The 57,671-nt window shown below is 42.4% G+C and carries 46 protein-coding genes and 1 tRNA gene (2 of these 47 running past the window's edge); 35 read left to right on the top strand and 12 right to left on the bottom strand.

Annotated features, from left to right (window positions below; all coding sequences use genetic code 11):
- Positions 1-1,224 carry the 5' end (the start) of a leucine--tRNA ligase gene (gene leuS, locus GNIT_RS09880; RefSeq protein ID WP_014109058.1) on the bottom strand. Its footprint begins 1,416 nt before the window's first position, so 1,224 of the gene's 2,640 nt are visible here — the first part of the coding sequence; the start codon lies at positions 1,222-1,224; its stop codon lies beyond the left edge, outside the window.
- Positions 1,225-1,678: 454 nt separating this feature from the next.
- On the opposite strand from leuS, the gene GNIT_RS09875 reads away from it, so the two are divergent.
- The gene (locus GNIT_RS09875; RefSeq protein WP_014109057.1) at positions 1,679-4,096 is read left to right on the top strand and encodes a Lon protease family protein; all 2,418 of its coding nucleotides are present in this window, start codon (positions 1,679-1,681) and stop codon (positions 4,094-4,096) included.
- A gap of 38 nt (positions 4,097-4,134) precedes the next feature.
- On the opposite strand, the gene GNIT_RS09870 is transcribed toward GNIT_RS09875, so the two are convergent.
- Both GNIT_RS09870 and yhbY read right to left on the bottom strand, forming a co-directional pair.
- On the bottom strand, positions 4,135-4,917 hold the full coding sequence (locus GNIT_RS09870; protein WP_014109056.1) for an SDR family NAD(P)-dependent oxidoreductase: 783 nt from the start codon (positions 4,915-4,917) through the stop codon (positions 4,135-4,137).
- 101 nt (positions 4,918-5,018) lie between these two features.
- Positions 5,019-5,315 carry a ribosome assembly RNA-binding protein YhbY gene (gene yhbY / locus GNIT_RS09865; RefSeq protein ID WP_014109055.1) on the bottom strand — a complete coding sequence of 99 codons (297 nt, stop codon included), beginning with the start codon at positions 5,313-5,315 and terminating at the stop codon, positions 5,019-5,021.
- A gap of 382 nt (positions 5,316-5,697) precedes the next feature.
- Between yhbY and ftsH the strand changes: the two genes are divergently transcribed.
- The 7 genes from ftsH to GNIT_RS09830 all read left to right on the top strand — a co-directional run bounded on the left by ftsH (position 5,698) and on the right by GNIT_RS09830 (position 14,104).
- A complete protein-coding gene (gene ftsH, locus GNIT_RS09860; protein WP_041246383.1) occupies positions 5,698-7,629 on the top strand; it encodes an ATP-dependent zinc metalloprotease FtsH in 1,932 nt (643 codons plus the stop codon).
- Positions 7,630-7,777: 148 nt separating this feature from the next.
- Positions 7,778-8,614 carry a dihydropteroate synthase gene (gene folP, locus GNIT_RS09855; protein WP_041246382.1) on the top strand — a complete coding sequence of 279 codons (837 nt, stop codon included), beginning with the start codon at positions 7,778-7,780 and terminating at the stop codon, positions 8,612-8,614.
- An 18-nt stretch (positions 8,615-8,632) separates the two neighbouring features.
- A complete protein-coding gene (gene glmM / locus GNIT_RS09850) occupies positions 8,633-9,973 on the top strand; it encodes a phosphoglucosamine mutase (RefSeq protein ID WP_014109051.1) in 1,341 nt (446 codons plus the stop codon).
- Positions 9,974-10,070: 97 nt separating this feature from the next.
- Complete coding sequence (gene tpiA / locus GNIT_RS09845) at positions 10,071-10,811, top strand: triose-phosphate isomerase (protein WP_014109050.1); 741 nt, start codon at positions 10,071-10,073, stop codon at positions 10,809-10,811.
- Positions 10,812-10,821: 10 nt separating this feature from the next.
- Positions 10,822-11,211: a preprotein translocase subunit SecG gene (gene secG, locus GNIT_RS09840; protein ID WP_014109049.1), complete on the top strand. Its 390-nt coding sequence runs from the start codon at positions 10,822-10,824 to the stop codon at positions 11,209-11,211.
- Positions 11,212-11,262: 51 nt separating this feature from the next.
- Positions 11,263-11,347 (top strand) — tRNA-Leu (locus tag GNIT_RS09835).
- A gap of 585 nt (positions 11,348-11,932) precedes the next feature.
- Positions 11,933-14,104 carry a S46 family peptidase gene (locus tag GNIT_RS09830; protein WP_014109047.1) on the top strand — a complete coding sequence of 724 codons (2,172 nt, stop codon included), beginning with the start codon at positions 11,933-11,935 and terminating at the stop codon, positions 14,102-14,104.
- Between the two features lie 56 nt (positions 14,105-14,160).
- Here the strand turns inward: GNIT_RS09830 and GNIT_RS09825 are convergent, their stop codons facing one another.
- Positions 14,161-14,490, bottom strand: a complete 330-nt coding sequence (locus tag GNIT_RS09825) for a hypothetical protein (protein ID WP_041246381.1) — start codon at positions 14,488-14,490, stop codon at positions 14,161-14,163.
- Between the two features lie 214 nt (positions 14,491-14,704).
- Between GNIT_RS09825 and nhaR the strand changes: the two genes are divergently transcribed.
- From nhaR to GNIT_RS09800, 5 genes are all read left to right on the top strand, one after another.
- A complete protein-coding gene (gene nhaR / locus GNIT_RS09820) occupies positions 14,705-15,607 on the top strand; it encodes a transcriptional activator NhaR (RefSeq protein WP_014109046.1) in 903 nt (300 codons plus the stop codon).
- 75 nt (positions 15,608-15,682) lie between these two features.
- Positions 15,683-17,797 carry a polyribonucleotide nucleotidyltransferase gene (gene pnp / locus GNIT_RS09815; protein ID WP_014109045.1) on the top strand — a complete coding sequence of 705 codons (2,115 nt, stop codon included), beginning with the start codon at positions 15,683-15,685 and terminating at the stop codon, positions 17,795-17,797.
- A 148-nt stretch (positions 17,798-17,945) separates the two neighbouring features.
- A complete protein-coding gene (locus GNIT_RS09810) occupies positions 17,946-18,251 on the top strand; it encodes a DUF1244 domain-containing protein (protein WP_014109044.1) in 306 nt (101 codons plus the stop codon).
- A 113-nt stretch (positions 18,252-18,364) separates the two neighbouring features.
- Positions 18,365-19,297: a lipoprotein NlpI gene (gene nlpI / locus GNIT_RS09805; protein ID WP_014109043.1), complete on the top strand. Its 933-nt coding sequence runs from the start codon at positions 18,365-18,367 to the stop codon at positions 19,295-19,297.
- A 28-nt stretch (positions 19,298-19,325) separates the two neighbouring features.
- Positions 19,326-20,834, top strand: a complete 1,509-nt coding sequence (locus GNIT_RS09800) for a tetratricopeptide repeat protein (protein WP_014109042.1) — start codon at positions 19,326-19,328, stop codon at positions 20,832-20,834.
- Here the strand turns inward: GNIT_RS09800 and cysZ are convergent.
- On the bottom strand, positions 20,829-21,566 hold the full coding sequence (gene cysZ, locus GNIT_RS09795; protein ID WP_014109041.1) for a sulfate transporter CysZ: 738 nt from the start codon (positions 21,564-21,566) through the stop codon (positions 20,829-20,831). The genes GNIT_RS09800 and cysZ overlap by 6 nt on opposite strands.
- 169 nt (positions 21,567-21,735) lie before the next feature.
- Between cysZ and smc the strand changes: the two genes are divergently transcribed.
- From smc to ligA, 3 genes are read left to right on the top strand one after another with little or no spacing between them, the layout of a single operon-like run.
- Complete coding sequence (gene smc / locus GNIT_RS09790) at positions 21,736-25,230, top strand: chromosome segregation protein SMC (RefSeq protein WP_014109040.1); 3,495 nt, start codon at positions 21,736-21,738, stop codon at positions 25,228-25,230.
- A 21-nt stretch (positions 25,231-25,251) separates the two neighbouring features.
- Positions 25,252-26,871: a cell division protein ZipA gene (gene zipA / locus GNIT_RS09785; protein ID WP_014109039.1), complete on the top strand. Its 1,620-nt coding sequence runs from the start codon at positions 25,252-25,254 to the stop codon at positions 26,869-26,871.
- Positions 26,872-26,877: 6 nt separating this feature from the next.
- A complete protein-coding gene (gene ligA / locus GNIT_RS09780) occupies positions 26,878-28,905 on the top strand; it encodes an NAD-dependent DNA ligase LigA (protein WP_014109038.1) in 2,028 nt (675 codons plus the stop codon).
- A gap of 53 nt (positions 28,906-28,958) precedes the next feature.
- Here the strand turns inward: ligA and GNIT_RS09775 are convergent, their stop codons facing one another.
- Positions 28,959-29,474 carry a DUF2062 domain-containing protein gene (locus tag GNIT_RS09775; protein WP_014109037.1) on the bottom strand — a complete coding sequence of 172 codons (516 nt, stop codon included), beginning with the start codon at positions 29,472-29,474 and terminating at the stop codon, positions 28,959-28,961.
- A gap of 26 nt (positions 29,475-29,500) precedes the next feature.
- Here GNIT_RS09775 and GNIT_RS09770 point away from each other — a divergent pair, with 26 nt between their 5' ends.
- From GNIT_RS09770 to kdsB, 5 genes are all read left to right on the top strand, one after another.
- Positions 29,501-31,975, top strand: a complete 2,475-nt coding sequence (locus GNIT_RS09770) for a DNA internalization-related competence protein ComEC/Rec2 (RefSeq protein WP_014109036.1) — start codon at positions 29,501-29,503, stop codon at positions 31,973-31,975.
- Positions 31,976-32,111: 136 nt separating this feature from the next.
- Entirely contained in the window at positions 32,112-33,860 is a 1,749-nt protein-coding gene (gene msbA / locus GNIT_RS09765) for a lipid A export permease/ATP-binding protein MsbA (protein ID WP_014109035.1), read from the top strand.
- A gap of 2 nt (positions 33,861-33,862) precedes the next feature.
- Positions 33,863-34,843, top strand: a complete 981-nt coding sequence (lpxK, locus tag GNIT_RS09760; RefSeq protein ID WP_014109034.1) for a tetraacyldisaccharide 4'-kinase — start codon at positions 33,863-33,865, stop codon at positions 34,841-34,843.
- Positions 34,844-34,941: 98 nt separating this feature from the next.
- A complete protein-coding gene (locus GNIT_RS09755) occupies positions 34,942-35,148 on the top strand; it encodes a Trm112 family protein (protein ID WP_014109033.1) in 207 nt (68 codons plus the stop codon).
- Positions 35,149-35,159: 11 nt separating this feature from the next.
- Complete coding sequence (kdsB, locus tag GNIT_RS09750; protein WP_014109032.1) at positions 35,160-35,915, top strand: 3-deoxy-manno-octulosonate cytidylyltransferase; 756 nt, start codon at positions 35,160-35,162, stop codon at positions 35,913-35,915.
- 102 nt (positions 35,916-36,017) lie between these two features.
- On the opposite strand, the gene rimO is transcribed toward kdsB, so the two are convergent.
- Complete coding sequence (gene rimO, locus GNIT_RS09745; RefSeq protein ID WP_014109031.1) at positions 36,018-37,463, bottom strand: 30S ribosomal protein S12 methylthiotransferase RimO; 1,446 nt, start codon at positions 37,461-37,463, stop codon at positions 36,018-36,020.
- 394 nt (positions 37,464-37,857) lie between these two features.
- Here rimO and GNIT_RS09740 point away from each other — a divergent pair, with 394 nt between their 5' ends.
- From GNIT_RS09740 to GNIT_RS09730, 4 genes are all read left to right on the top strand, one after another.
- Positions 37,858-39,639, top strand: a complete 1,782-nt coding sequence (locus GNIT_RS09740) for a GGDEF domain-containing protein (protein ID WP_238526882.1) — start codon at positions 37,858-37,860, stop codon at positions 39,637-39,639.
- Between the two features lie 243 nt (positions 39,640-39,882).
- A complete protein-coding gene (locus tag GNIT_RS17690; protein WP_049786929.1) occupies positions 39,883-40,191 on the top strand; it encodes a hypothetical protein in 309 nt (102 codons plus the stop codon).
- A complete protein-coding gene (locus GNIT_RS09735) occupies positions 40,169-41,395 on the top strand; it encodes a hypothetical protein (RefSeq protein ID WP_049786928.1) in 1,227 nt (408 codons plus the stop codon). Before GNIT_RS17690 ends, GNIT_RS09735 begins: the two co-directional genes overlap by 23 nt.
- Positions 41,396-41,556: 161 nt before the next feature.
- Positions 41,557-42,027: a DUF2919 domain-containing protein gene (locus GNIT_RS09730; protein ID WP_014109028.1), complete on the top strand. Its 471-nt coding sequence runs from the start codon at positions 41,557-41,559 to the stop codon at positions 42,025-42,027.
- Positions 42,028-42,060: 33 nt separating this feature from the next.
- Here GNIT_RS09730 and GNIT_RS09725 read toward each other — a convergent pair whose 3' ends face one another.
- Together GNIT_RS09725 and GNIT_RS09720 are read right to left on the bottom strand one after the other, a co-directional pair.
- Complete coding sequence (locus GNIT_RS09725; RefSeq protein ID WP_014109027.1) at positions 42,061-42,468, bottom strand: hypothetical protein; 408 nt, start codon at positions 42,466-42,468, stop codon at positions 42,061-42,063.
- 21 nt (positions 42,469-42,489) lie between these two features.
- On the bottom strand, positions 42,490-43,404 hold the full coding sequence (locus GNIT_RS09720; RefSeq protein ID WP_014109026.1) for a LysR family transcriptional regulator: 915 nt from the start codon (positions 43,402-43,404) through the stop codon (positions 42,490-42,492).
- Between the two features lie 239 nt (positions 43,405-43,643).
- Between GNIT_RS09720 and GNIT_RS09715 the strand changes: the two genes are divergently transcribed.
- Positions 43,644-44,309, top strand: coding sequence for a hypothetical protein (locus tag GNIT_RS09715; protein ID WP_014109024.1), 666 nt, complete (start codon positions 43,644-43,646; stop codon positions 44,307-44,309).
- 7 nt (positions 44,310-44,316) lie between these two features.
- Here the strand turns inward: GNIT_RS09715 and tcdA are convergent, their stop codons facing one another.
- On the bottom strand, positions 44,317-45,099 hold the full coding sequence (gene tcdA / locus GNIT_RS09710; protein ID WP_014109023.1) for a tRNA cyclic N6-threonylcarbamoyladenosine(37) synthase TcdA: 783 nt from the start codon (positions 45,097-45,099) through the stop codon (positions 44,317-44,319).
- 166 nt (positions 45,100-45,265) lie between these two features.
- Between tcdA and GNIT_RS09705 the strand changes: the two genes are divergently transcribed.
- From GNIT_RS09705 to GNIT_RS09690, 4 genes are all read left to right on the top strand, one after another.
- On the top strand, positions 45,266-46,225 hold the full coding sequence (locus GNIT_RS09705; protein WP_014109022.1) for a glutathione S-transferase family protein: 960 nt from the start codon (positions 45,266-45,268) through the stop codon (positions 46,223-46,225).
- A gap of 22 nt (positions 46,226-46,247) precedes the next feature.
- The gene (locus GNIT_RS09700) at positions 46,248-47,102 is read left to right on the top strand and encodes a pirin family protein (RefSeq protein WP_014109021.1); all 855 of its coding nucleotides are present in this window, start codon (positions 46,248-46,250) and stop codon (positions 47,100-47,102) included.
- Between the two features lie 125 nt (positions 47,103-47,227).
- Entirely contained in the window at positions 47,228-48,646 is a 1,419-nt protein-coding gene (locus tag GNIT_RS09695; RefSeq protein ID WP_014109020.1) for a mannose-1-phosphate guanylyltransferase/mannose-6-phosphate isomerase, read from the top strand.
- Between the two features lie 81 nt (positions 48,647-48,727).
- Positions 48,728-50,182, top strand: coding sequence for a phosphohexomutase domain-containing protein (locus tag GNIT_RS09690; protein WP_014109019.1), 1,455 nt, complete (start codon positions 48,728-48,730; stop codon positions 50,180-50,182).
- 77 nt (positions 50,183-50,259) lie between these two features.
- Here GNIT_RS09690 and GNIT_RS09685 read toward each other — a convergent pair whose 3' ends face one another.
- Positions 50,260-50,679, bottom strand: coding sequence for a DUF3429 domain-containing protein (locus GNIT_RS09685; protein WP_014109018.1), 420 nt, complete (start codon positions 50,677-50,679; stop codon positions 50,260-50,262).
- 82 nt (positions 50,680-50,761) lie between these two features.
- Positions 50,762-52,042, bottom strand: coding sequence for a citrate synthase (locus GNIT_RS09680; protein ID WP_014109017.1), 1,281 nt, complete (start codon positions 52,040-52,042; stop codon positions 50,762-50,764).
- A 431-nt stretch (positions 52,043-52,473) separates the two neighbouring features.
- Between GNIT_RS09680 and sdhC the strand changes: the two genes are divergently transcribed.
- The 5 genes from sdhC to GNIT_RS09655 all read left to right on the top strand — a co-directional run.
- Positions 52,474-52,848: a succinate dehydrogenase, cytochrome b556 subunit gene (gene sdhC, locus GNIT_RS09675; RefSeq protein ID WP_041246380.1), complete on the top strand. Its 375-nt coding sequence runs from the start codon at positions 52,474-52,476 to the stop codon at positions 52,846-52,848.
- Positions 52,842-53,189, top strand: a complete 348-nt coding sequence (gene sdhD, locus GNIT_RS09670; protein WP_014109015.1) for a succinate dehydrogenase, hydrophobic membrane anchor protein — start codon at positions 52,842-52,844, stop codon at positions 53,187-53,189. The genes sdhC and sdhD overlap by 7 nt, the downstream gene beginning before the upstream one ends.
- A 1-nt stretch (position 53,190) precedes the next feature.
- Positions 53,191-54,963 (top strand): succinate dehydrogenase flavoprotein subunit, encoded by a 1,773-nt coding sequence (sdhA, locus tag GNIT_RS09665; protein ID WP_014109014.1) that lies wholly within the window; start codon positions 53,191-53,193, stop codon positions 54,961-54,963.
- Positions 54,964-54,977: 14 nt separating this feature from the next.
- Positions 54,978-55,688: a succinate dehydrogenase iron-sulfur subunit gene (locus GNIT_RS09660; RefSeq protein ID WP_014109013.1), complete on the top strand. Its 711-nt coding sequence runs from the start codon at positions 54,978-54,980 to the stop codon at positions 55,686-55,688.
- Between the two features lie 274 nt (positions 55,689-55,962).
- Positions 55,963-57,671, top strand: partial view of a 2-oxoglutarate dehydrogenase E1 component gene (locus GNIT_RS09655; protein ID WP_014109012.1) — the 5' portion only. 1,120 nt of this gene lie beyond the right edge of the window; the window shows 1,709 of its 2,829 coding nt (coding positions 1-1,709); it begins with the start codon at positions 55,963-55,965; the stop codon falls past the right edge of the window.

Below are 57,671 nucleotides of genomic sequence, written 5' to 3'. Positions count from 1 at the left end.
GTCAAATCCATCTTTAAATGAGAGTCCACTGTATTCTGCGGAATTCATTAGCGTATTCTTTTCGGTATAAGCGGCCTTACTAATATCCGCGGTGTCAGCATCATTAGGTGTAAATTCGACCACTTGCAATATAGGCAACTGGTATTTAGTCGCGAACTCCCAGTCACGTTGATCGTGAGCGGGAACCGACATAACTGCGCCAGAACCATAACTCATCAACACGAAGTTGGCGATCCAGATCGGAATTGTTTCACCCGTAAGCGGATGAATGGCGCTTAGGCCGGTTGGCATTCCTCTCTTTTCCATCGTTGCCATATCGGCTTCTGTGGTTTTTGTATTTTTGCACTCATCAATAAATGCGGTCATATCAGGATTCGACTTGGCCATTTCTAAAGCCAGGGGATGTTGTGCAGCGACAGCCAGATATGACACACCATACAGTGTATCCGGTCGAGTTGTGTACACCTCGATTTGACTAATGCCCGCCGTTTCGGCACTTAGGTCGAAGGTAACATCGACTCCTTCAGAGCGCCCAATCCAGTTGCGCTGCGCGGTGACTACTTGCTGCGGCCATTCGCTCAGTTTATCTAAATCAGTCAACAATTGTTCAGCGTAATTTGTAATTTTAATGAACCATTGCGGTATTTCTTTTTGCTCGACTAATGCACCTGAGCGCCACCCGCGGCCATCAATCACTTGCTCATTCGCCAGTACGGTTTGATCGACTGGGTCCCAGTTTACCGTTGCATTTTTCTTGTACACGAGCCCTTTATCGAATAAACGTGTAAAAAACCACTGCTCCCAACGATAATAGTCTTGCTTGCATGTTGCTAACTCGCGGCTCCAATCGTAGCCAAAGCCTAGTGAGTTAAGCTGAGTCTTCATGTAATCAATATTCTGATAGGTCCACTTTGCTGGCGCTGACTTGTTGTTTATCGCTGCATTTTCTGCCGGCAAGCCAAACGCATCCCAACCCATCGGCTGTAGTACATTTTTGCCCTGCATGCGATGAAAACGGCTGACCACATCACCAATAGTATAATTACGCACGTGTCCCATATGTAGGCGGCCACTCGGGTAGGGAAACATAGACAAGCAATAGAACTTTTCTCTATTATCGTCCTGCTTCGCTGCAAATATTTGAGTTTCATCCCAATGCGTTTGCGCTGATTTCTCTACGGCTTGCGGATCATATTGATTTTCGGTGTGGTCTGTATTGGCCATTTATATCTGTATCTCTGGGCATATTGTTATTTTATTCCGTATAGAATACCTTGTTGAAGGGGCATGGGACAATAGACGAAACTGATAAAGCGAGCCATCTTGGGTTATTTTTGTCAATTTATTAAAAATCACTGTCATAGCTGCTGTTAAAATACACAATCAAGCAAAGAAAAAAGGTCAAAAGTATTAAATCATCACAAAATTACAGCAATCTAACAGCACATCAATTACCATAGAAAGAGAGGAGCAAAGTTGGTCGCACGCTGACTGTGAAAGTATGCAATGATGAATCGGTGTTTTCGTTTCAAGAGCATTAAATGAGACTACGATTTTTGTCAGTAGGTAACATACAAGCTTTCCACTCTTTGCTAGCAAAGAAATGCTCAATAGATTCAATAAGCACAACATTCACCAGACTATTCATAAATAGAAACGAAAGAAGAAAAAAATATCTATGGTTGCAAAACTCTCGTCCATTCAACAAGTCATGCAAAAACTGAGCATTGCCGCAGCCGATTTGAGTGCGGGCGTTAATAATGAAATGTTCGATATCGCTATGCAAAGCCAAGCAGGTGAGACAGCGCTAATTGGACAAAATAGAGCAAAAGAAGCGTTAAATTTTGGTTTGGGCGTTAACTCAACTGGCTACAATTTGTATGTCATGGGTGAGCAAGCGACAGGCCGCTATACCCTGGTGCATAACTTTATTAATCAGCGCGCCCATGCGCAACCGACGCCTAATGACTGGTGTTATTTAAATAATTTTGATGATGAACGTCAACCTATCGCTTTGCAGTTGCCAACAAGTCAGAGCAAAGCTTTTGTTGAAGATATTGAAAGTTTACTTGATGAATTAATGGATACTTTTCCCGCAGTCTTCGAAAATCCAAGCTATCAGCGTCGAAAGGCAGCCATTACTCGGTCCAATGAGCAACGCTACGATAAGGCCATTGATGAAGTTGAGAAAATTGCGTTTGGCAAAGGCATTGCTCTCATTGAGGAAAATGGCACTATTAGCTTTTCTCCCATTATTGACGGCAAACCAATAAATGATGCCGATTTCGCGCTGCGTAGTGATGACGAAAGGCAGGTATATTATGGCCTCATTGATGAACTTGAGGAATGTTTGAGCGAAGCACTCATTGAAGTCCCTTTATGGCAACGCGAGAGTGCCGAGCAGTTGCGAAAACTGAAGCGTGACACTGCTGAGCAGGGTATTCGTCCTTTGCTTAAGGAACTAGAGCATAAACATGCATCAGATATAGCGATTCTGAAGCATCTGAAACAGTTGAAGCCGCATTTAATTGACACAGTGACAGAATTACTGGTTCCTGAAACCAAAGATGAGAAACAAGACGATTTTGATATAAGCGCAATTTTGGTTGATACCTATGTTCCAAATGTGTTGGTACGACATTCAATTGATGCTGGCGCGCCTATCGTTTATGAGTCCAACCCAACACATCAGAATTTGTTTGGTAAAGTCGAATACACAAGTGTCCAAGGTAGTGTTTACACCAACTACAGGATGATCGTTGCAGGTGCCTTACACAAAGCTAACGGTGGTTATTTGTTGCTGGATGCAGACAAATTTGTTGATCAGCCCTACGTTTGGGAATCGTTAAAGCTGGCACTAAAATTTGGCCAACTAAAAATGGAGTTACCGCAGCAAGATGTAGGCATGGTGAATTCGATCACGCAAACCCCCCAAGTGATCCCATTAAAAGTAAAAGTGATACTGCTAGGGTCGCGTGAACTCTATTATGCGCTGCAAGATTATGACGATGAATTCAAAGAGCTGTTCCGAGTTCTCGTAGATTTTGACCATGAAATTCCTTTAAACCAACAAAATTTGAATGACTTCGTCGCGAGGGTAAAGGGGCACGTTCAACATATAGGTCTTAGTGGTATTGATGCAGAAGCAATGCGACGACTTCTTGAACATAGCCTGAGACTGGCTGAACATCAGTCAAAATTGAGCGCAAGATTTGCTGATGTGATTGAGTTGATAAATGAGGCGCAATACTTTTGTTTTCAACAGCAGCAAAATCAGCTTGAGGCCATTCATATAGAAGCTGCATTAGCGGCCAAGAAAAACCGAACAGGTCGTGTGAGTGAATCACTTCTTGAGGATATAAAAGAAGGCCATGTCCTGATTAATACCGATGGACACGCTGCTGGAAAAGTAAATGGACTCACCGTACTGGAGGTTGGAGACACTGCTTTCGGAACTCCTGCTCGCATAACCTCGACGGTTTATGCCGGTTCAAGTGGTGTTATTGACATTGAGCGTGAAGTGGAACTGGGACAATCGATACACTCTAAGGGCGTTATGCTCCTCACTGGCTATCTTGGTAATAAGTATGCTCAATTCTTTCCGCTTACTCTGTCGGCCAATATCGCGTTAGAGCAATCGTATGGCTATATTGATGGCGATAGTGCGTCCTTGGGAGAATTAATAGCGCTCATTTCTGCTTTGACGGAATTACCCGTTGACCAAGGATTGGCAGTAACGGGCTCTATAAATCAATATGGCGAAGTGCAGGCGGTCGGCGGCGTAAATGAAAAAATCGAAGGCTATTTTTCACTTTGTTTGCAACGCGGCTTGAATGGCAAGCAGGGCGTGATTATTCCAAAATCGAATGCGCTCAATTTGGTCTTAGACAGTGAAATTATTGAAGCGGTTAAGCAAGGTTTATTTCACGTTTATGCGGTAAGTTCGGTTGATGAAACGTTGTGTCTATTAATGAAGAAAGAAGCGGGTGAGTTGAATGTAAAAGGACGCTATCCAAAAAATAGCATCCACTATCAAGCAGTTAATCGCTTATATAACATTGCCAATATAGTTAATGGTGGCGCAGACGACGAGTAGGGCAGCTAGACGTATTGCGCCAAGCCGCTCTGTTTTGACTATTTAGGCGGCATTCTCAACGCGCCGTCTAAACGCACGGTTTCGCCGTTTAAGTAAGCGTTATTTGCCATATGTAGCACCAGCTTTCCGAACTCTTCTGGTAAACCTAAACGCTTTGGAAACTGCACATTTTGTACTAAGGCTTCCTGAACTTTATCCGGCATTGCGAGTAACATTGGCGTACCCATTACGCCTGGTGCTATTGTATTCACTCGAATGCCAAGCGGTGCTAAATCTCTTGCCATCGGTAAACACAAACCAATAATACCGCCTTTACTTGCAGCGTAGGCCGTTTGTCCTATTTGACCTTCATAACCAGCAACTGAGGCTGTATTAACAATTAAGCCCCGTTCATTTGCTTCACCTAAAGGCGCATTTTTTGCCATAGCGCTGGCGGCGACACGAGCGACATTAAAGGTACCGATTAAATTAATATCAATTACTGATTTAAAGTTGACTAAGGGCATTGCTTCGCCTTCACGGTCTAGGGTGCGCTTCGCCGGAGCAACACCTGCGCAATTTACGCAAAGACGTATTTCTAAGTCGCCTTTCGCGACTTCAGCAACAGCTGCTTCTACACTTGCGTCATTGGTTACATCTACTTTATAAAACGTACAAAAATTGTCGCCAAATTCGCTAACGCGTTGTTTACCTAACGCTTCATTTAAATCAAATATAGCAAGATGGTAACCGGCTTCTCGCAGCACTTTGGCGGTGGCATGCCCTAGTCCTGAGCATCCGCCCGTAACTATTGCTATTGTATTTGTATTATCTGTCGTCATGTAGGCCTCACATTATTATTTTTTGATGAGTTTATGCACTCAAGCAGCTTCACCTGAGTGTTTGTAAATATTTATAATACGTTATTTGTAAAAGAAGGCGCTTATCGCTTTGGAATACTGATTTTTTTCTCATCACTTTGACGATACATCACCAAAACATGTCCAATAGCTTGAACTTGCACTGCGTTTGTCTCGCCTATGATAGCTTCCATAATGAGCTGTTTTTCTTCTTTGTCATCACTTGGCACTTTTACTTTTATTAACTCGTGAAAACTGAGCGCGTTCTCTATTTCGGCTAAAACACCTTCAGTCAATCCGTTATTCCCTAGCTGGACAACCGGTTTCAATGGGTGCGCTAGGCCTTTTAAATATTGCTTTTGTTTATTTGATAAATTCATTTGTTATCTTTTGTAACGATTAGTTTGTGTTAAACACCTTGAAAAAATGTATTCTACCTCTATCTATACAACATTCCTAATCAGTTTCACGATTGTGTACAAAAAAAGAAACACAGTGTAAACAGTAACGAGCAATTCAAGCGTAGTTATGGGTGGATAAATTCATCAGCGTGAACTACGATGACAACGTAGGATACGGTGAAAGAGGCTTTGTTAGTGGCTTTGCATGCAAAAAGATTCATGCCAACGAGATGATGAGAAGGGTATCTTGTGGCGAAGGTTTTTAAATTATAGTAATCTCATTTACATCTATTCTTCCTTATTAAGCGTATAGATGTGTAATGAACAATCCAAGATTCATTTTTATTAGAGGTAAGCAGCGTTGAGCGACATGGCAAAAAATCTCATTTTATGGCTCGTCATAGCAGTAGTGCTAATGATGGTGTTTCAAAATATATCCGGCGGAGAAAGTGCAACAAACAAGCTTGCGTATTCGACGTTCCTAGAGCAAGTTAAACGTGGCGACATTAGAGAAGTTACGATTGACCAAAGCACCAACGAAATTAGCGGTGTACGTAACAACAATGATGCATTTGTTACGCAGATCCCATATTTAGACATGAAGTTGATGGATGAATTGTTAATGCAAGGCAATGTGATTGTGTCGGGGAAAAAACCTGAAGAGCAGTCGTTCCTAGCATCAATCTTCATAAATTGGTTTCCAATGCTTCTGCTTATCGGCGTATGGATTTTCTTTATGCGACAAATGCAGGGCGGTGGCGGCAAAGGCGCTATGTCATTTGGAAAAAGCAAGGCAAGACTGCTTGGCGAAGACCAAATCAAGACGACGTTTGCCGACGTGGCTGGCTGTGATGAAGCGAAGGAAGATGTTAGCGAATTGGTAGACTTCTTGCGCGATCCTACGAAGTTTCAGAAGCTAGGCGGTAAAATACCGAAGGGCGTACTTATGGTTGGTCCTCCAGGAACGGGTAAAACGTTGCTGGCTAAAGCGATTGCTGGTGAAGCAAAGGTTCCTTTCTTCAGTATATCAGGTTCTGACTTTGTAGAAATGTTTGTGGGCGTTGGTGCATCTCGTGTACGCGATATGTTCGACCAAGCTAAAAAATCGTCACCCTGTATTATATTCATCGATGAGATTGATGCCGTTGGTCGCAAGCGTGGCGCGGGTCACGGTGGCGGTCATGATGAGCGCGAGCAAACGTTGAACCAAATGCTGGTTGAAATGGATGGCTTCGAAGGTCACGAGGGGATCATCGTTATTGCGGCGACAAACCGTCCTGATGTTCTGGATCCAGCGTTATTGCGCCCTGGTCGTTTCGACCGTCAAGTGATGGTTGGTTTGCCGGATATTCGTGGTCGTGAGCAAATTCTAAAAGTACATATGCGCAAAGTGCCGCTAGGCGACAATGTTGTAGCATCTTTAATCGCTCGCGGAACGCCTGGTTTCTCTGGCGCTGACTTAGCCAACCTTGTAAACGAAGCTGCTCTATTTGCTGCTCGCACAAACAAACGCGTAGTCAGCATGGAAGAGTTTGACAAGGCAAAAGACAAAATCATGATGGGTTCTGAACGCAAGAGCATGGTCATGTCGGAAGAAGAGAAAACAAATACTGCTTATCACGAAGCTGGTCATGCCATTGTAGGGCGACTGGTGCCTAAGCATGACCCTGTTTACAAAGTGTCTATTATCCCTCGTGGACGCGCTCTGGGCGTGACGATGTATCTGCCGGAACAGGACAAGTATAGCAACTCAAGAGAAGAGTTAGAGTCACGTATCGCGACATTATTCGGAGGCCGTATTGCGGAGGTAATTACTTTAGGTGAGGCTGGTGTTACCACTGGTGCGTCGAACGATATTGAGCGGGCAACGAACATTGCACGTAAAATGGTTACCTCTTGGGGTCTATCACCTAAAATGGGACCAATAAACTACGAAGATGAAGAAAACGAAATGTTTATGGGCGGAAGCGGTAAGCCGAAGTCTGCAGAAACCGTGCGAGACATTGACGCTGAAATTCGTTTACTTATTGACCGCAACTATGCCGCTGCAGAGAAAATTTTAAGAGACAACCTCGATGTTCTTGAAGCGATGAAAGATGCACTCATGAAATATGAGACGATTGATGCTAAACAAATTGATGACTTAATGAATCGCGTCGAAGTTCGTCCTCCTGCTGATTGGGAAACAGACGACAAAGCTGGTTCTGACAAGCCATCAGGTGGAGCGTCGATCAATGCTGGCGGTGAAGCAAAAGATGCGCCAGATAGTGACACAAGTGATGTAACTCACTAATCCCAATTGCTGAGAGTAGAAAACGCTGGTTGATACCGGCGTTTTTTTTATGTAAAAAATGAATAATGCAAAACGCCTGAAATGTAATACAAAGGATTCCATTTTCAGTGAATTTAAGGAACGATAAACTTTGATTCGAACACATACAATGAACTTTAGAAATCGTCAGGTTATATTTGATACGCCAAAAGTGATGGGTATATTAAACGTCACCCCTGATTCATTTTCGGATGGTGGCAAGTTTAGCGAGCTTGAGTTAGCAATTCGTCAGGCTGAGTCGATGGTAAAAGCGGGTGCAACATTTATCGATGTAGGGGGGGAGTCGACGCGTCCGGGCGCCAAAGCGGTCGCCTTAAATGAAGAGCTTGATCGCGTTATTCCAGTGATTGAAAAAATAAGTAATGAACTTGATGTGGTGGTATCGGTTGATACCAGCAAGGCGCAGGTGATGACCGAAGCCGTGCAAAGTGGTGCGGGTATGATTAATGACGTCAGAGCTTTAAGAAATGAGGGAGCTCTGCGCGCCGCCATCAATGCGGCGAAAGACTTCAATGTGCCCAGCTGTTTGATGCATATGCAGGGCGAACCCCTAAGCATGCAAGATAAGCCCCAGTACCACGGTGTCGTTGAAGAGGTGATGGATTTTTTCGAACAACGCATTGAAGAATGTGAGAAGGCGGGACTCGAACGACGGTATATTCTGATTGACCCCGGCTTTGGTTTTGGTAAGACACTTGACCACAATTATCAACTTTTGAAACATATACAACAATTCAATAGATTCAAAATACCTGTGCTGGTCGGCATGTCGAGAAAGTCTATGATTGGCAATTTATTGAATCGAGAAGTTAATCAAAGGTTGGCAGGAAATATTGCCACTGCTACTATTGCCGCTACAGCAGGCGTTGAAATTATTAGAGTACACGATGTTGTTGAGACAATGGACGCCATCAAGATCGTGAATAAATTACAAAGCATAGAATAAAAACGTAAAGGAAGTTGTATGACAGAACGAAAGTATTTTGGCACCGATGGGATCAGGGGTAAGGTTGGCGAGAGCGCCATCAATCCTGAATTTGTAATGAAGTTAGGTTACGCCGCTGGCAAAGTATTGGCAGGGCACGGTACCAACAAAGTCCTCATTGGTAAAGATACTCGAATTTCTGGCTATATGCTTGAATCAGCGCTGGAAGCAGGACTTTCAGCTGCAGGGATTAATATCGGGCTATTAGGTCCAATGCCCACTCCAGCTATAGCGTATTTAACAAAAACCTTCCGTTCAGAGGCGGGTATTGTCATCAGTGCTTCGCATAACCCTTACTATGACAACGGCATAAAGTTTTTCTCATCTACAGGACATAAACTAGACGATAAGATCGAACTTGCAATTGAAGCACAGCTTGAATTACCCATGGTTTGTGTTGAGTCTGATAAGTTAGGTAAAGCGACTCGAATTAACGATGCTGCTGGGCGTTATATCGAATATTGCAAAGGCACATTCCCGTCCGATCTGTCGCTTAAAGGACTGAAAATTGTGGTCGACTGCGCTCACGGTGCAACTTACCATATTGCGCCTGACGTGCTGGCAGAACTGGGTGCTGAAGTTATTGAGATAGGAACCTCACCCAACGGCATAAATATAAATCATCAGGTTGGCGCGACATCTATGCGCGCCGCAGTTGAGGCGGTTAAAGAGCATAAAGCAGATATTGGTTTCGCGCTAGATGGTGATGGCGACAGAATAATGATGGTGGATGAGAAGGGCAACGTGATTGATGGTGATGAAATAATTTTCATTATCGCTCGTGAAGCCATGAAGCACGGTCAACTGCAAGGTGGTGTTGTGGGCACTAAAATGTCTAATTTAGGCATGGAAGTCGCGCTCGAAAAACTGGGTATTCCATTCGCACGCGCCAACGTTGGTGATCGTTATGTAATGGAGATGCTGCTTGAAAAAGGGTGGAAAATTGGTGGTGAAAATTCAGGGCACGTACTTAATTTGAGCCTAGCTTCGACGGGGGATGGCATTGTTGCTGGGCTGCAAGTAATTGCAGCAATGTTGCGTTCAAATATGAAATTAAGCGTATTAAATTCTGGGTTTACTCGGTTCCCCCAGCGCCTTATTAACGTCAAGTTTGCTGACCCAAGCAAAAATCCGCTTGAATCTGATAAAGTTAAGGCCATTGTTATTCAAGCAGAAGAGGAAATGGGTGATGCAGGTCGTGTGCTTTTACGCAAAAGCGGAACCGAACCTCTTATTAGAGTCATGGTTGAGGCGATTGATAAGGGCCTAAGTGACTTCTGGGCTGAAAAAATTGCCGAAGTGGTTAAAAAAGCATCATAAGAACTCAACTTATTACGTATTTAACAAACTGATACTTGTATAATTGTGAGTGGTTAGTTAATATCACGCCCGCTTTGCAGTGGGCCTTGGAGAAAGTATGACAAATTCCAAAAGAAGGCCTTTTGTAGCAGGCAATTGGAAAATGAATGGAAGCAACGAGTTAGTTGATTCCTTTTCTTTAAAATTGGCCTCAAACCCGGCGGTTGACGTTGTGATATGTCCTCCAGCTGTTTATTTATCTAAATTCAGTCACGCTGAGTTTGATATAGGTGCACAAAATGCAAGCGAGTTTGCTTCTGGTGCGCATACCGGTGAAATTTCGTTAGGTATGATTTCGGAAGCAGGTTGTAAATACGTTATTCTCGGACACTCAGAGCGACGTGAAGGCCATGCGGAATCGAATGAAATAGTTGCAAGGAAAGTAAAAGCAGCTATAGCAGCGGGTCTCACACCAATCATATGTGTTGGTGAGCCCTTAGAAGTAAGAGAGAGTGGTAATGTATTCGCTTTTGTTAAAGCGCAGCTAGATGCAGTAGCCAACGAATGTGGCGCTGATTATATAAAGAATTCAGTGATTGCCTACGAACCAATATGGGCAATTGGAACGGGCAAAACAGCAAGCCCGGAGCAAGCGCAAGAGGTACATGCGTTTATTCGAAAAGAGTTAGCCGCATTAGATACTCAAGCAGCCGCAAGTGTTAGGCTTTTGTATGGTGGTAGTGTGAATGCTGCAAACGCCAAAGAGTTGTTTGCAAAGCCAGATATCGATGGCGGCCTCATTGGTGGCGCCAGCTTAAAAATAGAAGATTTTACAACAATTTGCCAAGCGGCAAGTTAGAGAGGCAAGAATGTTAGAACAAGTATTAATTGTAGGTTATTTAGTTGTTGCATTGTTATTGATTGGATTTGTTTTAATCCAGCAAGGTAAAGGCGCTGATATGGGCGCGTCGTTTGGTGCTGGCGGCTCTAATACTGTGTTTGGTTCGTCAGGTTCAGGTAATTTTATGACAAAAACGACCGCAGTATTAGCGACTTGTTTTTTCGTTATCAGCTTACTTCTAGGTTCAATTGCTGCAAGTAAAAATGAAACAGTAGACGAATTCGACAATCTCGAGGTTCCAGTAGTAGAAGAGCCAGTTAGTTCGGAAATTCCGACACTAAGCACTGAGATGCCGGCTGCATCGGATGTACCAGCAGCAACTGAAGAAGACAAAAAACAAGAAGATATTCCAAATTAGTTGGGTGTTTTTGAGTAAATAATAACAAGAAATAGCGACGAAAAGTAAAACGCGGAAGTGGTGGAATTGGTAGACACGCCATCTTGAGGGGGTGGTGACTTAGGTCGTGGGGGTTCGAGTCCCCCTTTCCGCACCAAATAAGTGAAGGGTTAGCATATTAGATGCTAACCCTTTTTTTTGCTCAATTTTTACATCGTCTAGTTCTTGTCGATAATTTGACTATGTCGTTTGTCTACAATAAAGGCAGATATGAAATGGGTAGTGCTGATTTAAGTGATCACGAAAATCTTGTTCATTCTGACACTCTTTGACTATCCATTGCTGTAAGCAGCCGTCTGCCATAAGAGCGGAAAAATAATATTTTGTTGTTGTCTTAACTTCTTCAGATTGTTCGGTTAAATAGTCAGTATTCAATGTTGTTCACCGTTTTTGCTCATCCAATTTTTATTAGAAAAAAAGACCGTCATACTGCTTTGGCGGACTATATCTATGAGTCCTACGTTTTAATAACTGGTATTTTGGACGTCTGGACGTCTATTTTATGTGATTGCCAGAGGATTGCAAGTTAATCCAGCAAGAAAAACTTACAAAATAGTAGTTGTCAGAACTCGTTTGAAAAGATAGCTTGTGCGTCGAAGATACTAATGTGCAGTCTCTCTAATGTCAGATTGCCTAAATAATACAAGCGCAATAAAACAAGTTATAAACACAAGGAAAAAAGATGAAAAAGTGGATTATCGGTGCATGCGCACTGACATTAGTTGCACCCTTCAGTGCAGCGCTAGCCGACGAAGGGATGTGGCAGCCGCATCAACTCCCTGATATCAAAAAGCAACTCGTAGCAGCAGGGTTGAAATTAAACCCAGATGATATGTCTGATCTGTCAAAATTCCCAATGAATGCCATAATTAGCCTTGGTGGATGTACTGCGAGCTTTATCTCTGATCAAGGTTTGGTGGTGACTAATCATCATTGTGCGTATCGTTCGATACAACATAATAGTTCAGAAAAGAATAATTTACTCGCTAATGGCTTTGTGGCCAAAACAAAGCAAGAAGAGTTGGCGGCAGCACCTGGTAGTCGGGTATATATCACAGAGTCGTTAACGGATGTTACTAACAAAGTCATCGGCGGTATTTCTCCAGAGTTGACTGGTAATGATTATTATCAAGCAATTGAAAATAACCGTAAAAAGCTCGTTGCTGAGTGTGAAACGGACGATGATTATCGTTGTTCTGTTTCAAGTTTTCATGGCGGTGCGAGTTACGTGTTGATAAAATTACTGACCATTAGAGACGTGCGCTTAGCATATGCGCCACCGTCAAGTATTGGCAAATTTGGTGGCGATACTGACAATTGGCAGTGGCCTCGTCAAACCGGTGATTGGGCATTCTATCGTGCCTACGTTGGTAAAGATGGTAAGCCAGCGGATTATAGCGAAGACAATATTCCTTACAGCAATAAAGCGTTCCTAAAAGTGAATGCTAAAGGTGTTGATGAGGGTGACTATGTCATGGTTTTAGGCTATCCGGGCAGCACAAACCGTTATAGAACCGCGGTGGAAGTTGAAAGCACCTTCACTTGGACTTACCCAACAGCCAAGTTATACCGAGAGGAGTATATTGATGTTATTAAGCAAAACTCTGCTCCAGACAGTGATGAACGCATTAAATATGCTAGTAACATAGCCAGCTTAGCAAACTATGCGAAAAACTACGGCTCGATGGTAGAGAGTTATAAGAAGGGCGATATGTTAGCTCGCAAGCAACGCTTAGAATCTGATTTGGCGAATTGGCTAGCGAAAGATGCACAAATGAACGCTAAATACGGCGCAAGTTTAGTTGTACTTAACCAATTAATCGAAGAGTCTGATAAAAATAAAGAACGTGACCTTTTGATGAGCTACATGGGCCGAACCACCATGATGTCGACGGCGAGAAGCTTGCTTCGATTATCTCATGAGCAGGAAAAACCAGATACTGAACGAGAACGGGGTTATCAAGAGCGAGATTTGAAAGGCTACGAGCAATCGATGGCCTCGATTAACTCACGCTATGTTGCAGATATTGATAAAGCGCTTCTTAAGCATTTTTTAGCTAAATATGTCGATTTGCCAAAAGGGCAGCGTATTGCAACTTTTGACAAATTCTTTGAAATAAAAGATAAAGACTTGACCAAAGCTACGGCCAAAATTGACAAAATGTACGCCAACACTAAGCTGGGTGAGTTAGATACCCGTCTTGCTATGATGGCAATGTCAGAAAAACAGCTACGTGCAAGTGATGACCCTTTCATTCAATATGCGGTAAGCCAATTTGACTACAGCATGGAAGAAGAAAAGCTCAGCAAAACACTGTCAGGAAAACTACAGCAAGTTCGACCTGAGTATATGAAAGCCCTGATTGCATTCAAAAAGTCGCGTAATGAAGCTGTATACGCTGATGCTAACAGTACGCTGCGCATCACTTATGGCAATGTTAAAGGCTATAGTCCGCAGGATGGTTTAACAGCCACGCCTTTTACTACCACTGAGGGTATGTTGGCTAAGTATATTCCAGAGGATGATGAATTTGATTTGCCTTTAAAGCTGCGTGAAGCGATCGAGGCCAAACGCTATGGTAACTATGCTGATCCAAAACTGAACTCGGTTCCAGTCAACTATCTAAGTACTTTAGATATTACGGGTGGTAATTCAGGCTCACCGACATTAAATGCGAAGGGTGAGTTTGTTGGATTGGTGTTTGACGGCGTATATGAGTCTATTATTGGTGATTGGGATTATGACCCAACATACAATCGAGCTATCCATGTAAGCAGCCCATTCATGCTGTGGGTTATGGATGAGGTAGACGGCGCTGAAAACTTGATAGAAGAAATGGAAATTGTAAGATAAGTCAAGCATAAGCATCAAGCAGCGGCTTCACCCAGCTGTTTGATGCTTTCTTATTGTTAAAAGCCTGTGTTTGTGCGGGATCTATCCCTATTGCCGCGTCTTTGCCTATCTATTTGACGCTTCGCTCTGCTAATAGAATTGTAAAATGCGTCTTCAATTGCTGTCGCCGTAGTTGATGTCGATGCAAGACCTTTGGGCAAAAGCGCTATTTCAATCGAACATCGTATTATTGTCTGACCGAACTGGTCTACATCTTTCTCAAATACAGCATTAACACATTCAATTAGTTGCGTATACCGACCCAGCTGCATCTGCAGTGTCTGATTCAAGCGTATTAGCTGAGATCCACTTATTTTTACATCAGATTTTACAATTTTGAGTTGCATGCTTACACTTATGAAAGGTTTTCCTGTCGATAAGTGAACATTATCAACTTAAAGTGAACGAATATATTCGTTTAAATGTATAAAAAAGAATCGAAAAAACTGAACAGCTCGATTGCATTCGATTTAATTGCGCTAGATTCAATTATTTCACATTGAATTGTTTTTAAATAATTAAAAAAGGCTAGAAAGTAACAGCCTAGGAATAACAGTTTAAATGTCTGAAAATTTAAATTATAAACACCTTCACTACTTTTGGGTTGTCGCAACAGAGGGCAGTATTGCGAAGGCTGCGGAAAAACTTTTTATTACTCCTCAAACCATCAGTGGCCAACTAAGCATGCTCGAGGAGCGAATAGGGCAACCGCTGTTCGACCGTGTTGGCCGTCGTTTACGCTTAACAGAAACTGGACGCTTGGTTTTGCGTTATTCTGACGAGATATTTGAATTAGGCAAGGAGCTTAGTGATGTTCTGCGTGGAGCCCCTTTGGTGGGAACGTCAGAGTTCATAATTAGCGCAGCTAGCGCTCTACCTAAAACGATTGTTTACAAAATTATCGAACCAGCGCTAAAGCTCTCAAAAGAAGTTAGCCTGATCTGCAAAGAAGGGCCGGTTGAGTCGATCCTGGCCGAGCTAGCTATCCACGAGGTTGACATGGTGTTGACGGACACGCCCCTGTCTAGCAATTTAAGTGTTCGCGCTTACAACCATTACTTAGGACAGTCTGGTCTGACATTTTTTGCCTCAAGGAAAGTGAAAGAGCAGTTGAGCGGGGAATTCCCGCAATGCTTGCATCAAGCCCCTATTTTATTGCCCACTAAACAGTATGCTGTTAGACAGCTGTTTGATAAATGGTCTAACGATAACGGCATTTTTCCGATAATAAGAGGGCAGTATGATGACAGTGCCTTGATGAAGTCTTTTGGACATGCTGGATTTGGTGTTTTTTTCATGCCAACAATTATTGAGGAAGAAGTTTGCGACAGCTTTAAAGTCGAAGTTGTTGGCCGCCTGAACGATGTAAAACAGAAGTTTTATGCCATTTCAGCTGAGAGGAAAGTCACACATCCCGCCGTTGCCGCTGTATGCAATTCCGCAAGAGATATAATTTTTAAATAGCAATCGAGGCTTTTCATCGCTATACTATGCCCCGCAATAATAAGCATAAAATATATATAAACTAAAGGATAGAGTGTGACTCCTATTACTAAAACATTTCAGTATGGTCAGCATACTGTCACCCTAGAAACGGGTGTAATCGCAAGACAAGCAACTGCAGCAGTAATGGCAAGTATGGACGATACGTCTGTATTGGTTTCAGTTGTCGGTAAAAAAGAAACTAAAGCAGATCAAGGTTTCTTCCCATTAACAGTTAACTATCAAGAAAAAGCGTACGCAGCGGGCAAAATCCCTGGTGGCTTCTTCAAACGTGAAGGTCGTCCTTCTGAAAGCGAAACATTAATCGCACGTTTAATTGACCGTCCAATTCGTCCGTTATTTCCAAATGATTTTAAAAATGAAGTGCAAATAATTATTACAGTTGTTTCTGCTAACCCAGAAATCCCAACTGACATTATTTCTTTAATTGGTACTTCTGCTGCACTTGCTATTTCTGGTATGCCTTTCAGTGGCCCAGTCGGTGCGGCGCGCGTTGGTTATAAAGATGGCGGCTATATTTTAAATACTCGTGCCTCTGAGCAAGAAGAAAGTCAGTTAGACCTTGTTGTTGCTGGTACTAAAAGTGCAGTATTGATGGTTGAATCTGAAGCAGACATATTATCTGAAGACGTGATGCTTGGTGCAGTTATGTATGGTCATGAGCAATCTCAAACCGTTATTAACGCAATTACTGAGTTTGCTGCAGAAGTCGGCACAGAAAGCTGGGGCTGGACAGCACCTGCTGAAAATACTGAGTTAAAAGCAAAAGTTAAAGAACTTGCAGAAGCAGGTATGACTGAAGCTTATCAAATTTCTGATAAAATGGTGCGTAAAGATGCGATTACTGCTGTAACAAGCAAAGCATTAGAAACCATTCTTGAAGCCAATCCGGCGCAAGATCCGAAAGAAGCGAGCGACCTACTGCATGACCTAGAAAGCGATGTGGTACGTTCACGTATTCTTGCTGGTGAAAAGCGTATTGACGGACGTGATCCGGACACCATACGTGCACTAAACGTCGCAACTGGCTTGCTGCCAAGAACTCATGGTTCTGCATTATTCACACGTGGTGAAACACAAGCTATCGTTGCTGCAACTTTAGGCACAGAGCGTGATGCTCAGATGCTAGATCAACTTGGTGGAATGGCGACTAGCCGTTTCATGTTGCATTATAACTTCCCTCCATACTGTGTAGGCGAGACTGGTTTTGTTGGTTCACCAAAGCGTCGCGAAATCGGCCATGGTCGTCTAGCGAAACGTGGTATGCAAGCGGTTATGCCTTCTGCTGAAGAATTCCCGTATGTTGTGCGTGTTGTGTCTGAAATTACTGAATCTAACGGTTCATCTTCAATGGCATCGGTTTGCGGTACTTCATTGGCATTAATGGATGCAGGTGTTCCAATTAAAGCTTCTGTTGCTGGTATTGCAATGGGCTTAGTTAAATCTGACGAAAACTTCGTTGTACTTTCTGACATTTTAGGTGATGAAGATCATCTTGGTGACATGGACTTTAAAGTTGCAGGTACTACTAACGGTATTACTGCACTTCAAATGGACATTAAAATTGAAGGTATTACGCATGAGATTATGCAGTTAGCGCTAAAGCAAGCAAAAGAAGCTCGCTTGCATATCCTTGAAGTAATGGATTCTGCAATTTCTGGTCACCGTGAAGAAATGTCTGAATACGCTCCGCGTATATACACAATGAAAGTTGATCAAGACAAAATCCGTGATGTTATCGGTAAAGGCGGCGCAATGATCAGATCGATCACTGAAGCTTCTGACACCAACATTGAAATTGAAGATGACGGCACAATTAAAATCTTTGCAACTGAAAAAGCGAAAGCTGATATTGCTATTGACCGCATCAAAGCTGTTACAGCTGAGATTGAAGTTGGTACAGTGTATAACGGTAAAGTTATGCGTATCGTCGATTTCGGTGCATTTGTTGAAGTGTTACCAGGCAAAGAAGGCCTTGTTCATATCAGCCAAATTGCTCATGACCGCGTAAACAAAGTAACCGACTTCCTTGAAGAAGGCCAAATGGTTGACGTTAAAGTCATGGAAATTGATCGTCAAAATCGTATTCGTTTAAGTATCAAAGAGCTATTAGAAAAACCAGCTCCTGCTGCTCCAAGCGAAGGCGAGTAATTTAATTTGAATAAAATGGCCCTGGCCATTAACAGTATTAATATAGCTTAGTGCTGATTTGAGTTAGAAATGATATGAAAAAAGGAGCTTCGGCTCCTTTTTTATTATTTTTACAAACTCGACATGAAAAATAGTGAGGATATATAAAATGAACGAACAACAAAGAACTGAAGTCGAAGCCGCAGCGTTTAGACGCCTCGTCGATCATTTAGACAACAACAAGCAGGTTCAGAACATCGAATTGATGTTGTTAGCAGACTTTTGCAGAAATTGTTTGTCGAAGTGGTATTTAGCCGCGGCACAAGACCGTGATTTTGCATTAACTGATGACGAAGCACGAGAAGCTATTTATAAGATGTCTTACGGCGAGTGGAAATCAAACCATCAACTGCCAGCTACTGATGAGCAATTAGCCGCGTTCAATGCGAAAAGTGCGGCGAAGCAGGATAAATAAGCGCATGCTATACTTTACCTCAAGCGTCCTTTAGCCAACGCTTGAGGTAGTTGTGTACAGATGTGAATACGCCTTTGTTTGTAAAAATAGAACGGTGTTTAATAAGGAATTTTGTGAAAGTAAATAAAAAACGCATAGGTATTGGTGCCGCGGTAGTCTTACTTCTTCTACTATCGGGATGCTCAATAAAAACTAACGACGCATATGGACCGATGGGTAACCTTCTGTTAGCCGAACCAGAGCCTGTTGACGCACGCTCGCAAATGGCAATTGCGCGCTATAATCACATCCTTACTCAAGCGCCTTTAAAGGAAGATGAGCGCGCCGAGCTGCTATTTCAACGAGGTATGCTTTATGACAGCGTAGGCTTATCCGGTTTAGCTCGATATGACTTTATGCAGGCACTGGAATTGAAGCCTGATATGGCTGAAGCTCACAATTCAATAGGCATTCATTATATCCAGCAAATGGACTTCATAATGGCCTATGAATCTTTTGACTCAACTTTAGATATAAATCCTGACTACGACTTTGCCATTCTAAATAGAGGTATTGCTCTTTACTACGGCGGTAGAGCGGGCCTCGCTGTATCTGATTTATCTCGATTTTATGAAAAAGATAAACGAGACCCTTATCGTGTTCTCTGGTCATTTATTGTTGAACAAAGCGTCGACCGAAATAAAGCGCTTATAAATCTTGCTGAGCACAGAAAAGCACTGGATGAAGACAATTGGGCAACCACAATCGTTGATTTTTATTTAGGTAAGGTTGATGAAACAGCCGTTATCGCCAAGTTAGTGGAAGATGTTAACAGCCAAAAGCAGCTGAATGATCGATTATGTGAGGCTTATTTTTATTTAGGTAAGTATCACAGCGATATCGGTAATAAGGTGACAGCAGCGAATTACTTTAAGCTGTCGTTAAGCACCAACGTCTTCGAGTACGTTGAACATCGATTTTCTAGGGTAGAGTTATCTAGGCTGCGTGAAAAAAGAAAAGAAGACAGTATAGATTCTGAGCAGAAAAATGCGGAAGCCACCCAATAGAAGAATCAAGAACATAGGATGATAGTGCGTGGGACTAGTGATTAATTATCTGAAGGCATTGCTGGGCGTCGTCAGCATCTGTTTTTTCTTGCAAGCTGATACGTGCTATTCACCGACGAGAGTTATACCACAACACTTAGCATTGCAGAATGCTCAGGCCGGCTATCTTCTTTATCCCTTGGTAAAACGCGGTAATTCCGATGCAGTAGCTGCATTGACCAAGCTAGCAATTGATTCGGATGACGGTTATTGGCTAGGTTTGGCCGGTGAACTAGGCAGCAGTGCAGCGCTTTACTATGCCGCTATGCGCAGCCAAAATCCCATAGAAATAAAGTTATGGCTGAAAAATTCAGCTGAAATGGGACATGCTCAAAGCCAGTTTGAGTACGCATTGTTACAAACCTCAAATGATGAAAAGCGACTTTGGATGCAAAAATCCGCGGAAGCTGGCTATCGACCAGCCGTTATATCAATGGCAAAATATACATTTGAGTCTCACGATAATTCACAAGCAATAATTTGGTTAGAAAAAGCTGCGTTGTTTGATGCATCTAGCGCTTTCAAGCTTGCAAATTTGTATTGGAAGCAAGATAAAATAAAGGAATCTAAGCTGTACTTTAATAAAGCAGCTGAACAAAGTTTTGCGCCTGCTCGAACGGCTCTGCAAGTTATCGAACAACACCAAATGAAGCCCTTAAGTTCCTTACTGGATGTGGCTCCGCAAGGCCCAAACTGCGCTCAAACAATTCAGTTTGTTGCTACGACTCTGGTTTCATTCATTCAAGCAATTGCGTTCCAAGACCAATTTGAAAAAGATAAAAGACTGGCCGACTTACCTTTGTGTGTCTTGCCACCTATTTGGCTACAAAAGGACAGTTTGGCGTGCAGCAGCAATTTTGATAACGAGGCTAGATTAGGTTGCGGCCTTTATCCGTTAAGCCAGTTAAAAACGCCATTGAGTTTTACACACATGGTTGTGTTCGCTGAGCAAGGTAAAGCGAACGTTAACAATGGCGTCATGTTTCTTGATCAATCGGACACTTATTCGGTTTTTGTGCATGAACTTGCACACTTTGCTGGCTTTGTTGATGAGTATGCGCTGCCGGAAAGTCTGGCGGATTATCATTGCAGCAAAAACTTGGCGCCTAATCTTTTGTTATCACCACCTCCTGAGGCATTTCAAATAGAGAGTGAAACGGGCAATTCCCGTTATTTACCTCTAAGTAGAGCGAATAATTGGAAAGCAGCGATAGATGCGCACAATCAGCTGCAGGTTTTGGAAAGCAACAACCCGGTGTTACATCACATCGCACGCTCTAGGACTTGCAAAAATACTCAATATGAATCTTTCAAGCCGACTCAGCAAATGACCTTTCTGGAATACCATGATGTGCCTAATATCCCAAGGGTTTATCGAACGTTGTGGCGTCAAGCTCTTATTAATGAAGTAAATTATTCTGCTATTAATGACAACTTAGCCATTGCTGCGTTCGCCAACAACGATGACGCCACTGCTATGTTCTGGTCTACGCTATAGCCGGTTTTCGTTAAATTCGTCGACCCACAGTGAAGTTGCACCGCAAATAGCAACCGGCATAACAATGAAGTTAACGATGGGGATAAGTGAGAAAATATTCACCAGTATTCCGAAACTTAAGCACTTCCCGCGTCGTTGATTTAAGTCATCTCGCATTTGCCTAAACGCAACTTTATGATTATCGAATGGGTAATCACAATATTGTATTGCCATCATCCATGCAGTGAATAAAAACCACAAAATTTGACCGATAACAGGCAGCACGAAAAATAAGATTAAGAAGCCTACGGCGCGAGGCAAAAAATATAAGACTTTTGACAGTTCGCGACCTAAAGTTCTTGGTATGTCTTTTACCGCGCTGAATAAACCTTCGTTACCCATATCTTGGCCGCTTAAATAACGTTCCACTTTCTCACTCAGCAAACCGTTAAACGGCGCAGCAATCCAGTTGGCTAGTGTGCCAAAAATAAGAGCAAAGATGAGTAAAACTGAAATAACGGCAATTGGCCAGAGTATGAAACTCAATGCTGTTTTTAACCAACTTAGAAAGTCAGGTATAAAGTTGAGAAGATAGCTTATGCCAATCTCCAATTGTGGCCATAGAAAGTAAAAAGCCATGGAAAATAGCAGTAGATTTATAAATAAAGGCACAAAAACGAAGCGTTTAAGGCCTTTTGTTTTGATCAGTGAAAATCCTTCGAAAAAATAACTTGCGCCACTTCTATTATTCATGCTTTCCCTTTATTTGATGTGTAATTCTTGCTATCAACTGCGGCTAGTATATCGTGCTAAATACAGAGATGTAATGAGCAATTGTTACCAAGTTTTACTTTTGTTACATTGGCATTAATCCGATAATCATTGAGCACTATTTTTTGCCAACAGCCTTTATTCAAATGTCATGCGCTTAAAAAAAATAAAGTTAGCGGGATTTAAATCATTTGTAGACCCTACCACAATACCATTTCCGGGTGAAATGACTGCTGTAGTAGGGCCTAACGGCTGTGGAAAATCCAACGTTATCGATGCAGTGCGATGGGTGCTGGGCGAAAGTTCAGCAAAAAATTTGCGCGGTGACGCCATGACAGATGTCATTTTTAACGGCTCGACTGCGCGTAAAGCGGTTTCACAGTGCTCCGTTGAATTAGTTTTTGATAATTCTTCTGGTCGGATTGCAGGTGAGTATGCCAACTATAACGAGTTATCGGTGAAGCGTATTGTGACTAAGGAAGCCGTGTCGAGCTACCTGCTGAATGGCAGCAAATGTCGTAAACGAGATATAACTGACTTATTTTTAGGCACGGGTTTAGGGCCGCGAAGTTACGCTATTATTGAACAGGGTATGATTTCGAAGCTGATTGAAAGTCGCCCTCAAGAGTTGCGTGTCTTCGTGGAAGAAGCCGCGGGTATTTCGAAATACAAAGAACGTCGTCGTGAAACAGAAAACAGAATAAAGCACACAAAAGAAAACTTAGAGCGTTTAGACGATGTTCGTGGCGGACTTGGTGAGCAATTGAGTAAATTGCAGCGCCAAGCTGCTGCCGCGACCAGATATAAAGAACTAAAAGCAACGGAAAGAGAACTAAAAGCGCAACTTGCTGTTATTCGCTGGCTGAAACAAAATGACTCAATTAATCAAGCTGAAGCATACATTTCACAAAAGGAAATTGAGTTAGAAGAAGTTATTTCACGTAAACGCGGCGATGAGACTAGCATTGTTCAATATCGAGAAGAACAAGAGGTCTGCAAGCTTGAAATAAACGATATTCAACAAGAGATCTTCAAGGTCAGTACCGATATTACAAAAATTGAGCAATCACAAGTATTTTCAAAAAAGCGTAAACAACAAATTCAAATGGAACTGCAACAGCTGCAAAGCCAAGCGCAGCAAACTCAAATATTGTTTTCAGATACCGCTGATGAGTTAGTCATTGTTCAGGATGAGTTAGTTAACTTAGAGCCAAATAAAATGCTGCTTGAAGAGGCTGTGGAGCATGCTCAAGCAAAAAGAAGTGAAGCAGAGGAAGTGCTTGTTCAATTCAATGAAAAAAATAGAGATAGCGACATTCAGTATCATTCTTTAAAGCAGAAACTCCAGAGTTGTCATGGTCAAATTCAAAACACAATGAGCATGCAGTTTCGCACTGAATCAAGAATTAAAGAACTCAAACAAGAATTGGCTGAACTTAAACAGGGAGATATTCAACAGCAGTTAGAAGATATCCAAGCGGAATTGTTGCTAGCGCAAGAGGGATTAGCTCAGGCGAAAGAAGATTTGCTGTTCACACAAGAGCGCCAGCAAAAAACGTCGGTAGAGCACGCTAAAACAAGTGCGGTGGTGGAAGAACAAAAAAGCAAATTAATTAACTTACAAGCTCGACAAGAAGCCCTTCAAGAGATTAATAATAAAAATAATCATGACAAAAGTACGAGTTTAAATGCTAGTGAGAAATATGAATTTGAATCATCACTGCTTGAATTATCATCATTTCTAAATGTTGAACCTGGATATGAGGAGCGTTGTGAAATTGTATTTTCACATATTGCGAGCCCCTGCGTATTGCCTTCATTGCAAATTGAGCAAATAGAGCAGAGCTTTTTCGATAACAAACATGGTCAGGCGATCATGTTTGAAAAGCACATGACAAGTGAAAAATTGAAGGGTAGTTTAGGTGAAAAAATAAACAACCCGAAGATCCCTCATTTTTTAAATATGATCAGCTTGGTTGAAAATGTTGAAGCCGGGTTGAAGCAGCAGAAAAGCCTGCTTCCAGGTTACTCGCTAATAACACCATGTGGCTTATGGTTATTCAACGATATGCTAATTAACGGCGCTGGCGCGCTTGTTGACTCATCGCTAAGTCGGACAGCAGAAATAGCGTCGTTGGTCACACAGGTGGAACAACAAAAGCAGCATTTAGAGATTGCTGAACAGGCGTTGGCATTGACATCGCTGTCCCTCAATGAAGTAACGGTTTTGATAGATGACGCAAAATCACTTTGCAGTGACTATTCAGAGCAAGTATATAAATTTAGTGCGCAGTCGAATCAACTTGAGCAGCATTTGACTCAGCAAAAAATGCGTCATGAACGTGTATATGAAGAATTAGAGCGTCACCAAATGAACGCTGAAGAAGAGTTGGAAACACTTGAGACATTAAACGAACAAGTGGAAATATATGCATTGGATTTAGCGCAATTTGAAGAAGTAGTGGATGAGCACACGGCCGATGCAGAAAGACTGCAAAAAAATGTGCAAATGGCTCGCTCGCAAGTTGAACAGTTGGTATCACAATCTCATGAATTAGCCATGCAGGTGCAGCAAACTAAAAACAAATACACTTTATTGAAAGACAAACAATCAAGCCGTGAAGAACAGATTAATGAAAACAAAGATAAGATAGCGATGTTGCAAGAAGAGTCCGAAGAGTTATCGATGCCATTCGAGGATCAGCAAGAAAGGCTGCAGACGCTATTGCAAGATAAGACTTCTTTACAGCAGCGTCAGAGGGAAATACAGGAGACGCTTGCCGATGTTGATGAGAAGCTCTTAGAAGCCGAAAAAGGCCAATCAGGTATCAATCAGATGGCGGAGAGAATTAAGGCGGAGATAGATAGTAAGAAGTTACAAGCAGAGGGAAGTAAGGTGCGTGCTCAATCCTACATTGAGCAATTACAAGACATGCAGCAACCATTGAAGCCAATTTTAGATGACTTGCCTGAAGATATTAATGAGGAGGTTTGGCAGCAAAACCTTGAGAAAACGACTTTGTCTTTATCGCGTTTGGGCGCTGTTAATTTGGCCGCCGTGGAGGAGTTTGAATCGCAATCGGTAAGAAAGCGCTATTTAGATGAACAGAATGATGATTTGACGCAAGCGCTCGAAACACTTGAGACAGCGATTAAAAAAATAGATAAAGAGACTCGAAGTCGCTTTAAAGCTACCTTTGACCAAATCAATGCTGACTTGAAAATGCTGTTTCCCAAAGTGTTTGGAGGCGGCAGTGCTCACCTTGCACTGACAGAAGATGATATGCTTGATACTGGAGTAACAATTATGGCGCGACCGCCGGGTAAGAAAAATAGTACAATTCACCTTCTTTCTGGTGGAGAAAAAGCGCTAACCGCATTATCATTAGTGTTTGCTATCTTTAGATTGAATCCGGCGCCCTTTTGTTTACTCGATGAAGTAGACGCGCCCTTAGATGATGCAAATGTCGGACGTTTCTGTAAATTGGTTTCAGAAATGTCAAAAACCGTGCAATTTATCTACATCACACACAACAAAGTGGCAATGGAAATGGCAAGCCATTTGACAGGTGTTACTATGGCGGAACCGGGAGTGTCTAGGATGGTCGCGGTTGATGTAGAAGAAGCTTTAGCTATCGCAGAATAATAATAAGTAGAGTAGTTTAAAATGGAAGATTTGCGCTTAACATTTTTGATTTTTGGTATTGTTGCCATCATTGCTATCCTTGTGCACGGAATGTGGACAATCAGGAAAAATGCGAAAGGCAATGAAAAAGCAAAATTTGAAGCCAGAAACTGGCAGAATAAGAGCGACCCATCGTTAGGAGACGATGATAAGTTCGATGAACATGGTGTTGGAAGCGTCAGAGTTATTTCGACGAAAAAAACGGGTGCTAACGGCAATAATGGAAAAGACTCATATAGCGATACTCAACACGATCGTGCCGATAGTAAAGATTATGATGATGAAATCACCACTGATCTCAATTATGACGATGACAATTATAATCATTCGGAGTCACTTGACGATATTGATGAACTCGACTCAGAGCGTCAGCATGTTAAAAATATCGTCTCCGATTCAGGCGGTAACAACGATGTTGCAGCTGACGAAAGCAACGAAGGTGGCTTTAATCCTAAAAATGAGATTGAAAAAGACTTAAGCTTAGATGATGATTTATCTTTGGAACGCAGTGAGATGGATTTTGCCAAACTGGCAGAAGAGCATGAGCAAACAGCTCCTAAACTATATGGTAGTGTCGTAACTCAGCCAAAGCCTGCGTTTCAACGTGCTAAAAAATTACCTGAAACCTCACATCGCCAAGCACCGAATCAAGATAATCCTCATATACCAGAACCACCACCGTTTTTGTTAAAGTCAGCTGCAGCAAGTCCGGAGGTGAATCCGCAAGCAAACAAAATGGCTGAGCTGGAAGCAAAATCTGAACGTGAGCCTGAGTCTCAGCATAAAATTGATACTAGAGGTCGAGTTGAACCTGAGTTTAAACTTGATTCTGAAGCACAATCACCCGCAGAGCCCGCAAAACCTATCAGCCTTGCAGCTCAGGCAAGAAAGCTCGTTTCGCGCCGCAGAAAGAGTGTTGCTGACGTTATTCGCAAAGAACCAGAAATGCAAGCAAGCAATAAACTTAACGAAGAACAAATGCGCATTGATTTTACAAATGAAGAGCCCTCAGCGAGTAGAGAGCCCTCAGCGAGTAGAGAGCCTTCAGCGAATAAAGAGCCCTCGGCTCAAAATCAGTCTACCTCAGTGCAAGCGCCAACAACAACACAACAACCTACGTCGAGCAATCAATCCACAAACTCGACGTCGGGAAGCAGCACCAAACAGAGTGAACAAGCGACCGATGTTCTTGTTCTAAACGTTAGAGCACCCGAAGATCGCGAAATTACAGGTGCGGCTCTACTCCCAATGTTGTTAACGCTAGGCCTAAAGTTTGGTGAGCAAGATATCTTTCACCGACACGTAAATACGAATGGCAAAGGGCCGGTTTTATTCTCATTGGCTAATTTATTTAAACCGGGTGTTTTTGATATCGACAGCATTGAGACCTTCAGTACCCGTGGTCTATCTTTGTTTATGATGCTGCCCATTGAAGGTGATCCGCAACAAGTTTTTAATATGATGCACAACGCAGCGCGAAAATTGGCCGATGAATTTGGCTGTCAGATCCTCGATGGCAGCCGAGGAGTGTTGACCAAACAAGGTCTACAAAAATATTCAGAGCGCATTCGAGAATTTGAACGAAGACGCATTAACCGATAGTAAAAAATGACTGAACTAAATAAAGTGAAAGCGCACATTGATGCGCTTAAATCGCAGCTAGAAGAACACAATTACCAATACTACGTTATGGATGCACCCAGCATTCCTGATGCAGAATATGATCGATTAATGCGGGAGCTTATTACTCTTGAAAAGCAAAATCCAGCCTTAATCAGTGCCGATTCTCCGAGTCAAAAAGTAGGCGGCACGCCATTATCTAAATTTGATACAGTTGTGCATGAAGTCCCGATGCTGTCGCTTGACAACGGCTTTGAAGCGTCTGATTTGACTGCATTTGAAAAACGACTGCAAGACAGATTACTTTCATTTTCTGACATTCAGTTCAGCTGTGAACCCAAACTTGATGGCTTAGCTGCCTCTATTCTTTATGAAAACGGCATACTCACCAGAGCTGCAACAAGGGGTGACGGGCAAGTTGGTGAAGATATTACAAAGAATGTCAAAACCATTGCCAACGTGCCCATTAAGCTGCGCGGGGAAAATATACCGAGTAAAGTCGAAGTCCGAGGCGAAGTGTTTATGCCGAAAGCGGGTTTTGAGAAGCTCAATGAGACACAAAAGAAAGCCGGAAATAAACTATTCGCTAATCCAAGAAATGCGGCGGCAGGCAGCTTGCGTCAACTTGATTCGCGAATTACGGCGAAACGACCGCTACTGTTTTATGCCTATAGTATGGGCGTTATTGAGGGGGAGAGTCTTACCGACCTGCCGTTGCATACCGAACGACTAGCCGCACTCGGTAAGTGGGGCATCCCTTTATGTAAAGAGTCTGCGATTGCTAATGGCGCCGAAGAGTGTATTGCCTATTTTACGAAAATAGGTCAGATGCGCAATTCGCTACCATATGACATTGATGGTGTTGTGTTTAAAGTCAACGATATTAACTTACAGCAGCGTCTGGGCTTCGTTTCAAAGGCGCCGCGCTGGGCCATTGCACAAAAGTTTCCAGCGCAAGAGGAATTAACCACCTTACTCGACGTTGAGTTTCAAGTTGGCCGCACAGGCGCGATTACCCCTGTGGCTAGGTTAGAACCAGTTTTTGTCGGTGGAGTTACCGTATCTAATGCGACGCTGCACAATCAAGATGAAATTGCTCGTTTGGGCGTTAAAATCGGTGACAAAGTGGTTATTCGACGTGCGGGAGATGTGATCCCGCAGGTTGTGTCTGTTGTTTTAGAAAAACGCACAGATGATGTTCGTGATATCGTTTTCCCCACGCATTGCCCTGTTTGTCATTCGCACATCGAGAGAACGGAATCAGAGGCCGTTGCTAGATGTACTGGCGGTCTGGTCTGCGCGGCACAACGAAAGGAATCTATTAAGCATTTTGCTTCGCGTAAAGCTCTCGACATTGATGGTTTAGGAGACAAAATCGTTGAGCAGCTAGTAGACGCAAACATGATTAAAAATCCTGCCGATTTGTTTAGATTAAATATGCCTAAGTTGCTCTCAGTAGAGAGGATGGGGGATAAGTCCGCTGTTAACCTCCTCAACGCAATCGAAAAGTCAAAACAAACAACCTTGCCTAAGTTTCTCTATTCTCTGGGAATAAGAGAAGTGGGTGAGTCAACCGCACGCAATTTAGCACTACACTATTTGACTCTAGAACGGATTATGCAAGCAGATATAGAATCATTGGTAGAAGTGCAAGATGTTGGTGCCATTGTAGCGCAGCATGTTTTCCACTTTATGCGAGAGCCTCACAACGTAGATATAATCAATGATTTGTTTGAGCTAGGAATTCATTGGCCCGAAATACAGCCAGCGTCACTAGATGAACAGCCGTTTGCTGGAAAAACGATTGTGCTAACCGGAACGTTATCGCAAATGGGCCGAAGCGAGGCTAAGGCGAAGCTACAGGAACTGGGCGCAAAAGTGTCGGGCAGTGTATCGGCTAAAACGGATCTGCTAATTGCTGGCGAAAAAGCGGGTTCAAAGTTGAGTAAGGCTGAATCGTTGAATATAGAGGTTTGGAATGAAGCTCAGATGGTGGCTTTTTTCGAGCAACTTTAAGATTGTACTCGGGTGTTTGAATTACTAAGCACTCGATTTTTTATTTTTATTATCTATTTATTATCGGGATTACGCGCCTTCCAAGCGCGGATCACGGATATTCTCCAAACCCAATCCAAACTAAAATAACCCAATATACCAAAAAATACAGAGCAGATTCCGCAACCTAAAATAAAGGCCGGACCAATGGTGGATAAGCTTTCAGCTAACCAAGTCCAACTCAACTCAAAAGCGAAGTGGTCAACTTCAGTCCCAAGTACAGTACTCCCAACCAAATAAGCCCCGTAGAATATAGGCGGCATAGTCAATGGATTTGTCAGCCAGACAGTGGCGATTGATAGAGGTAAATTCACTCTGAAGATGATAGCTGCAGCAGATGAAAACACCATCTGAAACGGTACAGGCCAGAAAGCGAAGAATAGCCCAATACCAAAAGCACCGCTAGCAGAGCGACGGTTCAAATGCCATAAATTTGGATCATGCAGAAGGGTACCAAAGATGCGTAGATATTTATTTTCTCTCACCTTTATATGGTTAGGTAAATAGCGTCTTATAAATTTCTTTGGCATTCATCTAATCTCTTAAGGAAGACAAGTTGAGTAAGCTACATAGCGCAATGTTTGCATTCATTATTGTATTCCTAAGTAGTCTTTTTTGGCCTGCGCTACCTTCAATTCAGATTATGGCAACGGTTGCTTTAATGACCATTATTGCAGCGTTCTGCGTACGCCTTCGAATCAAAACCTGGATATTTGGAGCAATACTTGGTTTCCTCTGGGCGGGCAGTGTAGGGCATTGGTATTCGTCTTGGCAACTACCAAATCGATATTTTAATGAAAATGTCATTATAGAAGCGACTGTGCAGTCACTTCAACTCCCGATAACAAAAGTACAACAGCGTCATTTCTTTAACAGTAGCTTGCTTAAACGTAGTTCTCTAGGTAATTCAATACATGGCGCTTTGTCAGCAAATGCCCAGGAGTACGGTGAATCAGAGAATCGGCAATTTGAGCACAAAAGCTTAATGCTCAAGCTGAGTAAAATAGGCAAAACGACGCTGTACCACTCACCACTGGTTAAACTCTCTTGGTTTCAACCAAGCATGCTATTTGAACAGGGCGACAAAGTGAGGTTGGTGGTTAACATGAAAAAGCCGCATGCCTTAGCAAATGAGTTTGGTTTTAATCGTCAAAAATGGTTAGCCAGTCAAAACATTGTTGCGGTTGGCAGCGTAAAAGCAAGTCCTACCAATGCGATTTTGATGTCTCATAGTTCAATACGACAAAACATAGTTAACCGTTTGTTGCTTGATGCAAACAAATATAATCTAAAAAATACTAGATGGATTTTAGCATTAGGACTGGGAGAGCGAGGTTTATTCACTGACGAGGATTGGAAGTTGCTGCAAACTAGCGGGACAGCGCACTTGTTTGCAATCTCTGGCTTACACCTTGGCATTGTGAGTTTGTTATTTTTTAATTTAACAAAAGCAGGCTTGTTTTTAGCTATCAAAATCTTGGCTTTGGATCATCAGCCAAACATTGCGCCATGGGCAATTATAGTGAGTATCCCTTTCTGTTTCTTCTATGCCTATTTAAGTGGCTTTCAGGTTCCGGTTATCCGATCAGCGCTCGCAATCGTTTTTATGGCCTATTTGCTGTTTTATCAACTTCATTGGCGACCTATCGCCGTGATTATTTGTTTGCTGATGAGTTTCTTCTTGCTGTTTCCCCTCTCTATAATAGGAATAAGTTTCTGGTTTAGTTTTGGAGCGATTTTTGCCATTTTGTTTTTTATGTGGCGTTTTCCTCGATATGATAATACTTTGTGGGAGGGGGCTAAACAAGCAATTTTTCTACAGCTATTTTTGTCCTTAATTATGCTGCCATTAGTCGCATTCAATTTTGGTATGATTTCGACTGTGTCCGCACTCGTAAACTTAATAGTTATGCCTGTTGTGAGTATGCTGCTTGTGCCTTTGTGCTTAGGACTCATAGTCATGATGCTGCTGGGTATTGACGCATTCATAAGGGCTTTGCTGCTGTCACTAGAGTACTGTTTTGAACAGCTTATTTCATTTATGCGGATACTGAGTACCTTGCCTAATGCGAGCATGGAAGTATACAAAATACCGTCAATAGCTTGGTTAATGACATTTATTGTTCTTTTATTGATGTTTTTGCCGTTTTGGCCACATCGCAAGAAAGTGATAACTGCTCTGTGCGTTGCTATCATCACGCAAACTATGGCGCACAATGCGGTTGAAGAAGGTTGGTCGGTGCGCGTTTTTGACATTGGGCAAGGGCTGAGTGTACTCGTACGCCAATATAATCGTTTCCTGTTATACGACACCGGTCAATCCTTTATATCTGGCGGTAACTTAGCTCAGTCGGTTATCGCACCGTATTTCGAAGCTGAAGCTCACTTTATATCAAGTGAGTCGCATACCAAGAACACAGTGCCGAGCATTGACTATTTGATCAATAGTCATATGGATAATGATCATGCGGGCGGAAATAACTTTGTTTTCTCACGCTATAACGTGACTCAATGGTTGACGCCTGCGGGCGGTTGCACTAGCAACGACAGTTTTACATGGGGAGACCTGAGTTTACAGATGTTATGGCCAGATAAAACAGTTTCAGGAGAAGAAAATAATCATTCCTGTGTAATTAAAATTAGCGGTAAAAATTTGAGTTTACTGTTAACTGGGGACATTGAAGCAGCAGCAGAACGCTTAATTTTGAATAAATATGCTGACCTCGGTACCTTGCAAGCGGATGTCTTGGTGGCTGCTCATCATGGCAGCAAGACATCATCTACACTCCCATTTGTTAACGCTGTATCGCCCAAATATGTGGTAATAAGCAGTAAATATTTAAATCGCTGGCAATTTCCGCATCCCAGTGTCACCGCTAATTTTAGAGAGGTAAATGCTAAGGTGTTCAATACCGCGTTTGACGGCGAAGTCGTTTTCGAATATTCAAATGGTAAGGTAAAAGCACAAGCATACCGCCAACGCTGGTTTACTCCTTGGTATATGCGAATTCAACGCTCGCAACACGAATAGTGGACAAAGCCTTTAGCAACAAAGCCTTTAGCAACAAATCCTTGTGAAATTGAGGGCTTACGTTAGAATACCACCCCTGTAGCAATGAAACTTCTGAAAATGCTAGATAGACCAGTAACTATGATAAAGGATGAGAATGACTGCCACTACTGAAATTGAGCCAAGGGTTATCAAACGATTCCTGACTTACTTGTCGCCTTTTAAACTCCCTTTTTCAATTGCAATATTAGGTATGCTCGGCTACGCAGGCATCGACGCTTTCGTTATTTCCCAGCTGCAGCCTATGATCGACGTGGGCCTGAAGGACACTAGTTCAGATTTTCTTAGGATTGCTGCTTTTGCTATCGTTCCGCTTTTCATTATCCGTGGTTTGTTTAATTTTATGGGAAGTTACACCCTAAGTTGGATCAGCTCACAAGTTGTCATGAAAATGCGTCAGCAACTGTTTGATAAGTACATTCATTTACCCGTAGAATTTCATGATCACCAATCGGCCGGTACGCTCATATCGAAAGTTACTTTTGATACCGAACAAGTCGCAAATGCTGCAGGCAAAGCATTCTTAATACTTATTCGTGAAGGTGCGTTTGTTATAGGCCTGCTTTTTGTTATGTTTTATCAATCTTGGCAACTGTCTGTTATTTTTCTATTAATCGGTCCTATCGTTGGGATTATCGTTAATATTGTCAGCAAGCGGTTTAGAAAAATCAGTAAAGCAATACAAAAAGCAATGGGCTCACTAACAACCGGTGTCGAACAGGTGGTTAAAGGCCACAAAGTGGTATTGATGTTTGGAGGCCAAAAGCTAGAATCAGAAAAATTCCAGCAAACAAACAATAACAATCGTCAGCAAACCATGAAATTGGCAACAACGCAGATACTCAGCGTTTCTACTATTCAAGTTATTGCATCGATTGCCTTAGCTTTTGTTTTATACCTTGCAAGTACGCCTACCATGTTGAGCGCATTAACTCCTGGGGTGTTTATTGCCGTGCTAATTTCTATGATGGCTTTACTAAAGCCATTAAAGCAAATTACGACAGTCAACAATGAATTTCAAAAAGGCATGGCTGCTTGTGCCAGCATTTTCGATTTGTTAGATCAAGACATAGAAATGGATACGGGCAAGAAAGAGATAACACGTGCGCAAGGCAACCTAAAGTTTAAAGACGTGACGTTTACTTATCCAAGCAAAAAAATGCCCGCATTGCGCAATGTGAATTTCGATATCAATGCAGGGCAGACTATCGCCTTAGTGGGACGTTCAGGTAGCGGGAAATCGACTTTGTCGAGCCTGCTGACTCGTTTTTATCGCCCGCAGTCAGGTGAGATATTGCTTGACGGTGTCGCACTTAATGATGTCACTTTGAGGTCATTGAGAAAGCAATTTGCATTGGTGTCGCAACAAGTGACTTTATTCAACGACACAATTGCAAACAACATTGCTTATGGTTGCGCTGACAAAGTTACTAGGGAGCAGATAATACAGGCAGCTAAAGCGGCACATGTGTCTGAGTTTGTTAATCAGCAAGAAAACGGATTTGACACTATCATTGGCGAAAATGGCGTGACTCTCTCGGGTGGGCAACGTCAGCGCATTGCTATCGCTAGAGCAATCTTAGCCGATTCACCTATTCTTATTCTCGATGAGGCAACTTCTGCACTTGATACTGAGTCTGAAAAGTTAATTCAGCAGGCGCTGGAAGAATTGCAAAAAAGCCGCACTAATATTGTTATTGCACATCGCTTGTCGACTATCGAAAGCGCAGATCTTATTCTTGTCATTGAGCAGGGCGAAGTTGTCGAACGCGGCACTCATACTGAATTGCTTGCTAAAGACGGTATGTATGCGCAATTGCATAAAATGCAATTTTCTCAGGCTTAGCAATGGTTCTGCAAAAAGCGTGGTACGGAGATAAAAAATGGGTGTGGTTATTATTGCCACTCACGCTCGTATTTTTTTGTTTAAGTAATTTACGCAAAATCTTCTACAAAGTTGGTGTGTTTGCATCATCTAAACCCAAGGCGTTCGTGATTGTTGTCGGCAATATTTCTGTTGGTGGCAATGGTAAAACACCGACTGTCATTGCAATATGCGAACATCTTGCCAATCAGGGCTTGCGCTGTGGCGTGCTGTCACGAGGTTACGGCGGGTCGCAAACGCATTTTCCGCATTTGGTGCAAGAGCTAGATAGTCCAAGTCTTGTAGGGGATGAGCCGAAGCTGATGCAGCATCGACTGCCTTGTCCTATTGTGATTGATCCTAAACGCGTGCGCGGTGCAAAATTTTTGTATGAAGAGCATGGCTGTGATGTGATTATTTGTGATGACGGTCTACAACACTATGCTTTGCAAAGAAATTTTGAAATCGTTGTGATGGATGGAAGGGGCGTTGGAAATGGCTTTCTAATGCCAATGGGGCCGCTAAGAGAATCAGTGACTAGACTCAATACAGTCGATGCCGTCGTGTTTAACGGTCAAGCACACACCGATATTTCAATTTCACCAGATAAGACAGCCTTGATGACGCTGGAACCAAGTCAATGGATCAACGTTAAGAGCGGTGAATGTCAATCTTCGTTAATGATTCAAGAAGCGACGGCTATAGCTGGTATCGGCGACCCCAAACGCTTTTTCGCGACCTTGAGCAACATGGGTATTACGTGCGATAAAACCATTGGATTTCCTGACCATTATGCATATAAATTAGCAGATATCCCAAAAGGGATGGTGCTAATGACAGAAAAAGACGCTGTAAAATGCAAATCATTAGCGCATGATAATTGCTGGTATTTACAAGTGAGTGGTAATATATCGGAAAATTTGTATTCGATGCTAGATAACAAGTTGGCAATTTACCAGCGCTAAGCAAACATCATGTAATGACTGATGACGAACTATCAATCACGTTCCTTGTGAGCGGAAAATAACGCGTAAGATTCTAATCATAAAAATTAAGGATATTCATGGCTTTTGATAAGCAGTTACTCGACATATTGGCTTGCCCAGTTTGCAAAGGCAAGTTGTTGCTTCCCATTGAACAAAAGGAACTCATCTGCCGCTTTGATCGCTTGGCTTATCCAATAAAGGACAATATACCTGTATTGCTTGATACAGAAGCGAGAGTGTTATCGTTAGAAGAGCTGGAAGCATTAAAAGCTAAGGGCAGCTGAAGGTGGCTAGTTTGAAATTTATCGTCGTCATTCCTGCGAGATACGGTTCAACCCGTTTTCCGGGGAAGCCATTGGCTTTGATCAAAGGTAAACCGATGATCCAGCATGTTGTTGAACGCGCAATCGAAGCTGGCGCGCAAAAAGTGATCGTTGCTACCGATGACGAACGCATTGCTAACGTTGTTAGTGAGTTCGGTGCAGACGTTTGTATGACTCGTAACGACCATGAATCGGGCACAACTAGGATAGCTGAAGTGTTAGCAACGCTGGCATACCCTGATGACACTATCGTAGTGAACGTTCAAGGCGATGAGCCTTTCATTCCTGCAATCAATATTCAACAAGTTGCGCAGAACCTGCACGATAACTCACAGATACCGATGGCAACCTTAGGCTATCCAATTAGCGATATTGAGGATATTTTCAACCCAAATGTTGTTAAGGTTGTCACAAATAGCCACAAACATGCGATGTATTTTTCTCGAGCAGCCATGCCATTCGATCGTGACGAGTTTAGCAATAAATCAGTCGATAACATTTGTATGGATGATTTAAGCTCAGTGTATTTGCGTCATATCGGTATTTATGGATATAGAGCGGGGTTTGTTAAGCAGTACGAAAACATGTCTGCAACGCAGTTAGAGCGAACCGAGTCTTTAGAACAATTAAGAGTACTTTGGCATGGACACGTCATTCACGTTGATGTGGCAAAACACGCTCCACCGCACGGCGTGGATACGCCTGAAGACTTGCAGCGCTTTCAATAGCGGCATCTAAGCGTTGCTAATTTATTGCACTTGGATATCGTTGAAGTGAGTAAGTTTGTATGCAAATGCGCCACGGCGGGAGCAGCAGCTCCCTTGTATATCTTAAGCGTCTTGTATATCAGCTTCTTCATCTTCGACGGGCACAGCCCATAGATCATGTTCGTCGGCATGAATAATTTCAGCCCATAAACGTTGGCCTGGCTGAACATCAAATACGCCGTTTAGATGCACGACACCGTCTATTTCAGGAGCATCACCAAACGTACGTCCGACAGCACCTTCTGCATCAACAGAATCGATAACGATGTTGTACTCTTTTCCTATTCTGTCCTGCAGTCGCTGTTTACTTATTTGCGATTGCACTTCCATAAAACGCTGTAAGCGAATATCTTTGATATCTTCATCAATGGGGTCAGGCAAGTCATTTGCTTTCGCTCCATCGACCGGAGAATATTTAAAACAGCCAACGCGGTCTAGCTGCGCTTCTTCTAAGAAGGTCAGTAATTCTTCAAACTCTTCCTCGGTTTCGCCAGGAAAACCAACAATGAAGGTTGAGCGAATAATCAACTCGGGGCAAACTTCTCGCCATTTCCTAATGCGTTCAATGGTTCTATCTGCACTTCCTGGGCGCTTCATTAAACGCAGAATTCGTTTGTTTGCGTGCTGAAATGGAATATCTAAATAAGGTAATATCTTACCTTCGGCCATGAGCGGGATCAGATCATCAACATGTGGGTAAGGGTAGACATAATGTAGCCTAATCCACATATCCATTTCGCCAAGTTTTTCGCACAATTGCTGCATGTGCGTTTTAACCGGCATGCCATCCCAAAAATCAGTTTTATATTTTACGTCAACCCCATACGCACTTGTGTCTTGAGAAATAACGAGAAGCTCGTTAACACCAGCGGCTTTCAATCGTTTCGCTTCACTGAGCACTTGACCTACAGGACGACTGACTAAATCGCCGCGCATCGAGGGGATAATGCAAAAAGTGCAACGATGGTTACACCCTTCTGAAATTTTCAGATAAGCGAAATGTTTTGGCGTTAGTTTTACGCCATGGTCAGGCACTAAATTCAGAAATGGGTTAAATTCAGGTTTGGGTAAATGTTCGTGAACTTGGTTAACGACTTCTTCATAGGCGTGAGGCCCAGTAATAGACAATACGTTTGGATGCACCTCACGAATTTCATCTTCTTTAATACCTAAGCAGCCGGTAACAATTACTTTACCATTCTCTGCCAGCGCCTCACCGATAGTATCCAGTGATTCTTGCACCGCAGAATCGATGAAGCCGCAGGTATTAACGATAACTAAGGCCGCATCTTTATAGGTTGATACAACGTCATAACCTTCAATTCGTAACTGCGTCAAAATGCGTTCTGAATCGACGAGATTCTTTGGACAACCCAGTGATACAAATCCGATTTTGGTTGTTTCTGGCGCGCTATCAAGCTGTTTCACTTGTATCGACTGCTCTTGAATGATTTGTTTTGGACCATCCATCGTCGTTGTTTGTTTTGGATTGAATTGTTTGACTGTCATTTAATTTGCCCCTGCTCAAAGCACCGCTTTTGAAGCCGCACTGTCTTTTATTTCATGAAATTTTGTTAGGGCTTCATCAACGAATATTGGTGCATTCAGATTCAAGCCAATTATGCGCGCATTATAGCGGATTAATGCAAGAACAAATAGTGCCAAACAGGCGAGTGAGCTTAATCGTAACTTACATCTCCTTTAATCAATTTGTGCTTGGTATAAGTAATGCATCTATATGGTTGTTTATGCAGAAATAACTAATTAGACTGTCGGTGTTAATATTTTGTGAGTGAGCCAATGTCACCTTACTATTTGAAGGTATTGTGTATCACTGTTTTTGAAAGTACATACTCGTTGCCGTTAAAATTGAAGTCGTTTTATTAAAAGTTGGCCTATTATTTTGAATATTAAATGTTTTTTATTTCCTCTGCTTTTTTATCCTGGAATCTTGGTTAATGCTCAAGAGTTAGATGAACTTGATAGATTTATTCAAGACGTAAAAGTGAAGACGTTTGATTGCCCAAGTGACGACATGATTCCCAAATTAGACGAATATTTAACGAATACCAGCATCAGCAATTCTCAACGTTTTCACCTTCAGCTAGAAAAAACTCACTGGCAAATCTGCAATGGAAACTATAGTCAAGCTGAAGCCACCGTTGATAGTGTTATCGCGGATCCAAATGCCAAACAAAGCGAAGAATATTACGCGCTCGCTGTGTATCAAAAAGGTTTCCTTTTTGATGTTAAGGAAGATAAGCGCCGCTGCGATTTTTATCAACAAGCAAAAGAGCTTTCACTGGGAAAATTTGATGATATTAGTTTGAGCTCGGAACTAGGCTTGATGACGTATTGTGAAGCCCGCATTGATGAAGGTCAAAAACTAAAACGCTTGTTTGATATCTTGGAACTATACTCATTACGCGGAGACGCGCCGACGATTGCCCATATTCATAACAATATTGGCTTGATATATGGGCGCATAGGTCAACATGTTTTAGCCGCAGAGCAATTTCAAAAGACCTATGAAATTGGCTTACCTCATTATCAAGGGGCTAACAAATATGCGTCGCTAATTAGTGTGTTTACCTCCTTGCTAGCCAGTGGTCAATTTTACGACGCTGAACGCGTTATAAGTAAATTGGATGGCGCACGCAAAGAAGTTGATGTGCCGCTTGTACATGCTTGGTATTACTATGCAAAAGGACGCTTTTATCAACGCTTAGAACGAGCTGTTGAACTACAACAAACCGTAATCGATTGGAAACCTCACTTGGTGGATATGAAAAACTCTATTTTTACGGGTATGCATCGGTGGTTTGAAATAGAAGTTTGTATTAACGAAAAGCAAATTGAATGCATAAAGCAGTTCGTGAATGAAGAAGAAACCGGCGGGCCTAAGGCCTTAAGCTTTTTAGGCGGAAACGTTGACTACCTTACATTAATGGCAAAAGCATACTTAGAGCTGGGTGATATTGAAAAGGCCAGAGCATATTTTATCGATTTTTCAGCTGAATTAAGAGCGAAACTGGCGAGTAATCAGTCCTCTGGGAAAGTGTTAGGTGTCGCTAACTTATACAACAAAATTGGTGAACTTGAGTCCACATTGATGAGAGAGCAATTGAATCGAGAAAGAATTGCGATCGTATTTATTTGTGTTTTTGTTGTCGCAATATTAATAGTGGTCATTGCTTGGCGTAAGAAGGAGGCGAAGGCAAGTTCTATTGATTCAGTGAGCGCTTTATTGAATAGCATTGCTGCGTTGAGAGAAATAAGGAAAGTGCCTGCGCCATCGGCAAATAAGATTAACGCACTGGCAATATTTGACTTAGCCAATTTTAAAGAAGTTAATCGTTTACTAGGCTCAAGTAACGCTGATGAGGCTATAAAACAAATAGCGTCAACCTTTAAAAATAGTACAAGAGAGAGTGATATTCTGGGCAGATTTGCACCAGAGCAGTTTATTGTGTGCTTACCCGATATTGAAGAAGAAAGTGCTAAAGCATTTTTCGAACGCATTCGTTTTGCGCTTGAAAATACTAATTTAGGTAAACAGAATGATATTAAGATAAATGTAAGCTCCAGTATGAGTATCTACCTCGCAAATGGGCCACTCATCGATTTAGATGAAGTGTTAGATGACATGATGCTTTCTCTAAGCCTGAAATCTGAAACAGCCTAAATACAACGAATACGAAAGTCACTTTCTGCCTCCTCTCTTTCTGCCAAAGAGTGTCAAGCGGTGTCAAGTAATGTAAAGAAGTGTAAAGAAATAGAACTTACTCACCTATTCATAGACCTATGATGTGACATCGTCACGCTTTATACCTATCCCTGTCTGACTTTGCACAATTGTTATGAAGTAAAACGCCTATACCGGTAAGGCGTTTTGCAACAAGCAAACGACTTAATCATAGGAATCAAAATGAAATTCAATTACCAAAGAAGCGAATTGACTCGCTTTGCACAAATATTATGTGTTGCACTCACTATTACCGGTATTACTGCCTGCGGTTCAGATAGCTCCGAGGGCGAAGATGGCTACATCAAATTTTACAATGCATCGCCAAACGCGCCTGCTATTTTTTTGACCGTCGATGAGGATGTTGATGCAGATCCCGATGATGAAGTTGAAATAACCTATTCATCAGTTCGTTTTGGCGAGACAACGACCAACAAGCAACTACCCGCTAATACAATATACTGTAGAATTGGGTTGGCAAGAAGAGGATAGCGCTGCGCGCGCTGACTTGACGCTGTTGAGCCAAGAAGAACTAAAAATTAACAGTGAAAATATACACTTCATTGTTTTTTCAGGAGATGTTCAAGCGCCCCAAATTCTTAATTTTGATATTCCTATTATTGACGATGAGGAGGATGATGATTTTGATTTATTTAATATTCGAGTACTGAATATCACAAATGAAGGAGCCACCTTTGATATTTATTTGTCTGAGTCAGATGAAACATTTAATGAAGCTGAATTAATCGGGTCATACGTTCCAGAAGAGCTGTCAGAAAATCATAAGTTTGAACAATCGCAATACGTTTTTTACGCGACACTTGCTGGGGAAACCGATGTGGTTTATCAATCAAGTGAAGTGACATTTAGTTTTACTACTCAATACATTCTGGCATTGCGGGATAACACCGGAGTAGGGAGCTCACCTATCGTTTTGGATTTACTCTCAAGCAGCACGACCATTAACCTACCTGATGATGATTCTGAGGCAAGAGTCCGATTTTTCAATGGGATGCAGCAAAGTGCTTTGCTTCCAAATTATTCTGGTACTGTTGATATATATACAGATGCTGCGTCAACAGAGCCTGACATTAGCGGTTTGCCATCTAATCAATTTAGTGCTGCATTGGACAAAGACAACGGTGATTTTAGTGTTCGGATTATAGACGCGGATACACAAGAAAAGCTGTTTGCCAATCAATTGCTCAGTTTGCCTGAAAATACCTATAAGACAATTTTTTACTACACTCAGGAAGAGGCGGTGGATGAGGACGGAGATGGTAACGTTGACGAAAATGATGACGGTATTGTCGATGCATATAAGCCAGTACTTCGCACACTCCAAAGCACCAACTCAGAGGGAAGCAGCATCTTTGAGCATCAGATAAAAGTAATCAATTTGGTTGATAGTCAGGATTTCACGAGGATCAGCGTATATTTTGTTAAAAGTGATGAAATCATTTCTACCGCAGATGCAAATCCTTCGGTCGTCTTTGGGAACCAACAGACCTTGTTTTTACGAAACAATACCTATCAAGTTTTTGCTGTTGCCGAAATTGACGGAACCGATATTATACTGACCCAAGATGAATTGGTTTTGGATGAAGAGAGTGAACCTTTATTCTTGATTTTAACCGAGGACGCTCAAGTTGAAAATGAAGTCACAATGCAATGGGAGCTTCAATCACCCAATTAGCCTTAGTTGTGAAGCAATAATGGCATAAAAAATTAAACCAGTGACCAATAATTTATTAGTCGCTGGTTTTTTTGATTGAGCAGTCAGGCATTATCACGTGAGATTAATATATACTTTGATGCAAACCTTGATGTTTCAGTATTTGCCTATACTTTCAAACCATGAAATTAAAACTGCCCTTACATAAATACGATGAAGCCGGACGCGTAAAACCACCATGGTTGCTTTTCTTGTGCCTGTGCTTTTTAGCTAGAGGTATCGTTGTGTTCATTGCGTCACTGTCGTTCAGGCAAGACGGAGGCTTATTGCTGAGCATATTTTATCCACTAAAATATCAGTTCTATCTTTCTTTATTAACGGCAATACCTGCCATAATGACACTGCTTTTCGTAGGTTTTAGGGAGCGTATATGGAAAGCCGGCAAAGGGGCTTTTTACATAGGTGTACCTGTGATGCTGGCTTACCTCATTGCTTCAGACCTTATAATTCAGCTTTATATCCTGCGGGCGCAGCACTTTGCTTTTGCTTGGCCGACGGCATTAACCTTATTCTCAGCGTTATTGTTTGCTTGGTATTTAATAAGGAGCAAGCATATGAGGATTATGCTTGCCGACTGGCGACTGAACTCTTAATACCACTGCCGTAAACGTATTTGTATTCGTCTCTTATTGCGTGGCGCTGCCAAGTGCTTCGTTGAAATAACGCTGAACGCTGACGCTGCTATCATTAACTAAACGCTCATAGCAAATACCAGCGAATGCAAAGGTTTTTTCCTGATACATTAACATGATTGAGGGGGCTTCCTCGTCTTGCAAATTATACTGCCATTGTCCGCCAGCGAGCTTGCGAAATGTTTCACCAATGTACGCACCGTAGATATTACAGATAGTAAACACTGCTTTGTCCTCCAGCGCTTGGTCATTATATGTATCTAAAAACTTTGAAATTACAGTATCAACCGATGCAATGCTTTCAGGGGAAAAGTCCAACTCGATAGCAAACTCTTCTCTACTTGTTTTTATTGCATCATCAGCGCTTTCGCGCATAAGTTGATTTAAGGCTTGTTGTTCCATATTGACTCAAACATACTCAAATTAATCGTTATATAGAGAAGACGGTAAATCAATTTGACGATGATGTAAAATAAGAGTCTCTAATAATTGGGTCCCAGGTCCTTTATTGTCCGGTGTGGGGCAAATTAAAAAGGCCGTCATTTGCTTAAATTGACTGCCTTGTACTGGCAAGCACACTAATTTCCCTTCGTCGATTAATGCTTTTACTTTGTGTTGAGGTATCCAGCAAAACCCAAGTTTTTGAAGTAGTAAATCGATAGCGGTATCAAACTGACTGACGGTCCATCGATTTTCTGATTTCAGCCATCCTGATTTCTCGTCAGGGGACAAAGATGAGTCTTTTATGACGATCTGGAGGTGCTGTGCAAGTGCGTTTGAGTCAATGGGTTGCGGCATTGACGCGAGAACGTGCTCAGGGTGGCATACTAAAAGGAATTCAACTGTAGCAATAGGTTCTCCTAAAAAGCCTTTAGGGACGTGCATGTTAATCACAAGATCAGCTTTATGTTGGTTAATCGCTTCTTCTGTTCCGGTTAGCACGTGGTCAATAACCTGTAAGCGACTGCCTCTTGACTGCGGTAAGAATTCTCTTAATGCGGGGTACAAGAGTTCTCTAGGAAAAGCCAAGTCTACAACAAGTTTAATTTCTGGCTCCCAATCTTGATTAATATTTATGGCAAGTGATTCAAGATCTTCAACATTTTGTGTCAAGTATCTTGAGCGCCTCAACATAACTTCACCGGCTTCAGTCAATACAGCCTTGCGGCCAATAACCTCAAGTAATTGAACGGCTAACATACTCTGTAACTTTGCGACGGCATGATTAAGAGACGATTGTGACTTATTGAGCTTTTGTGCTGCTTGAGCGTATCCGCCATAGTCAACAACAGCTTGTAAAATACGCCATTGTTCGATGGTTGTTTTAGGCCTATACAACTTGTTTGTTTCCTTCTCTCTGTTTTGTTTACCGACATGTTAGTCTATGTTAATCAGGTACGATGGAACCAGCACTTTATGATAATAAAGGATGGTTTGAATCGTATCGCTGTACTTGATTCACTGACGTTATCTATATTTTCAATGGACAGAGTTTCTGAAATTTAGAGCTTTGTCTGTATGATCCTACTACGAAGCATAGCGTAATCTATGCATAAATCACTTTTTACTGGCAAACTATGAAATATGCAGCGTTCCTTCCTCTTTCAGCGCTAATTGCACTCTTACTCATCAGCGTGCTGGTGCATTTTGGCGTCATCCCGCCAGGAATGAGCATTTTAGAGTCGCTGCAGGGCAACATGCAAAACGGATTTTTCTTCATAATTTTTCTTATTATTTTGCTAGAGTCGATTATTTACGTTGGCTTTTATTTTCCAGGGCAGTTTTTTGCGGTGATTTTAGTGGTTGGCGCAAAACCTAGCGCAATGGATGTTGTTTATCTAACTCTATGCATGGTCGTGGCAGCAACATTAGGCTCTCTGATCAACTTTATGCTTGGAAGGGCTTCACGTAAACACTCATTAAAGCAAGGCGAGCAAGTTGAGGAAAAGAAGACGAAGCTTAAGCATTTGCTGCTGGCCATGATACATATTAATTCTCTAGCCTTTTTCATGTTTTCACAGGGAAATCAGTTAAAGTCACCTAAAGTAATTGGTTTGGCCGGCTTTCTTAACTTGCCTTATTATTTATTGCTAATAGCGGGTACTGCAGTGCTAAGTGAGCAAGTCATGGCGATGGCAGAGAATACCGCGCTGTTGATCGGTATTGTCTGTATTTGGTTAGTAATTGCGTTAGTTTTTGACGTGAAACAGCATCGAGGGGCCAAGGCCGCCGCAAATACATGACGTAACGTTAACGGCCAAGCACAAACTGTATCGCTCTCGTTGCTGCGACAAAGCCGAATGTCGCTGTGACACCAACAAAAGCACCAAAGCCGGTAGCGCAATCCATTTTACCTGCACCTTGCTGCTGGCCTTTTTCAAAGCTTATGCTGCCATCGCTTTGCGGATATCGTAATTGCTCAGTTGAATAAACACATTCAACCCCGAAGTTTCGCTTGGGGTTTTTACTGAAATGATAAAATCGGCGTAGTTCGGAGCGTAGTTTTGCAGCTAGCGGATCTTGAACAGTTTTAGCCAAATCGTTGCAGGTGATTTTCAACGGGTCTAATTGACCTCCGGCACCACCAACTGTGATTATTTTTATTTTGTTGCGCTTGCAAAAGGCGATCATGGCGGCTTTTGCTTTGATACTGTCAACGGCATCGATGACAACGTCGAACGATGTCGTAATATAATCTTGAAGCGTCTCTGTCGTCACAAAATCTTCGATGACTGTCACATTGCATTGAGGATTAATGTCGAGAATACGCTGCTTCATTATCTCTACTTTTGAGGCCTCTATCGTCGATGATAGTGCGTGCAGTTGTCTATTTACATTGCTGAGCGCAATATCATCCAGATCAATCAAGGTGATATTACCTACTGCGGTGCGCGCTAAAGCTTCAGCGCTCCAAGACCCAACGCCACCAATGCCAACAACGGCAATATTTGCATTTTGTAATTTTATTAGGCCGCTGCTGCCATATAATCGAGACAGTCCTGAAAATCGAGTGGCGGTATTTGCTGTTGTCATAAGGTTTTGTTTATCATCCTATCCTGAAGCATTGATGTATTTTTTTCTAATGTCAAAAGGTTCTAAAAAATAGAATGTAACTTGCTATTTTAAGCGAGTTACGTTCAATTAAATAAGTGTTTTAATTGCCTCATCAACTAACATCAGTAAATATGAGGAATTCAACATGGGTTTACTAGTCGATGGTGTATGGCAAGACCAATGGTACGACACAAAAAAGAGTAATGGCAAATTTGTTCGTCAAGATTCTGCATTTAGAAATACCATAAGCAGTGACGCTGGCGCAAAATTTACGCCCGAATCAGGTCGTTATCATTTATTTGTCAGTTTAGCCTGTCCGTGGGCGCACAGGACGTTAATTTTTAGAGCACTAAAAGATTTGGAGGCACACATATCGGTATCTGTTGTGAGTCCAGATATGTTGGAAAATGGGTGGGTGTTCGGTGGATACGATGGGGCAACGGAAGACCATTTATTTGGCTCTAAGTACATGCATGAAATATACACCAAAGCTCAGTCAGACATCACTACGCGAGTTACCGTGCCAGTGTTGTGGGATAAAAAGACTAATCAAATTGTAAATAATGAATCCGCTGAGATAATTCGCATTTTTAATACAGCGTTTAATGATTTGACGGGTAATCACGACGATTATTATCCCAATGCTCTTAAGAGTGGTATTGATGAAATAAATGATTATGTTTATCACCGCATCAATAACGGTGTCTACAAAGCGGGTTTTGCTACGACGCAAGTGGCTTATGAGGAAGCACTTTTCGCATTGTTCGAAGGTTTGGATTTTTTAGAAGAAACCTTAAGTGCAAAACGTTTTTTACTTGGCAATCAGATTACCGAAGCTGATTGGCGTTTGTTTACAACTTTAGTTCGTTTTGACCCGGTTTATGTTGGGCATTTTAAATGCAATTTACGCCGCATTGCCGACTATCCAGCAATCTCCGGATATTTAAAAGAGCTTTTTCAAGTGACAGGCGTTAAAGCAACGACCAATTTTGACCATATAAAAAGACACTACTATTTTAGCCATACTATGATTAATCCAACGCAAGTGGTGCCTGCTGGTCCTGTAATGGATCTCGATTCACCGCATGGTCGCGACAATCTTTAGGTTTGCAAGAAGGAATAAGGTAATGAGTACTTCCAACATAGCGACAAATACGACAACAAGAATAAAGCAAATTGTGCAGGGTATGGCTGCCTCCGACGGTGCGGGCGTCAAGCTGAAAAGGGTGCTTGGACAACCCAGCCTTAAAAGATTAGACCCGTTCCTAATGCTAGATGAGTTCGGTTCGGAAGACGCGCAAGACTACATCGCCGGTTTTCCAAAACACCCACATCGTGGCTTTCAAACAGTCACTTACATGCTTAACGGCAAGATGGGGCACAAGGACTCAACGGGTAATGAGGGTGTAATTGAAGATGGTGGCCTGCAGTGGATGAATGCGGGTAAAGGTATTATTCATGAAGAAATACCAATGCAAATCGAAGGTAAGATGCGCGGCTTCCAACTTTGGGTGAACTTGCCTGCGGCTGAAAAAATGTCTGCGCCAGGCTATCAAGATATTCCCACTGCGAATATTCCGGAGTTGAGTAGCGAAAAAGGTTCTTTGATACGCGTGTTGGCTGGTAATTACGAAGGCCAAGAGGGCGCAGTGACAACACAAGCTGTCAAACCTCAGTTTTTTGATTTCCATTTAGTGGCTAATGAGTCGCTGACTGTTGCCACGCAAAACACGCACAATGGATTTTTATACGTTTATGAAGGTGAGCTTGAAGTTGCAGGCAAAAAATTGAAAAAAGGCGAGTTGGGTGTGTTGGATTTCACCAATGAGTTAGTGCTCGATACTAAGGTGGAGACTCGTGTCATTTTAGTTAGCGGCGAGCCAATTAACGAGCCAATCGTTCAATACGGACCTTTTGTGATGAACTCTCAAGAGGAAATTAATCAGGCATTGCGCGATTTTCAACAAGGAGTATTGGCGTAGGATTGTTCGTAAGTCCATATTTCGTGCCCTGTAACCACTTAATCAACGAAATATGGACGTTTTGCATTGAACTAAAGGCTTTTCTTCAATACCATCAGCTTAATGAAGATTTTAAAGGAATGTAAATGAAGCCTGTTGTTCTTGCCGGTGGCACTGGAAGCCGACTGTGGCCTAAATCTCGCGCTGCATTACCAAAGCAGTTTTTATCACTTACGTCTGATAAGACGATGCTGCAAGATACAATCTTGCGTTTGCCTGCCGATAAAATGGAGCTTCCATTATTTATCTGTAATGAGGACCATCGCTTCTTGGCTGCAGAGCAACTTCGTGTTGCGGATATTGATTATGACAGCATCATCTTAGAGCCTGTCGGTCGCAATACTGCGCCTGCAATAGCTCTCGCTGCATTAAGAGCTGTGCAGCAGGGAGAAGATCCCGTATTGCTGATCTTAGCAGCAGACCACCTTATTTCTGACCACAATGCCTTTCACGCAGGCGTTGAGAGAGCAACGTTACTAGCAGAGCAGGGAAAGTTAGTTACTTTTGGCGTGGTGCCGACTGAAGCTCATACTGGGTACGGATACATAAAGTCTGGTGATTCAGTAGATGAGATCGGTTTTAAAGTTGCTCAATTTGTTGAAAAACCTGATTTGGCAACGGCGCAGCAATATCTCAAAAGCGGTGAGTATTATTGGAACAGCGGTATGTTCATGTTCAAAGCGAGTGTGTATTTGCGTGAATTGAGTGAACACGCCCCCGATATTTTTGCTGCCTGTACAAACGCGATGCAAAATACTAACAAAGACATGACATTTATACGCGTTGACGCTGACGAGTTTGCTAAATGTCCTGATGACTCTATTGATTATGCGGTGATGGAACGCACCTCCGACGCCTGTATGGTTCCGCTAGACGCCGGTTGGAATGACGTTGGTAGTTGGACTTCTCTGTGGGAAACATCACAAAATAAAGATACTTCAGGCAACGTCGTAATAGGTGATGCGATCCTTGATGGCGTCACCAATAGCTATATCAACTCTGAACAGCGCTTAATTGCCGTTATTGGTTTAGACGACGTCGTTGTCGTTGAAACTAAAGATGCCGTAATGGTAGCCAACAAAAGTAAAGTGCAAGATATAAAAAATGTGGTGAACAAGCTTAAGGCCGAAAAACGTTCCGAGTTTGAATTTCACCGCGAAGTTTTCAGACCTTGGGGCAGCTACGATTCCATTGATAACGGGCGCCGCTATCAGGTTAAACGCATCAGTGTAAAACCCGGCGAAAAACTGAGTGTACAAATGCATCACCATCGCGCAGAGCACTGGATCGTAGTCTCTGGCACAGCTAACGTCACTGTGGGAGAGGTAACTTCATTAGTAACCGAGAATGAGTCTATTTACATCCCTATCGGTGAAATTCATGCATTGGAAAACCCTGGAAAGATACTACTAGAGCTGATTGAAGTGCAGTCTGGCAGTTACCTTGGTGAGGACGACATTGTCCGCTTCTCCGATCGTTATGGCCGTGTTGAAGTCAAAAAATAAAGCTTTTACAACGTGGCAACTTTAAGGGTTGCCATTGTTTCCACGCATCCAAACTAAAAAAATACTAAAAGAACAAAAATCATGACTAAAATTACCTGTTTTAAAGCTTACGATATTCGTGGTGAACTGATTGAACAATTAACTGAGTCAGTTGCTTACCGCATCGGCAGAGCCTTTGCAGAAGAATTACAGGCACGCACTGTCGTTGTGGGCGCAGATGTCAGAAAAACTTCATTGCCACTTAAACTAGCGTTAGCTGCAGGTTTAATTGACGGCGGTGCGAAAGTAAGTGATTTAGGGATGTGCGGTACTGAAGAAATTTATTTTGCCACAAAGCACCTTGGTGTTGATGGCGGTATAGAAGTAACAGCTTCTCATAATCCTATCAATTACAATGGCTTAAAGTTAGTGAAAGCCGGTTCTATTCCGATCAGCGGTGACAGTGGCTTATTCGCTATCAGAGATAGAGCTGAAAGTTACGATGAGATGAATATACAAGCTCGATTACTGGCATTTAGTACCGGTGAGTTAGTGACTGATGGTGAGTTTTTGAGTGGTATGCATTCAATTCAAGAAAGAAAATTACTTGAAACCAAAAATTACGAGCGCGTTCGCTGTGTGAATGATTACGTTTTGCACCTTGCAAGCTATATCAACTATAAAAAGCTGTCTCCACTTAAGCTTGTTGTCAATGCTGGGAATGGCAGTGCTGGCCCAGCACTCGATGCAATTGAGCTGTTTTTTCAAAACCAACATGTACCCGTTGAGTTTATTAAAGTGCATCACGAGGCTAATGGTGACTTTCCCCACGGCATTCCAAACCCATTGTTGCCAGAGAATCGCGCGGATACATCAAAAGCCGTTATTGAAAACAAGGCTCATATGGGGATCGCATGGGATGGTGATTTCGATCGCTGTTTCCTATTTGACGAGAAAGGCGAATTTGTCGAAGGCTATTATATTGTCGGTTTATTAGCGCAGGCCTTTTTAGCGAAAGAGAAAGGCGCCAGTATTATTTATGACCCGCGTGTTTTTTGGAATACAGAAGAGATTGTTAAAGCGAATAAAGGTAAACCCATTAAATGCAAAACCGGGCATGCTTTTATCAAAGAGAGAATGCGCAAAGAAGACGCTGTCTACGGTGGCGAAATGAGTGCTCATCACTATTTTCGTGATTTTGCTTACTGCGATTCAGGAATGATACCGTGGATGCTCGTCGCTGAACTGCTTAGCACAACAAAACAGCCATTGTCAGAGTTGGTGAGAGAGCGCATCGAAGCATTTCCATCTTCTGGCGAGATAAACTCCACTGTTGAAAATGCGGGCTTAACAATTAAGAAGGTTGTTGAACATTACGCTGATCAAGCTGAAGTAATAGATAAGACGGACGGTATTGGCATGGAGTTTGGCAATTGGCGATTTAATTTGAGAAAGTCGAACACTGAGCCGGTGATACGCCTAAATGTTGAATCACGCGGTGATATTGCTTTAATGAAAGCGAAAACCGAAGAACTGATGGACTTAATTACGGGTTAAAATACCGAACGCAGCTTTTTAAAGCTATTTCCTTTCGCAATCAAATCAATAGAGCCGAGTATCGATACTCGGCTCGTTCATGCTATCAAAGCCATTGCTAAATGACTTATGACTACGACGGTGGTCAATACTAAACGCAGCGTTGTATATTCAATGACCTTTTGTTTTTCCATTACCAAAGTATATTTGTCGTACATTAACATAGCGATAAATGCACAAGACAAGACACCTAGTAGTAAACCTCCATCGAGAAACACTAAACTTAACCAAGCAACAATACTTGGTAGCATCGCGACATAAAGTTGATGATTTACACGGTTATGCTGAAGAGCGTCGTACCAATGAATGCCACCGAAGAATGAAAGTATAATGGCAGAATATTGAACAAAGTGTTGAAAACTATAAAAATAATTATTTATGTCAGCAAGTGCTATCAAGGGAAGCACTATAAATGGAATAAGTCCCGCGTAACCAAGTATTTTAAACTGTATTGGCATGGTAACCCTCTGAATTCTCTATTTTATTTCGACAAAAAAGGCGCCAAGAAGGCGCCTTAATTAAAAGGGAGTTAAGCAAAGCCTACTTCTTGATAGGAGTATACTTACGCTGAGTTTCACCAGTATATAACTGACGAGGACGCCCAATTTTTTGGCCAGGCTGACTCAACATCTCATGCCAATGTGAAATCCAACCTACCGTTCTTGATAGTGCGAAAATACATGTGAACATGTTAGTTGGAATACCAATAGCTTTAAGCACAATACCTGAGTAAAAGTCGACATTCGGGAATAATTTCTTTTCCGCGAAGTAAGGGTCGCTCAGCGCGATTCGCTCTAGTTCCATCGCTACTTCGAGTAATGGATCGTCTAGCTTCAACTCGGCCAATACTTCGTGGCAGCTCTCTCGCATTACAGTGGCTCTTGGATCGTGGTTTTTGTAAACACGATGACCAAAGCCCATTAAACGGAACGGGTCATTCTTGTCTTTTGCTCTATCAATGAATTCTGGAATACGATCAACAGTTCCAATTTCTTCTAGCATTTCCAAACATGCTTCGTTTGCGCCGCCGTGTGCAGGACCCCATAAGGAGGCAACACCGGCTGCAATACAAGCATATGGGTTAGCGCCAGATGAACCAGCTAAGCGCACAGTAGAGGTCGATGCATTTTGCTCGTGGTCAGCATGGAGAATAAATATTCTATCCATTGCACGCTCCACAGCTGGGCTTACTACATACTCTTCAGCAGGAACCGAAAACATCATGTTGAGGAAGTTTGCAGCGTAGCTTAATTCATTTGTTGGATAGACAAAAGGCTGACCGACATTGTATTTGTAGCACATTGCTACTAACGTTGGCATCTTAGCGATTAAACGATGCGCACTACGTAGGCGCTGCTCTTCGCTGTTTACATCTAAATCACTGTGGTAGAAAGACGACATCGCGCCAACAGTGCCGCAAAGCATCGCCATTGGATGCGCATCGTTTCTAAAACCATGAAAGAACATGTTGATTTGTTCATGTAAAAGGGTATGACGAGTAATCGTGTCTTTAAAATTAATATATTCGTCTGCGTCCGGAGCGTGTCCGTGCAGCAACATATGACAAACTTCAAGATAATCAGAATCGCGCGCTAACTCTTCAATTGGGTAGCCTCTGTGTAGTAACACACCTTTGCCGCCATCAATGAACGTGATCGAAGATTCACATGAACCTGTAGCCATAAAACCGGGGTCAAACGTAAAATACCCGTTACCACCAAGTGGTCTAACATCGATGACAGGGTGACCTGCAGTCCCAGTTAAAATCGGAAGTTCGATTTCTTTATCACCTACTTTTAAAATGGCTGTATCATTTGCCATGTAATGTTCTCCTCGTTAATTTTCTACTATAACGTTGTAGTCGACAAACTTACGTAGCTATCGACGATATTGTTCACATCGTTAAGAAAAGTGGCGCTATTTGTACTGGTATTGTAGTAATAAGTCAATTTAAATGCACATTCGATTAATAAATATTCTGTATTGTCTACAGCTATATGGGTAGCAACAAATCTTTACGACTAAAGGCTTAATACGCAACAAAAAATTGTAATTTACGAGGCGGATTGTTATATTCAAGGCCGCTAAATTCAACGAATGTATTTTATTTCAATTTAGCAATATTTTATTCACAAATTGTTAACAAGATAAGGGCGAAAGTACGCCCCACAAAAGTAAAACACACAACTAAGGTAATCGCTTAAGCATCCGATTGTTACGCATTACCTACGAACGACTACAGGCAGATTATTGTGAAGAAACAAAGACCGGTAAATTTAGACCTTAATACAATTAGCTTTCCACCCGCTGCTGTTGCGTCAATACTCCATCGCGTAACAGGCGTTGCAATGTTTTTCGCGTTGTTATTCGTCATTTATGCATGGGCGACTTCAGTTGCTTCAATCGAGGGTTATAACTCGGTGCTCAGTATGATGGATGCATGGTACGGAAAAGTTATTTCAATCGGCACATTATCTGCGCTGTCTTACCACATTATTGGTGGTGTGAGACACGTGATTATGGACATGGGCCATTGGGAAGAACTCGACTCAGGTAACAACAGCGCGAAAGCTGCAATGGGGCTGTGGGTAGTGTTAACAATCGTATTAGGAGTTGTATTATGGTAACTAATCAGGTGTCAATGAAAAGAAACGGTATTCAGGATTATGTATCACTGCGAGCAACTGCAGCGATAATCACTGCGTTTACGTTATTCATGGTGTACTTTTTTGTAACAACATCAGTTGTCACATTTGAAGTTTGGCAAGGTCTCTTCGCCAATATCTATATGAAAGCATTTACGCTCGCCACATTGATCTCAATCATGATCCATGTGCGTATAGGTTTGTGGCAGGTATTGACGGATTACGTCAAGCCAACTGGTCTACGCGCCGGTCTTCAATATGTTCTTAACCTAATTGCATTTGCGTATGTTGCAGTAGGTCTATTCGTTTTATGGGGTGTTTAATATGAGTTTACCCGTTCATGAGTTTGACGCGGTAGTTATAGGCGCTGGCGGCGCTGGCATGCGAGCTGCTTTGCAGATTTCAGAATCAGGAAAGTCGTGTGCGTTGTTATCAAAAGTATTTCCGACCCGTTCACACACAGTATCTGCACAAGGTGGTATTACCGTTGCATTGGGTAATTCACACGAAGATAACTGGGAATGGCACATGTACGACACCGTAAAAGGGTCAGATTACATTGGCGATCAGGAAGCGATCGAATACATGTGTAAAACAGGTCCTGAAGCCATTATCGAAATGGAAAACATGGGCTTACCTTTTTCACGGACTGAAGAAGGCAAAGTATATCAGCGTCCATTTGGTGGCCAATCAAGAAACTTCGGCGGAGAACAGGCGGCAAGAACAGCCGCTGCTGCCGACAGAACAGGCCACGCATTATTACATTTGTTATATCAACAGAATGTAAAAAACCGCACAAAAGTATTCAGTGAATGGTACGCGCTCGATCTTGTAAAAAATCAACACGGTCAAGTAGTAGGCTGCACAGCAATCGACATTGAGTCTGGTGAAGTGGTTTACTTTAAGTCTAAAGCCGTTGTTCTAGCGACGGGTGGTGCTGGACGCATTTACGCTTCAACCACAAACGCGCACATCAATACTGGCGACGGCGTAGGCATGGCAATTAGAGCCGGCGTGCCGCTACAAGATATGGAAATGTGGCAGTTCCACCCGACAGGTATCGCAGGTGCAGGTACGCTTGTAACTGAAGGTTGTCGTGGTGAAGGCGGTTACTTATTGAATAAAGATGGCGAGCGTTTCATGGAACGTTATGCGCCAAACGCTAAAGACCTTGCTGGTCGTGACGTTGTCGCTCGTTCAATGATGACAGAAATTCGTGAAGGTCGCGGTTGTGATGGTCCTTGGGGTCCTCACTTGAAGCTGAAGCTCGATCACTTAGGTAAAGATGTGCTTGAATCACGTTTGCCTGGTATTCTTGAGTTGTCACGCACATTTGCACACGTGGATCCGGTGAAAGAGCCTATTCCAGTGATACCAACATGTCATTATATGATGGGTGGTATTCCAACGAATGTAGATGGACAAGTTATTAATGTCGATGTCGATGGTAAAGAATCTATTGTAGATGGTTTATTTGCTTGTGGTGAAATTGCCTGCGTATCAGTGCATGGAGCAAATCGACTCGGTGGTAACTCCTTACTAGATTTGGTTGTATTTGGCCGCGCTACTGGCTTGCACCTTGGCAAGAGCTTGGATCATGTAGACGTTAAAAGTGAAGCATCTGCTTCAGACCTAGACGCAGCAATGTCACGCTTCAATCGTTGGGAAAGCTCTGAAATAGGTAAGGGTGAAGATCCAGTTCAGATTAAGAAAGATATGCAACAGTGCATGCAGCTCAACTTCTCTGTTTTCCGTGAAGGTGAAGCAATGGCTGAAGGATTAAAAGAGCTTAAAGAAATTCGCGAACGTTTACAAAACGCAAGTTTGAATGACAAGAGTTCTGACTTTAATACTATGCGTATTGAATGCTTGGAGTTAGACAACCTAATGGAAACTGCTTACAGCACGGCTGTTGCAGCTAACTTTAGAACAGAGAGTCGTGGCGCGCACAGCCGTTTCGATTTCCCTGAGAGAGACGATGAAAATTGGTTGTGTCACAGCTTGTACTTGCCGGAATCAGAAACTATGCGTCGTCGTGATGTCAATATGACGCCGAAGCTTAGAGAAGCGTTTCCGCCAAAAGTACGTTCGTATTAATAGGAGTAGTCATTATGATGTTAAATTTTTCGATTTATCGATATAACCCAGACGTAGATGATGCACCTAAGATGCAAGATTATCAGTTAGAGGTCGAGGAAGGCCAAGACATGATGGTGCTTGACGCTTTGATTGCATTAAAAGAAAAAGACCCAACGTTGTCTTTCCGTCGCTCATGCCGTGAAGGTGTTTGTGGTTCAGATGGTATGAACATGAACGGTAAAAATGGTTTGGCGTGTATTACACCTCTCTCTGCACTTGGCAAAGGTAAAGTAGTGGTGCGTCCATTACCTGGTTTACCGGTAGTACGTGACCTTGTGGTTGATATGACACAGTTCTATACTCAGTACGAGAAAATCAAACCATTTTTGATTAATGATGATACGCAGCCACCAGCGCGTGAGCATATTCAAACGCAAGAAGACAGAGCTAAATTAGACGGTCTGTACGAATGCATCTTGTGCGCTTGCTGTTCTTCGTCATGCCCTTCATTTTGGTGGAATCCAGATAAATTTATTGGACCAGCCGGCTTGTTGCATGCTTACAGATTCTTAATCGATTCTCGCGATACGGCAACTGATGAGCGTTTGAATGATTTAGACGACGCATTTAGCGTGTTCCGTTGCCATGGCATCATGAACTGCGTTAGTGTATGTCCAAAGGGATTAAATCCAACAAAAGCTATCGGCCAAATTAAGTCGATGCTGTTACAACGGGCTGTTTAGTGCCTAGTTGCCTATTCGTTAGGTACGTTTGATTGCTAAATGGCCGTCCCGAGAGGGATGGCTATTTTTTTATCTAGACAAAACTAAAGGTGAAAATAATATCAAATAATGGGAAATGATAGAAATATTCAAGTTTTTCTTATATTTGGGGTTATATATATGCAGTGTTATACCCTTTTAGTCGTATATATCCGCTCAAAGGTGTAATACGCAATTTACAAAAAGAATCTATATAGAATACAATACACTTAACTTTTTATATCAAGGCTTAAGAATGCAAGATAGCGTGATGAAAGCATGGTGGGATTCATCCCACATGGCGGGAGGTAATACCGCTTACATTGAAGAGATGTATGAGACTTACCTTGAAGATCCACAAAGTATTCCAGACAACTGGAAAGTTATTTTCGACGCGCTACCAAAAGTAGATGGTGTAGAAGTCGAATCCAACCACACGCAAATCAAGGCTGATTTTAAACATATGGCCTCGTTGGGTCCTGCTGCACGATTCACTTCAGGTGCTGCTGCTACGCCCGGCGATGTTCAAAGCGATGAGCGACAGGTAAAAGTATTACAGTTGATCAATGCTTATCGATTCCGTGGCCATCAGCACGCCAATCTCGATCCACTTAATTTATGGAAGCAGCCGAGAGTCCGGGATTTAGAATTATCACACCATAATCTTTCTGAAAGCGATTTTGACGCCATGTTTAATCTTGGCTCATATGCTGTTAACGCAGACAAAATGGGTTTGGGTGATTTGTTTAAATCATTGAATCGTACCTACTGTGGTTCGATTGGCTCTGAGTACATGCATATTACTGATACTGAACAAAAACGTTGGCTACAGCAGCGGATTGAGTCAGTCGAAGCAAAGCCTGTAATTGGCCGCGACGAAAAAGTCAAAATTTTAAAAGGCCTTATTGCCGCCGATGGTATGGAAAAATACCTTGGCGCTAAATTTACAGGTGCTAAACGATTTTCATTAGAAGGTGGCGATTCGCTTGTTCCAATGCTTAAAGGCTTAATTACCGAAGCCGGCGCAGCTGGAACGAAAGAAGTCGTCATTGGTATGGCTCACAGAGGCCGTTTGAACGTGTTAGTGAACGTGTTAGGCAAAAATCCATCAGTGTTGTTTGATGAATTTGCTGGTAAACACGACGATACTTTGGGCGCAGGCGACGTAAAATATCACGCTGGTTTTTCTTCTGATTTTGCGACACCAGGCGGCAATGTGCATCTGGCACTTGCTTTCAACCCATCGCATTTGGAAATTGTTAACCCAGTCGTCATGGGCTCAGTCAGAGCGAGGCTTTCTCGCCGTCGTTGTGAAGATGGTTCAGCGGTATTACCAATTACCATTCACGGTGACTCTGCGATAGCGGGTCAGGGCGTAGTGCAAGAAACGTTTAATATGTCACAAACTCGTGGCTTTAAAGTTGGCGGCACCGTTCGAATAGTCATTAATAACCAAGTTGGTTTTACTACCTCGAACACTGAAGATACACGCTCTACCCAATACTGCACTGATATAGCGAAAATGGTGCAAGCACCTATTTTCCACGTCAACTCTGATGATCCTGAAGCCGTTATGTTCGTGACTAGACTTGCGCTAGAATATCGCAACAAGTTCAAACGTGACGTTGTTATTGATTTAGTGTGCTATCGCCGCCACGGTCATAATGAAGCGGATGAGCCCAATGCGACTCAGCCACTCATGTATCAAAAAATTAAAAAACATCCGGTACCGCGCGACATTTATGCTGACCAATTGATTGCTGAAGGCACAATTGAAAAGCACGAGGTTGAGAAGCTAATGGCTGAGTATAGAGCAGCATTAGATCATGGTGCCTGTGTGGTTGAAGAATGGCGTCCAATGACTGAGCATTCAGTTGATTGGTCACCTTATATCGGCCACGATTGGGACGTCGAATATGATGGTAGTTTGCCGGTTTCCAAAATAAAAGAACTTGGACAAGCTTT

Source organism: Glaciecola nitratireducens FR1064, assembly GCF_000226565.1.
Lineage (GTDB): Bacteria > Pseudomonadota > Gammaproteobacteria > Enterobacterales > Alteromonadaceae > Glaciecola > Glaciecola nitratireducens.
Note: the sequence above shows the minus strand (reverse complement) of the source record. Positions and strands in the feature narration are given on the sequence as shown.

What these genes read in the sequence shown, in the direction of transcription:
- sdhA (WP_014109014.1), top strand. Translation starts at nt 53,191, where the DNA reads ATGAGTTTACCCGTTCATGAGTTTGACGCGGTAGTTATAGGCGCTGGC.
- GNIT_RS09830 (WP_014109047.1), top strand. Translation starts at nt 11,933, where the DNA reads ATGAAAAAGTGGATTATCGGTGCATGCGCACTGACATTAGTTGCACCC.
- rimO (WP_014109031.1), bottom strand. Translation starts at nt 37,463, where the DNA reads ATGACAGTCAAACAATTCAATCCAAAACAAACAACGACGATGGATGGT.
- cysZ (WP_014109041.1), bottom strand. Translation starts at nt 21,566, where the DNA reads ATGAATAATAGAAGTGGCGCAAGTTATTTTTTCGAAGGATTTTCACTG.
- ligA (WP_014109038.1), top strand. Translation starts at nt 26,878, where the DNA reads ATGACTGAACTAAATAAAGTGAAAGCGCACATTGATGCGCTTAAATCG.
- zipA (WP_014109039.1), top strand. Translation starts at nt 25,252, where the DNA reads ATGGAAGATTTGCGCTTAACATTTTTGATTTTTGGTATTGTTGCCATC.
- GNIT_RS09695 (WP_014109020.1), top strand. Translation starts at nt 47,228, where the DNA reads ATGAAGCCTGTTGTTCTTGCCGGTGGCACTGGAAGCCGACTGTGGCCT.
- tcdA (WP_014109023.1), bottom strand. Translation starts at nt 45,099, where the DNA reads ATGACAACAGCAAATACCGCCACTCGATTTTCAGGACTGTCTCGATTA.
- GNIT_RS09875 (WP_014109057.1), top strand. Translation starts at nt 1,679, where the DNA reads ATGGTTGCAAAACTCTCGTCCATTCAACAAGTCATGCAAAAACTGAGC.
- GNIT_RS17690 (WP_049786929.1), top strand. Translation starts at nt 39,883, where the DNA reads ATGAAATTCAATTACCAAAGAAGCGAATTGACTCGCTTTGCACAAATA.
- GNIT_RS09725 (WP_014109027.1), bottom strand. Translation starts at nt 42,468, where the DNA reads ATGGAACAACAAGCCTTAAATCAACTTATGCGCGAAAGCGCTGATGAT.
- yhbY (WP_014109055.1), bottom strand. Translation starts at nt 5,315, where the DNA reads ATGAATTTATCAAATAAACAAAAGCAATATTTAAAAGGCCTAGCGCAC.
- GNIT_RS09825 (WP_041246381.1), bottom strand. Translation starts at nt 14,490, where the DNA reads ATGCAACTCAAAATTGTAAAATCTGATGTAAAAATAAGTGGATCTCAG.
- GNIT_RS09730 (WP_014109028.1), top strand. Translation starts at nt 41,557, where the DNA reads ATGAAATTAAAACTGCCCTTACATAAATACGATGAAGCCGGACGCGTA.
- GNIT_RS09660 (WP_014109013.1), top strand. Translation starts at nt 54,978, where the DNA reads ATGATGTTAAATTTTTCGATTTATCGATATAACCCAGACGTAGATGAT.
- msbA (WP_014109035.1), top strand. Translation starts at nt 32,112, where the DNA reads ATGACTGCCACTACTGAAATTGAGCCAAGGGTTATCAAACGATTCCTG.
- smc (WP_014109040.1), top strand. Translation starts at nt 21,736, where the DNA reads ATGCGCTTAAAAAAAATAAAGTTAGCGGGATTTAAATCATTTGTAGAC.
- folP (WP_041246382.1), top strand. Translation starts at nt 7,778, where the DNA reads ATGAACTTTAGAAATCGTCAGGTTATATTTGATACGCCAAAAGTGATG.
- sdhD (WP_014109015.1), top strand. Translation starts at nt 52,842, where the DNA reads ATGGTAACTAATCAGGTGTCAATGAAAAGAAACGGTATTCAGGATTAT.
- GNIT_RS09715 (WP_014109024.1), top strand. Translation starts at nt 43,644, where the DNA reads ATGAAATATGCAGCGTTCCTTCCTCTTTCAGCGCTAATTGCACTCTTA.
- tpiA (WP_014109050.1), top strand. Translation starts at nt 10,071, where the DNA reads ATGACAAATTCCAAAAGAAGGCCTTTTGTAGCAGGCAATTGGAAAATG.
- GNIT_RS09870 (WP_014109056.1), bottom strand. Translation starts at nt 4,917, where the DNA reads ATGACGACAGATAATACAAATACAATAGCAATAGTTACGGGCGGATGC.
- GNIT_RS09775 (WP_014109037.1), bottom strand. Translation starts at nt 29,474, where the DNA reads ATGCCAAAGAAATTTATAAGACGCTATTTACCTAACCATATAAAGGTG.
- lpxK (WP_014109034.1), top strand. Translation starts at nt 33,863, where the DNA reads ATGGTTCTGCAAAAAGCGTGGTACGGAGATAAAAAATGGGTGTGGTTA.
- secG (WP_014109049.1), top strand. Translation starts at nt 10,822, where the DNA reads ATGTTAGAACAAGTATTAATTGTAGGTTATTTAGTTGTTGCATTGTTA.
- GNIT_RS09690 (WP_014109019.1), top strand. Translation starts at nt 48,728, where the DNA reads ATGACTAAAATTACCTGTTTTAAAGCTTACGATATTCGTGGTGAACTG.
- GNIT_RS09685 (WP_014109018.1), bottom strand. Translation starts at nt 50,679, where the DNA reads ATGCCAATACAGTTTAAAATACTTGGTTACGCGGGACTTATTCCATTT.
- glmM (WP_014109051.1), top strand. Translation starts at nt 8,633, where the DNA reads ATGACAGAACGAAAGTATTTTGGCACCGATGGGATCAGGGGTAAGGTT.
- GNIT_RS09680 (WP_014109017.1), bottom strand. Translation starts at nt 52,042, where the DNA reads ATGGCAAATGATACAGCCATTTTAAAAGTAGGTGATAAAGAAATCGAA.
- GNIT_RS09705 (WP_014109022.1), top strand. Translation starts at nt 45,266, where the DNA reads ATGGGTTTACTAGTCGATGGTGTATGGCAAGACCAATGGTACGACACA.
- GNIT_RS09810 (WP_014109044.1), top strand. Translation starts at nt 17,946, where the DNA reads ATGAACGAACAACAAAGAACTGAAGTCGAAGCCGCAGCGTTTAGACGC.
- GNIT_RS09700 (WP_014109021.1), top strand. Translation starts at nt 46,248, where the DNA reads ATGAGTACTTCCAACATAGCGACAAATACGACAACAAGAATAAAGCAA.
- GNIT_RS09755 (WP_014109033.1), top strand. Translation starts at nt 34,942, where the DNA reads ATGGCTTTTGATAAGCAGTTACTCGACATATTGGCTTGCCCAGTTTGC.
- nhaR (WP_014109046.1), top strand. Translation starts at nt 14,705, where the DNA reads ATGTCTGAAAATTTAAATTATAAACACCTTCACTACTTTTGGGTTGTC.